This window comes from Halorubrum sp. SD683 (assembly GCF_002135045.1).
In the GTDB taxonomy this organism is placed as follows: Archaea; Halobacteriota; Halobacteria; order Halobacteriales; family Haloferacaceae; genus Halorubrum; species Halorubrum ezzemoulense.
The window spans coordinates 278,588-334,079 of the sequence record NZ_NEWJ01000001.1 but is presented as its reverse complement, the minus strand read 5'-3'; the positions used below and the strand labels follow the sequence as shown (position 1 = coordinate 334,079).

At 68.7% G+C, this 55,492-nt stretch carries 55 protein-coding genes (2 of these 55 cut by a window edge); 31 read left to right on the top strand and 24 right to left on the bottom strand.

The window, feature by feature from the left end:
• The 3 genes in view from glmS to B9G49_RS01675 are tightly spaced (at most 46 nt apart) and all read left to right on the top strand, a layout consistent with a single transcriptional unit that may run on beyond the window.
• Positions 1-1,406, top strand: the 3' portion of a protein-coding gene (glmS, locus tag B9G49_RS01685) for a glutamine--fructose-6-phosphate transaminase (isomerizing) (protein WP_086215180.1). The gene continues 415 nt to the left of window position 1, outside the view; only the last 1,406 of its 1,821 coding nucleotides appear in the window; its start codon lies beyond the left edge, outside the window; its stop codon occupies positions 1,404-1,406.
• A gap of 40 nt (positions 1,407-1,446) precedes the next feature.
• Positions 1,447-1,968, top strand: coding sequence for a hypothetical protein (locus tag B9G49_RS01680; protein WP_086215179.1), 522 nt, complete (start codon positions 1,447-1,449; stop codon positions 1,966-1,968).
• 46 nt (positions 1,969-2,014) lie between these two features.
• On the top strand, positions 2,015-2,299 hold the full coding sequence (locus tag B9G49_RS01675; RefSeq protein WP_086215209.1) for a winged helix-turn-helix domain-containing protein: 285 nt from the start codon (positions 2,015-2,017) through the stop codon (positions 2,297-2,299).
• A gap of 164 nt (positions 2,300-2,463) precedes the next feature.
• Here the strand turns inward: B9G49_RS01675 and B9G49_RS01670 are convergent, their stop codons facing one another.
• Positions 2,464-2,754, bottom strand: coding sequence for a PadR family transcriptional regulator (locus B9G49_RS01670; protein ID WP_086215178.1), 291 nt, complete (start codon positions 2,752-2,754; stop codon positions 2,464-2,466).
• Between the two features lie 190 nt (positions 2,755-2,944).
• A complete protein-coding gene (locus B9G49_RS16455) occupies positions 2,945-3,106 on the bottom strand; it encodes a hypothetical protein (RefSeq protein ID WP_158093593.1) in 162 nt (53 codons plus the stop codon).
• Between the two features lie 242 nt (positions 3,107-3,348).
• Between B9G49_RS16455 and B9G49_RS01665 the strand changes: the two genes are divergently transcribed.
• A complete protein-coding gene (locus tag B9G49_RS01665; RefSeq protein ID WP_158093592.1) occupies positions 3,349-3,636 on the top strand; it encodes a HalOD1 output domain-containing protein in 288 nt (95 codons plus the stop codon).
• A gap of 4 nt (positions 3,637-3,640) precedes the next feature.
• Here B9G49_RS01665 and glmU read toward each other — a convergent pair whose 3' ends face one another.
• Positions 3,641-4,876: a bifunctional sugar-1-phosphate nucleotidylyltransferase/acetyltransferase gene (gene glmU, locus B9G49_RS01660; RefSeq protein WP_086215177.1), complete on the bottom strand. Its 1,236-nt coding sequence runs from the start codon at positions 4,874-4,876 to the stop codon at positions 3,641-3,643.
• An 89-nt stretch (positions 4,877-4,965) separates the two neighbouring features.
• On the opposite strand from glmU, the gene B9G49_RS01655 reads away from it, so the two are divergent.
• Complete coding sequence (locus B9G49_RS01655; RefSeq protein WP_086215176.1) at positions 4,966-5,493, top strand: TspO/MBR family protein; 528 nt, start codon at positions 4,966-4,968, stop codon at positions 5,491-5,493.
• A gap of 36 nt (positions 5,494-5,529) precedes the next feature.
• On the opposite strand, the gene B9G49_RS01650 is transcribed toward B9G49_RS01655, so the two are convergent.
• From B9G49_RS01650 to B9G49_RS01635, 4 genes are all read right to left on the bottom strand, one after another.
• On the bottom strand, positions 5,530-5,874 hold the full coding sequence (locus tag B9G49_RS01650; RefSeq protein WP_086215175.1) for a DUF5615 family PIN-like protein: 345 nt from the start codon (positions 5,872-5,874) through the stop codon (positions 5,530-5,532).
• Positions 5,875-5,877: 3 nt separating this feature from the next.
• On the bottom strand, positions 5,878-6,189 hold the full coding sequence (locus B9G49_RS01645; RefSeq protein ID WP_086215174.1) for a DUF433 domain-containing protein: 312 nt from the start codon (positions 6,187-6,189) through the stop codon (positions 5,878-5,880).
• A 48-nt stretch (positions 6,190-6,237) separates the two neighbouring features.
• On the bottom strand, positions 6,238-6,615 hold the full coding sequence (locus B9G49_RS01640) for a hypothetical protein (protein ID WP_086215173.1): 378 nt from the start codon (positions 6,613-6,615) through the stop codon (positions 6,238-6,240).
• Positions 6,616-6,743: 128 nt separating this feature from the next.
• Positions 6,744-7,664 (bottom strand): hypothetical protein, encoded by a 921-nt coding sequence (locus B9G49_RS01635; RefSeq protein WP_143414670.1) that lies wholly within the window; start codon positions 7,662-7,664, stop codon positions 6,744-6,746.
• Between the two features lie 336 nt (positions 7,665-8,000).
• On the opposite strand from B9G49_RS01635, the gene B9G49_RS01630 reads away from it, so the two are divergent.
• The 3 genes from B9G49_RS01630 (at position 8,001) to B9G49_RS01620 (ending at position 9,914) form a co-directional block, all read left to right on the top strand.
• A complete protein-coding gene (locus B9G49_RS01630; protein WP_086215171.1) occupies positions 8,001-8,762 on the top strand; it encodes a hypothetical protein in 762 nt (253 codons plus the stop codon).
• A gap of 67 nt (positions 8,763-8,829) precedes the next feature.
• Positions 8,830-9,117: a hypothetical protein gene (locus B9G49_RS01625; protein WP_086215170.1), complete on the top strand. Its 288-nt coding sequence runs from the start codon at positions 8,830-8,832 to the stop codon at positions 9,115-9,117.
• 80 nt (positions 9,118-9,197) lie between these two features.
• Positions 9,198-9,914, top strand: a complete 717-nt coding sequence (locus tag B9G49_RS01620) for a helix-turn-helix domain-containing protein (protein ID WP_086215169.1) — start codon at positions 9,198-9,200, stop codon at positions 9,912-9,914.
• Here B9G49_RS01620 and B9G49_RS01615 read toward each other — a convergent pair.
• Entirely contained in the window at positions 9,911-11,299 is a 1,389-nt protein-coding gene (locus tag B9G49_RS01615) for a hypothetical protein (RefSeq protein ID WP_086215168.1), read from the bottom strand. The genes B9G49_RS01620 and B9G49_RS01615 overlap by 4 nt on opposite strands.
• A gap of 161 nt (positions 11,300-11,460) precedes the next feature.
• On the opposite strand from B9G49_RS01615, the gene B9G49_RS01610 reads away from it, so the two are divergent.
• Positions 11,461-12,696 (top strand): PQQ-binding-like beta-propeller repeat protein, encoded by a 1,236-nt coding sequence (locus B9G49_RS01610; protein ID WP_086215167.1) that lies wholly within the window; start codon positions 11,461-11,463, stop codon positions 12,694-12,696.
• Positions 12,697-12,817: 121 nt separating this feature from the next.
• On the opposite strand, the gene B9G49_RS01605 is transcribed toward B9G49_RS01610, so the two are convergent.
• Entirely contained in the window at positions 12,818-13,606 is a 789-nt protein-coding gene (locus B9G49_RS01605; protein ID WP_086215166.1) for a sulfite exporter TauE/SafE family protein, read from the bottom strand.
• Positions 13,607-13,728: 122 nt separating this feature from the next.
• Between B9G49_RS01605 and B9G49_RS01600 the strand changes: the two genes are divergently transcribed.
• The gene (locus tag B9G49_RS01600; protein WP_086215165.1) at positions 13,729-16,113 is read left to right on the top strand and encodes a cation-translocating P-type ATPase; all 2,385 of its coding nucleotides are present in this window, start codon (positions 13,729-13,731) and stop codon (positions 16,111-16,113) included.
• A 35-nt stretch (positions 16,114-16,148) separates the two neighbouring features.
• On the opposite strand, the gene B9G49_RS01595 is transcribed toward B9G49_RS01600, so the two are convergent.
• Positions 16,149-16,697 (bottom strand): hypothetical protein, encoded by a 549-nt coding sequence (locus B9G49_RS01595; protein ID WP_086215164.1) that lies wholly within the window; start codon positions 16,695-16,697, stop codon positions 16,149-16,151.
• A 125-nt stretch (positions 16,698-16,822) separates the two neighbouring features.
• Here B9G49_RS01595 and B9G49_RS01590 point away from each other — a divergent pair, with 125 nt between their 5' ends.
• From B9G49_RS01590 to rdfA (B9G49_RS01555), 8 genes are all read left to right on the top strand, one after another.
• The gene (locus B9G49_RS01590) at positions 16,823-17,233 is read left to right on the top strand and encodes a MarR family winged helix-turn-helix transcriptional regulator (RefSeq protein ID WP_086215163.1); all 411 of its coding nucleotides are present in this window, start codon (positions 16,823-16,825) and stop codon (positions 17,231-17,233) included.
• Positions 17,234-17,515: 282 nt separating this feature from the next.
• On the top strand, positions 17,516-18,382 hold the full coding sequence (locus tag B9G49_RS01585; protein WP_086215162.1) for a ParA family protein: 867 nt from the start codon (positions 17,516-17,518) through the stop codon (positions 18,380-18,382).
• Positions 18,379-18,720, top strand: coding sequence for a hypothetical protein (locus B9G49_RS01580; protein ID WP_086215161.1), 342 nt, complete (start codon positions 18,379-18,381; stop codon positions 18,718-18,720). The genes B9G49_RS01585 and B9G49_RS01580 overlap by 4 nt, the downstream gene beginning before the upstream one ends.
• A gap of 62 nt (positions 18,721-18,782) precedes the next feature.
• Positions 18,783-20,003, top strand: a complete 1,221-nt coding sequence (locus B9G49_RS01575) for a PQQ-binding-like beta-propeller repeat protein (protein ID WP_086215160.1) — start codon at positions 18,783-18,785, stop codon at positions 20,001-20,003.
• A gap of 249 nt (positions 20,004-20,252) precedes the next feature.
• Complete coding sequence (gene rdfA, locus B9G49_RS01570) at positions 20,253-20,873, top strand: rod-determining factor RdfA (RefSeq protein ID WP_086215159.1); 621 nt, start codon at positions 20,253-20,255, stop codon at positions 20,871-20,873.
• Positions 20,874-20,931: 58 nt separating this feature from the next.
• Positions 20,932-22,872, top strand: coding sequence for an archaea-specific SMC-related protein (locus B9G49_RS01565; protein ID WP_086215158.1), 1,941 nt, complete (start codon positions 20,932-20,934; stop codon positions 22,870-22,872).
• A 95-nt stretch (positions 22,873-22,967) separates the two neighbouring features.
• Positions 22,968-23,462 (top strand): Lrp/AsnC family transcriptional regulator, encoded by a 495-nt coding sequence (locus tag B9G49_RS01560; protein WP_086215157.1) that lies wholly within the window; start codon positions 22,968-22,970, stop codon positions 23,460-23,462.
• 39 nt (positions 23,463-23,501) lie between these two features.
• Positions 23,502-24,089 carry a rod-determining factor RdfA gene (gene rdfA / locus B9G49_RS01555; protein ID WP_086215156.1) on the top strand — a complete coding sequence of 196 codons (588 nt, stop codon included), beginning with the start codon at positions 23,502-23,504 and terminating at the stop codon, positions 24,087-24,089.
• 252 nt (positions 24,090-24,341) lie between these two features.
• On the opposite strand, the gene B9G49_RS01550 is transcribed toward rdfA (B9G49_RS01555), so the two are convergent.
• Positions 24,342-25,511 (bottom strand): dipeptidase, encoded by a 1,170-nt coding sequence (locus tag B9G49_RS01550; RefSeq protein ID WP_086215155.1) that lies wholly within the window; start codon positions 25,509-25,511, stop codon positions 24,342-24,344.
• 130 nt (positions 25,512-25,641) lie between these two features.
• On the opposite strand from B9G49_RS01550, the gene B9G49_RS01545 reads away from it, so the two are divergent.
• Positions 25,642-26,541, top strand: coding sequence for an alpha/beta fold hydrolase (locus B9G49_RS01545; protein WP_086215154.1), 900 nt, complete (start codon positions 25,642-25,644; stop codon positions 26,539-26,541).
• Between the two features lie 37 nt (positions 26,542-26,578).
• Here B9G49_RS01545 and B9G49_RS01540 read toward each other — a convergent pair whose 3' ends face one another.
• Complete coding sequence (locus B9G49_RS01540) at positions 26,579-28,090, bottom strand: carboxypeptidase M32 (protein ID WP_086215153.1); 1,512 nt, start codon at positions 28,088-28,090, stop codon at positions 26,579-26,581.
• Between the two features lie 124 nt (positions 28,091-28,214).
• Here B9G49_RS01540 and B9G49_RS01535 point away from each other — a divergent pair, with 124 nt between their 5' ends.
• A complete protein-coding gene (locus tag B9G49_RS01535; RefSeq protein WP_086215152.1) occupies positions 28,215-28,934 on the top strand; it encodes an aspartate/glutamate racemase family protein in 720 nt (239 codons plus the stop codon).
• Between the two features lie 29 nt (positions 28,935-28,963).
• Here B9G49_RS01535 and B9G49_RS01530 read toward each other — a convergent pair whose 3' ends face one another.
• The 5 genes from B9G49_RS01530 to B9G49_RS01510 are packed head-to-tail and all read right to left on the bottom strand — an operon-like array spanning position 28,964 to position 35,013.
• On the bottom strand, positions 28,964-30,232 hold the full coding sequence (locus B9G49_RS01530) for an ABC transporter ATP-binding protein (RefSeq protein WP_086215151.1): 1,269 nt from the start codon (positions 30,230-30,232) through the stop codon (positions 28,964-28,966).
• Positions 30,229-31,347 carry an ABC transporter ATP-binding protein gene (locus B9G49_RS01525; RefSeq protein WP_086215150.1) on the bottom strand — a complete coding sequence of 373 codons (1,119 nt, stop codon included), beginning with the start codon at positions 31,345-31,347 and terminating at the stop codon, positions 30,229-30,231. The genes B9G49_RS01530 and B9G49_RS01525 overlap by 4 nt, the downstream gene beginning before the upstream one ends.
• Before the next feature lie 2 nt (positions 31,348-31,349).
• On the bottom strand, positions 31,350-32,300 hold the full coding sequence (locus B9G49_RS01520; protein ID WP_086215149.1) for an ABC transporter permease: 951 nt from the start codon (positions 32,298-32,300) through the stop codon (positions 31,350-31,352).
• Positions 32,300-33,298 (bottom strand): ABC transporter permease, encoded by a 999-nt coding sequence (locus B9G49_RS01515; protein ID WP_086215148.1) that lies wholly within the window; start codon positions 33,296-33,298, stop codon positions 32,300-32,302. The genes B9G49_RS01520 and B9G49_RS01515 overlap by 1 nt, the downstream gene beginning before the upstream one ends.
• A 41-nt stretch (positions 33,299-33,339) precedes the next feature.
• The gene (locus B9G49_RS01510) at positions 33,340-35,013 is read right to left on the bottom strand and encodes an ABC transporter substrate-binding protein (RefSeq protein WP_086215147.1); all 1,674 of its coding nucleotides are present in this window, start codon (positions 35,011-35,013) and stop codon (positions 33,340-33,342) included.
• 281 nt (positions 35,014-35,294) lie between these two features.
• Here B9G49_RS01510 and B9G49_RS01505 point away from each other — a divergent pair, with 281 nt between their 5' ends.
• Together B9G49_RS01505 and B9G49_RS01500 are read left to right on the top strand one after the other, a co-directional pair.
• Positions 35,295-37,025: a M28 family peptidase gene (locus tag B9G49_RS01505; RefSeq protein WP_086215146.1), complete on the top strand. Its 1,731-nt coding sequence runs from the start codon at positions 35,295-35,297 to the stop codon at positions 37,023-37,025.
• Between the two features lie 59 nt (positions 37,026-37,084).
• Complete coding sequence (locus B9G49_RS01500; protein WP_086215145.1) at positions 37,085-38,044, top strand: LLM class flavin-dependent oxidoreductase; 960 nt, start codon at positions 37,085-37,087, stop codon at positions 38,042-38,044.
• 109 nt (positions 38,045-38,153) lie between these two features.
• Here the strand turns inward: B9G49_RS01500 and B9G49_RS01495 are convergent, their stop codons facing one another.
• The 4 genes from B9G49_RS01495 to B9G49_RS01480 all read right to left on the bottom strand — a co-directional run bounded on the left by B9G49_RS01495 (position 38,154) and on the right by B9G49_RS01480 (position 44,221).
• The gene (locus tag B9G49_RS01495; protein ID WP_086215144.1) at positions 38,154-39,641 is read right to left on the bottom strand and encodes an amidase; all 1,488 of its coding nucleotides are present in this window, start codon (positions 39,639-39,641) and stop codon (positions 38,154-38,156) included.
• 269 nt (positions 39,642-39,910) lie between these two features.
• The gene (locus B9G49_RS01490) at positions 39,911-40,669 is read right to left on the bottom strand and encodes an aspartate/glutamate racemase family protein (protein ID WP_086215143.1); all 759 of its coding nucleotides are present in this window, start codon (positions 40,667-40,669) and stop codon (positions 39,911-39,913) included.
• Positions 40,669-42,462, bottom strand: coding sequence for a M28 family peptidase (locus tag B9G49_RS01485; protein WP_086215142.1), 1,794 nt, complete (start codon positions 42,460-42,462; stop codon positions 40,669-40,671). Before B9G49_RS01485 ends, B9G49_RS01490 begins: the two co-directional genes overlap by 1 nt.
• Positions 42,463-42,910: 448 nt before the next feature.
• The gene (locus B9G49_RS01480; RefSeq protein WP_086215141.1) at positions 42,911-44,221 is read right to left on the bottom strand and encodes a site-specific integrase; all 1,311 of its coding nucleotides are present in this window, start codon (positions 44,219-44,221) and stop codon (positions 42,911-42,913) included.
• Positions 44,222-44,659: 438 nt separating this feature from the next.
• Between B9G49_RS01480 and B9G49_RS01475 the strand changes: the two genes are divergently transcribed.
• Positions 44,660-45,460 (top strand): TrmB family transcriptional regulator, encoded by an 801-nt coding sequence (locus B9G49_RS01475; RefSeq protein ID WP_086215140.1) that lies wholly within the window; start codon positions 44,660-44,662, stop codon positions 45,458-45,460.
• Positions 45,461-45,507: 47 nt separating this feature from the next.
• Here B9G49_RS01475 and B9G49_RS01470 read toward each other — a convergent pair whose 3' ends face one another.
• On the bottom strand, positions 45,508-46,167 hold the full coding sequence (locus tag B9G49_RS01470) for an AIM24 family protein (protein ID WP_086215139.1): 660 nt from the start codon (positions 46,165-46,167) through the stop codon (positions 45,508-45,510).
• A gap of 219 nt (positions 46,168-46,386) precedes the next feature.
• Between B9G49_RS01470 and B9G49_RS01465 the strand changes: the two genes are divergently transcribed.
• Both B9G49_RS01465 and B9G49_RS01460 read left to right on the top strand, forming a co-directional pair.
• The gene (locus B9G49_RS01465; protein ID WP_233125141.1) at positions 46,387-47,358 is read left to right on the top strand and encodes a HAMP domain-containing sensor histidine kinase; all 972 of its coding nucleotides are present in this window, start codon (positions 46,387-46,389) and stop codon (positions 47,356-47,358) included.
• Positions 47,359-47,360: 2 nt separating this feature from the next.
• The gene (locus B9G49_RS01460; protein WP_198943789.1) at positions 47,361-48,893 is read left to right on the top strand and encodes a bacterio-opsin activator domain-containing protein; all 1,533 of its coding nucleotides are present in this window, start codon (positions 47,361-47,363) and stop codon (positions 48,891-48,893) included.
• A gap of 4 nt (positions 48,894-48,897) precedes the next feature.
• On the opposite strand, the gene B9G49_RS01455 is transcribed toward B9G49_RS01460, so the two are convergent.
• Positions 48,898-49,461: a response regulator gene (locus B9G49_RS01455; RefSeq protein WP_086215137.1), complete on the bottom strand. Its 564-nt coding sequence runs from the start codon at positions 49,459-49,461 to the stop codon at positions 48,898-48,900.
• Positions 49,462-49,622: 161 nt separating this feature from the next.
• On the opposite strand from B9G49_RS01455, the gene B9G49_RS01450 reads away from it, so the two are divergent.
• Positions 49,623-49,967, top strand: coding sequence for a winged helix-turn-helix domain-containing protein (locus B9G49_RS01450; RefSeq protein ID WP_086215136.1), 345 nt, complete (start codon positions 49,623-49,625; stop codon positions 49,965-49,967).
• A gap of 8 nt (positions 49,968-49,975) precedes the next feature.
• On the opposite strand, the gene B9G49_RS01445 is transcribed toward B9G49_RS01450, so the two are convergent.
• The gene (locus tag B9G49_RS01445; RefSeq protein ID WP_086215135.1) at positions 49,976-51,667 is read right to left on the bottom strand and encodes a histidine kinase N-terminal 7TM domain-containing protein; all 1,692 of its coding nucleotides are present in this window, start codon (positions 51,665-51,667) and stop codon (positions 49,976-49,978) included.
• Between the two features lie 423 nt (positions 51,668-52,090).
• Here B9G49_RS01445 and B9G49_RS01440 point away from each other — a divergent pair, with 423 nt between their 5' ends.
• The 5 genes from B9G49_RS01440 to B9G49_RS01420 all read left to right on the top strand — a co-directional run.
• On the top strand, positions 52,091-53,014 hold the full coding sequence (locus B9G49_RS01440; RefSeq protein ID WP_086215134.1) for a hypothetical protein: 924 nt from the start codon (positions 52,091-52,093) through the stop codon (positions 53,012-53,014).
• A gap of 99 nt (positions 53,015-53,113) precedes the next feature.
• Positions 53,114-54,043: an ABC transporter ATP-binding protein gene (locus B9G49_RS01435; RefSeq protein WP_086215133.1), complete on the top strand. Its 930-nt coding sequence runs from the start codon at positions 53,114-53,116 to the stop codon at positions 54,041-54,043.
• Positions 54,040-54,846, top strand: a complete 807-nt coding sequence (locus B9G49_RS01430) for an ABC transporter permease subunit (protein WP_086215132.1) — start codon at positions 54,040-54,042, stop codon at positions 54,844-54,846. Before B9G49_RS01435 ends, B9G49_RS01430 begins: the two co-directional genes overlap by 4 nt.
• Positions 54,847-54,934: 88 nt before the next feature.
• A complete protein-coding gene (locus B9G49_RS01425; RefSeq protein WP_086215131.1) occupies positions 54,935-55,276 on the top strand; it encodes a helix-turn-helix domain-containing protein in 342 nt (113 codons plus the stop codon).
• On the top strand, positions 55,273-55,492 hold the 5' portion of the coding sequence (locus B9G49_RS01420; protein WP_086215130.1) for a hypothetical protein. It continues 83 nt past the right edge of the window; the window shows 220 of its 303 coding nt (coding positions 1-220); it begins with the start codon at positions 55,273-55,275; the stop codon falls past the right edge of the window. The genes B9G49_RS01425 and B9G49_RS01420 overlap by 4 nt, the downstream gene beginning before the upstream one ends.

Here is a 55,492-nt window from a genome sequence, read left to right as displayed (position 1 = left end):
GCGAGGAAGGGCACTCGACCGAGGACGCGTTCCGGAAGGCGATCGCCCGGCTCGAAGGTCGGTTCGCGGTCGCGATGATCGTCGGCGACGAGGACGACGTGTTCGCCGCGCGGGACGGCTCCCCGCTGGTGATCGGCGTGGGCGAGGACCGGCGGTTCCTCGCCAGCGACGTGCCCTCGTTCCTCGAACACACCGACCGCGTGGCGTTCGTCGAGGACGGCGACGTGGTCCGGCTCTCGGCCGACGACCACGAGGTGACGGACGTGAACGGGAACCGGGTCGACCGCCCGGTCCAGACCGTCGACTGGCAGCCCGAGGACGCCCAGCGCGACGGGTTCGACCACTACATGTTGAAGGAGATCAACGAACAGCCCGCGGCACTGGATCGCGCGATCAAGGGCCGCATCACCGAGGACCACGACGTCGACCTCGAGGAGTTCCCGCCCGGCTCGTTCTCGGACGTCGGGACGGTCCACCTGCTCGCCTGCGGAACGTCGTACCACGCCGCGCTGTACGCCCAGCAGCTCCTGGCCGACCGCGGCGTCCCGGCACAGGTGTTCAGCGCGGGCGAGTACACGACCACTCCCGCGCCCGTCCGCGACGACACGCTCGTCGTGGCGGTGACACAGAGCGGGGAGACCGCCGACACGCTCTCCTCGATCAAGATCGCCGCCGACCGCGGCGCGCGCACGCTCGCGGTGACGAACGTCGTCGGCTCGACGGCCGCGCGGGTCTGCGACGACGCGCTGTTCATCCGGGCGGGCCCGGAGATCGGCGTCGCCGCAACCAAGACGTTCTCCTCGCAGGTGGCGGTGCTCGCGCTGCTCGCCGAGCGGATCGCCGAGGACGTGACCGGCGAGGTCGACCCCGACCGCGAGGCGCTGCTCGCGGCGCTGGAACGGCTGCCCGACCACGTCGAGGAGGCGCTCGACCGCTCCCCTGCGGAGGCGCTGGCCCCGCAGTTCACCGACCGCGACGAGCAGTTCTTCATCGGCCGCGGCGTCGGCTACCCAGTCGCACTGGAAAGCGCCTTGAAGTTCAAGGAGATCACCTACGAGCACGCCGAGGGGTTCGCCGCGGGCGAACTCAAACACGGGCCGCTGGCGCTCGTGACCTCGGACACCACCGTGTTCGCCGTGTTCACGGGCCGCCACGACGAGAAGACGTTGAAGAACGTCGAGGAGGTGCGCAGCCGCGGCGCGCCCGTCGTCGCGGTCGCTGCCGAGTCCGCCGGCGAGGTGGCCGAGGCGGCCGACGAGTTCCTGCCGATCCCCGACACCCACCCCGTCGCGGCGGGGCTGCTCGCGAACGTCCAGCTCCAGCTCGTCTCCTACCGGGTCGCCGACCTGCTCGGTCGATCGATCGACAAGCCCCGGAACCTCGCGAAGAGCGTCACCGTCGAGTGACGTCGGCGGCCGAACCCCGAACTACCCCCCGCCCCATACAATGTCAACGGAAGACCCGGACACGCTGACGCAGGACACGGTTTACGACCTGTTGAGCAACAAGCGTCGGCGGTTCGTGATCTCGAAGCTGCGACGCGCCGACGGGGCGGTCTCGGTCAACGAGCTCTCCGAGGCGGTCGCCGCCTGGGAGAACGACGTCGAGATCGACGAACTCACCGACAAGCAGATCAAACGCGTTTACGTCTCGCTGTACCAGATCCACATCCCGAAGCTCGACGAGGCCGGGCTAGTGGCGTACGACAAGGAGGCCGGACAGGTCGAACTCACGCCCGCGGTGTCGGAGCTCGACAGCTACCTCCCCGACCAGGAGACCGACGACGAGGGGATCGAGTGGCCGCTCGTGTACGGCGCGGTCGCGGCGGGCGCGCTGGCGCTGTACGCCGGCGTGTTGCTGCTCCCCGGTGCGTTCGAGTGGCTCCCGCTGACCGTGCTGAACGTCGCGGTGTTCGGGGCGCTGGTCGTCGTCGCGGCGACACACTACGTGATGGACCAATGGCAGTGATATCACACCCGTCGGCGGGACGCAGCGCCGGCTCGTGGAGGAGATCATGACGCCGGACTGGGACGTCGTCGGACACGTGATCAGCTCCCGCCACCGGACGCTGGTGCTCGGCCGGCTCGCCGAGAGCCCGGCGACGCCGACCCAGATCGCGTCCGACGTCGACATCGCGTCGACCCACGTCTCCCGCGCGCTGAACTCGCTGCGGGAGCACGGCCTCGTCGAACTGCTCGTCCCCGAGGACCGCCGGAAGGGACGCGTGTACGGCATCACGAGCAAGGGAAGCGAGACCTGGGAGGTGATCCAGTCGAAAGGGCTGACGAAGGAGGAGTGACGCGGAGAAACCAGCGTATAACCAAACGCCTCCCCCGGGTAGTGGGAGGTATGCGAAGGAAGCTACTCAGCGTGATGCTGTTCCTGATCGTGGCCGTCGTCGCGATGGCCGTCGAACGACTCACTCGCCCGAACCTCGTCGACGACGCCGGGGCGTAACCGGCGTTAGGTCGGATCGTACAGCTCGTCCTCCCAGCGGCGGCGACGGCGCAGCGCCTCCTCGCCGTCGGGCGTCAGCGTGTAGAAGTTGGTCCGGCGGTTTATCTCCCCCTTCTCGACGAGTTCGGCCTCGACGAGCGCGTCCAGGTTGGGGTAGAGCCGGCCGTGAGTGATCTCACACTCCAGCGTCCGCTCGAGCTCGTCGGCGACCGTGCGCCCGGAGGGGTGATCGAACCCGGCGATCACGTACAACAAGTCACGCTGGAAGCCGCTCAGCTCGTGGACCTGGACCACCATACCCAGGCCAACGGAGCCGCCACTATAGTTATTATCGAGCAACGGGCCGCTCAGCCCGCGGTTTACGGGCTGACCGACGCTCGGTCGGGCGGGCTCCCGTCCCGACCCGTGAACCCACTGTGGCGGCGTAAACGTCGCCACAGTCGCCGTCAGAATAGCACGGAACTACTCGCCGTCGAACCGGTTCCTACTACCCCTCCGCCGCCGCCGTTTGCGGCCGGCGGGCGGCGTCGTCGGTCTCGTCGTCGTCCTCCTCCTCGTTCGGGCAGAGCTGCTCCGGACTGCGCTCGAACTTGGTTTGCGCGACGAACTCGTTGATTCGATTCATGTCGGCTTCACTGATCCCCGTCATCGCCTCTATCGTTCACTGCAGAGGACATAGTAATACGATTCATAGTGACTGGTAATCCCGGTGTAACGTCCCGCCTCGCGAGCGGTTCGACCCCGTCGCCCCACTGCGGTTCGGTCGTGAAACCGGCGGCGGACGAAGGGATACGTTCCCCGGTTCTGACGTATCAGGTAGAACACCAGAAGCTCCGTGAGTATGTGCAGTGTGTCGTAACGCTTTTATATAGTTCTTCCAAATCCGGCCTGATGACGAGCCAGAGAAACGTCGGCAGCACCGCAGCAGAAACCACCTCACTGCAGTCCGATGATACCGATGTCGTGTCGCGTGTCGTCGGAGCCGTCGCCGAACGGGAGGGTGTCGAACCGACGGCGGTCGAACCCCGCCTGTACGAGGTGATCGACCCGGACGCGCTGTCGGCGCTCGTCGAAGACCCGCCGGAGTCCGGGCTCACCGTCGGGTTCGACTACGCGGGCTACCGGGTCGTGGTCGTCGCCGACGAGGAGCTCCACGTCGAGGCGACCGCGGAGGCGTAACGGCTCAGCGGTCGCGTGTGACGGATTCCCCGACAGCCGTACGGCTGCCCGGCGAGAGCGTCACCCCGGCGTCGATGCTGGTGTCGATTCCGGTTTTCGTCCCGCGGCCGACGACGATGCCGAACTTCCGCCGGCCGGTCGAGCGCCGCTCGTCTTTCACCGCCAGCTCGACCGGCTCGCCGTCGTGACGCAGGTTCGCCACGACCGTCCCGGCGCCGAAGTTCACCTCCGGGGCGAGGATGCTGTCGCCGACGTAGGAGAGGTGGGCGACGCTGGTGTCGCGCCCGATCACGCTGTTTTTGATCTCGACCGCGTGGCCGACCTGTGCGCCCGGGCGGAGCAGCGTCGCCCCACGGACGTACGCGTTCGGCCCGACGGTCGCGCCGGACTGGATCAGCGCCGGCCCCTCGATCGTGACGCCGTCGTGGACGGTCGCGCCCGACTCCACGATCACGTCGCCCTCAAGTGTCGCGCCGTCGGCCACGTCACCCTCGACGGCGCGGGTGAGTTCGCCGAGCTTCCACTCGTTCGCGGCCAGCAGCTCCCACGGTCGCCCCACGTCGATCCAGCGCGAGAACGGCACCGCTTTCACGCGGTCGGTGGCACACAGCGACCCGAGCAGGTCGGTGAGCTCGAACTCGCCGCGCTCGCTCTCCGCGACGTCGTCCAGCGCGTCGCTTGCGCCCGCGGGGAACGCGTACGCGCCGGCGTTGACGAGGTCGCTGCTCGGCTCGTCGGGCTTCTCGGTCACGCCGAGCACGCGGCCCGCGACGCCGCCGTCGCCCGAGATCGCGCGGTTCTCGTCGGCCTCGTCGCCCGCCAGCGACAGCACGCCGTACTGGCTCGGCTCCTCGGCGACGTAGGAGCCGACGGAGGGGACGTGGTCGTACACCCGAGAGAGCGACGGCGCGTCGTACAACGCGTCGCCGTTGAGCACGACGAACGGCCCGTCGTCGAGCAGCGAACGCGCGGTCAGCACGGCATCGGCGGTGCCCCGTTGCTCGGGCTGGTGACAGTAGTCGATCGGAACGCCGGCGTGGCTGTCGCCGAGCACGCCGCGGACCTGGTCGGCGCCACAGCCGACGACCACCACGAACCGCGACGCCCCCGCCACCGCGGCGGCGTCGAGGGTGTGGCTCACCAGCGGCCGGCCGGCGACCGGCAGGCACGGTTTCGGCGTCTCGTCGGTCAGCACGCCCATACGGCTGCCTTTGCCGGCAGCCAACACGACGGTCTGCATGGCCCGTTCCCATCGCGCCGGCGCCTAAGTAACACGGCGGCTAAACGTGGCACCGAGAGTATTAGTTCCGAGCGACCCCAACGTTCGGTATGAGTTCAGCGCCCGCTCCCAGCGTCGTCGCCCGCATCCGTCGCCTCCCCCGGGACCGCCCGCTGCTGACGCTCGGGATCGCGGTGCTGGTCGTCGAGCTCGTCGGCGCCTCCGGCGCCGTGTTCACCGCTCAGGGGCTCGCGGGCTGGTACGGGACGCTCGAGCGCCCCGCGCTGGCGCCGCCGAACTGGGTGTTCGGCCCCGTGTGGACCACGCTGTTCGCGCTGATCGGCGTCGCGGCGTGGCTGGTGTGGCGCCGCGCCGACGAGTCGCCACGGAAAGTCCGCCTCGCGGCTATCGCCTTCGTCGCGCAGTTCGCCCTCAACCTCGCGTGGTCGGCGGCGTTTTTCGGGTTGCAGCGGATCGGGGTCGCGCTCGTGGTGATCGTGCTCCTCTGGCTGCTGATCGCGGCGACGATCTCGACGTTCGCCCGCGTCGACCGCCGCGCGGGCGCGCTGCTGGTGCCGTACCTCCTGTGGGTATCCTTCGCGGCCTACCTCAACTACGGGTTCTGGACGCTGAACTGAGAACGGGCCTCGACGACTCGATCGGACGGGTTCGGGTTAGAGCCACTCGCGGCCGACTTTCTGTAGCCCCCTGACTTCCTCGAACGGGTAGAGCTCCGACATTCGGTGGACGATTTCCGTGACCTCTCTGGCGGAGACGCCGTCATCCTCGAAGAACAACACCGCACGGTACTGCTCCGGTCCGACCTCCTCGACGAAGTCGTCGTCGTAGGTGACGATCGCACGGTCACTTTCCCTCGAGTGTTTCGCGAGTTCCTCGTCGGTCGCCCCCTTACCTAACTCCGCGACAAAATCGACGTGCTCGACGTCGTGACCCAGGTTTTCCAAACGATGTCGGACGTCGTTCTCGAGGTTCTCATCGAGCAGGAGTCGATACGCCACCGACTACTCCTCCGGTGGGGTGAGTGTCGTCATCTCCTCAGCCTTCTCCGCGAGGCGCTCCCTGCGCTGCTCCACATCGCGCATCTCAGCGAGGTGGCGGTGGTAGTAAGCCAACGCCTCGTAAACGTCGGCGAGGTCGAGGTTGAGTCGCTCGGCGACGGTTTCAGGGCGTAAGCCGCGCCCCTCGACGCGTTCGTGGAGGTGGCGGACAGTCACCCGACTGCCGCGGATGTGGGGCTCGTCGTGGATCTCCGACTCCTCCGAACGGACGATCCGCGGTGGACTGTCACCGTCTCCCGATAGAGATCCACTCATAGGCGTCCTTTGTGCGCATTCGGTGAAAAGCGTACTGCCGGCGCGTTTTCAGTCGCTCCCACAGAGCTCCTCGCGTAACGCGTCAGCCACTTCCGGACAGTTCTCCCGGATCACGGGCCAGTCGGTGTCGACGAACTCGTCGACGCGTTCGGCGACCACCTCCTCGACGGCGTCGCGGTCGGACTGATCGAGGCGTTCGGCCTGTCGCAGGTACTGGCGCTCCCGGGAGGTGAGTAACCCACCTCCCTCGGGCGCGGCGACCCGCTCCATCCCGTACGCCCGCCGGGACGGGACCGTGTCCGAGAGCCGTGCCGCCAGGCGTTCGGGGGAGTGTGCGGTCGGTCGATCCACCATCTCTCGGTCGGGCGACTCGGCCACGTCGTCGGCGTCGGCGCCGCTGTCGGCCGCTGAATCGTCTGGAGCCATCACCCCGCTAATGCGCGTACGCCGGCATAAAGCAGCGTGACCGTTCACGCGGAAGGCGGACGCTACACGGCGGGAAGGAGGTGGTTTACGCGCGATACAGCGAGCGTCGACTGGCCCTCGCTGGCCGACTACCGCCCGTCGAGCATGTCGAGGCTGGAGTCGATGGAGCGTTCGAGCACCATCTCCGCCTCGTTGGTGTGGGGCGCGTCGAACTTCACGAGTTCGTCGAGCGCGCGCTCGGCGGTGTCGACGTAGGCCTCGATCACCGTCGGGACGTTCACCGAGTCGCGGGCGATGAACTCCGTGGCGACCGAACCGAGGGTGGCGGCCTCGTTACAGAGCCGGCTGCACTTGGCCATCTCCGGCCCCTGCTCGATACAGCGGTCCGCACACCAGGCCGCGACCTGGCTCACGTCGATACAGTCGTCGAGACAGTCCCGGGCCGCCTCCGAGAGGTGGTCGACGAACGCCTCGGGGTAGATCCCCGAGGGCTGGCTGGTGAGCTGTCGCTGCACCGTGCCCGCGTAGCCGCCGGCCGCGGGGGCGGTGCCGCTCGGGTCCGCCTGCGCGCCAGCGCCGGCGCCGCCGAACTGGGGCTGGCCGCCGAACTGGGACTGCCCCGCGAACGCCTGGCTCCCGGTCGGGACGCCGACGGCGAACGGCGCCTGTGGCGTGTACGTGTTCGCCGCCGGCTGCTGTGTGAGTGCCTGCTGCCCGGCTAGCTGGGGGAACTGCTGGCTCGTCGGCTGTTGGGTGGCCTGCTGCTGGGCTGCCGGCTGCTGTCCCACAGGCAGCTGCCCGGCCGGCTGCTCGAACTGTTGTCCTGTCGCCTGCTGTTGGGGCTGGTTCGGCTGGTGTTCAGCTGTCGGGATCTGTTGAGTGGGGTTCTGCTGTAGGTTCTGGGGGTTCTGGGGGTTCTGGGGGTTCTGCTGTGGGTTCTGTTGCCCCGGATTCTGCTGTCGCTGCTGGGAACGCGTTCGCTCCCGTCGTGCTCGCCGTTCTGTCCGGTCCCGTTCGCGTCGATCTCGCCCTCGTCGTCGTTCAGTCATGGTGTCACGTCCGGTCGCCCGGACGGGAGAACGTGTCTCGCCGGGGAGAGAAAAACCGACGCGATAGTTAATGCGGATTCAGCAGTATCGGTGCTTCTAACCCGTGTTGAGGAGGTATTAGGAACGAACACCGATCGACGAAATACGGGACTACCGTGACGGGCTCACACACTCACATAGATGTCTATCAAGTAACATACCCCTCCCTTCGAGCCGATGGATCGTCCTACTCCCGGTCGGCTCGCCGTCGACGGTCGGGGAGCGACCGCCCTTGAACGGGTTGGTCCTCGAAGCCGGGGCGCTATGTCTCGCTCCCGAGAGAGTGAAGTGGGCCCCGTGTTCGACTGTGCCGCCGTCGCCGAGCAACTCGCCGCAGCCGACGACCCCCGACTCGACCAGCGGTATCTCCGGTGCGTGCCGGGTGGTGGCGGCCGCCACCCCGTGCTGTTGGTCGGCGTCGTTCACGACCATCCCGCGAGCGTCACGCGGGTGATCCGGGTGCTAAAGCTGGTCGAACCCGAGACGCTGGCGGTCGAACTGCCGCCGCTGGCGATGCCGCTGTTCGGGCTGTACGCCGCCGACGGCCACCGGCCGCCGCGGCTGGGCGGCGAGATGAGCGCCGCCATCCAGTCGACCGACGCCCCGGTCGTCGGGATCGACCTCCCGACGCGGCGGTATCTCGCCCGACTGGGCGAGCGTGTCCGCCGGGCACGGCCGTCGCCGCGTGTGCTCGGCCGGCTCGTCCGGGATTTCGGGTCCTCGATCGCCCACGCGCTCGCGTGTCGCGTCGCCGGCGTCCTCGCCGATCACACGCCGATACGCCTCCGGGTGTACACGCCGATCGTGCACGACTGCTCGCTGGTGGACACGGCCGACGTGCAGGCCGCCGACGAGCGGGCGTACCTCGACCGGCGCGACTCGCTGTTCCGGGCGATCCGGCCGCCGGCGTCGATTCGGCTGATCGACGACGCCCGCGAGGCGGCGATGGCCGACCTGCTCGACGGCGCACGCGGGGAGGGCAGTGTGGTCGCGGTGATCGGGATGGAACATCTCGACGAGATCGAGGGCGCGCTCCGAGAGCCCAGGACGGACGGGTAGCGGGGCGAAGTACGCCTTCGATGGCCAACCCCCGCGAATACGGAGCGAGGCTGCGAACTTCTTCGGTATGACCCCTCGAAGCGCGACCGAGTTCACGCCCGAGGACGAAGGGAAACGGGTCGTCACCGCCAGCGGCGACGTGGTGGGCGAGGTCGTCCGCTGTGAGGACGGCACCGCGTTCGTCCGCCCACGGCGGGAGCTGGTGGTCGGCTACGGCTCGCGGCTCACTGGCTGCTGGGATGCGTCGGAGCTGTTCCCGCTCGACGGCTCGGCGGTCGTCGCCGACGCGGAGGGCCGGATACAGATCAAACCCGAGGAGCGAGCCGAACCCGGACCGGTGGCGAGCCCGAAGTGAGTCGCGGCCGCGCTCGAAGGGCGAGCCAACGGCGCCGAAGGTACCGCCAAACTAATGCGCCGGTCGCCGAGCCGTCGGGCATGAGCCTCTGTGCGAGGGTCTCGCTGTCGGCCGAGGCGTTCCGGCTGGCGGCGACGCTCTCGGCGCGGACGGACGTTCGCGTGTCGTTCGAGCGGGTCGTCCCGCTGGACTCGCGGGTGATGCCGTACCTCTGGATGACGGGGGCGGACGCCAGCGTGGACCAGCTTCGGGCGGACCCCGACGTCACCCGCGCCGAGCTGCTCGCGTCGTCGAACGGCGGGCTGCTAGTCGGCGTCGACTGGCGGACCGACCACCCGCTGCTCGGCGCGCTGTCCAACACCGACGCCGCCTGCCTGCGCGGTATCGGCACCACCGACGGCTGGCAGTTCTCGCTCCGCTTTCCCAGCCGGGACCGGCTGGCCGACTGCTACCGCGAGTGTGCCGAGGCCGGCGTCCCGCTGACGGTCGAACGGATCCACACGACCGCGTGGTCGGTCGAAGGGGGGCACGAGGCCGTGCTGACGGATCTCCAGCGGGAGACGCTCGCCGCGGCGCTCGAACGCGGCTACTTCGCCGTGCCGCGGGCGGCGACGCTCCAGGATCTCGCCCGCGAGTTCGACGTCTCCGACACCGCGATCTCCCAGCGCATCCGCCGGGGGGTCGCCCGCCTGCTGGCCGCGGAGTTGGGCGAGGACCGGCCGGCCGGCGGTACGGGGTCGTCCACGACTGGCGGAGCCGGCGACGCGCCGCCCGGCGACGACCTCCCCCAGTTCTAGGCGAGCACCGGTTGGGAGATGATCCAGAGCGACAGCACCGTGTAGCCGACCATGAGGACGACGAGCGGTGCGTGGGCGCGCCGCGCGTCCGTGACGGTGCCGTACCGGCGGACGGCGACGAAGTGGGCGGCGACGACCGCGACGACGTGGCCGAGCACGACGAGGAGGACCTGCGACCCCCAGAACGCGGGGAGCGGAAGCCACCCGAGCGGGCGGATCGGTCCCAGACCCGGCAGTAACGGGTCGAGCGCGATCTCGAGCGACTGCCCGAGACTCCGGGCCACGTAGGGGTAGTTGTGGGCGATCTCGTACGCCGCCGCGATGGGGAGCAGCGTCGGCGCGAACGCGCGGCGGGCCTCACCGGCGTCGCCCGCGACGGCGCCGAGGCGGTCAGAGAGCCGACAGCCCAGCCAGAACGTTGCCAGGAACCCCACGAACCCGACGCCGAACACGACCAGCAGCGCCGTCGGCCCGAGGCCGGTCGCCTCCCGGACCCGGAACAAGACGGTCTGGAACGCCCCCGTGTTGGCGAACCCGTCGAAGCTCACGACGTACACCATCGCGACCGCGAGCACGACGAGTGCGGGCCCGTTCAGTGGCGACAGGGCCCCCGTCCAGGGGAACCGTGCCTCGATCGCGTACCCCGAGTCGGCGCGTCGGACCCGGAGCGGGGCGACCGTGCCGAACAGGCGGTAGAACGCACCCAGCGGGTCCGCCCGCCGGAGCCACGCGGGTCCGAAGAGGACCGCGCCGCCGGTCATCGCGAGCGCGTACGCCGCGAGGACGGCGCTCGTCAGCCGCGGCACCAGCGGGACGTTCGTCAGGTTCTCGACGGCGCCGAACAGACAGAGGAAGCCGACCGTCGCCGGCCACGCGCCGAACGGCGGCTCCCGGGAGAGCAGCGAGACGGTGTCGCCCTCGACCCACGCGAGCCCCTCGTACACCGTGCGCCACGGCGACAGCAGCGCCCAGGGGTTCCCGACGAGGATCGCGACGATCGCGAGCCCGCGGAACCAGACCGCCCACGTGAACACGACCGCGAAGCTCTCCGCGGGCGCCTGCGACCCGACGACGCCGAGCAGGAGTGCGGCGACCACACAGAGAAGGAACCCGAGCGAGAGCGCGGTTCGCAGCGTCCCGACGACCGCCGCCGGCACCGTCAGCAGCGTCCGATCGGTCGTGGGCGGCGTCACACGGTCGGTCCATCCCAGCCACGCCGCCGTCAGCGCGACGGTCGCCCCCGCACCGAGCAGCAGGAACGGGAGCGGGATCGGCGCGTCGAACCGCGACCCCGTGATCGCGTGGGCGCTCGCCCGAACGGGAGCGACGCCGAGTGCGAGCAGCCAGACGCCCGCCAGCGAACGCCGGGACGGCGCGGGACCCATCGTGCCGGCCCCTCCGTCCCGTGGGGCAAAAACTCCCCCGTAGTCGGGACGTGGTTTCGACCGTCTCGGCAGGGCTCCGTGGTCGGACCCGAGTAGTACGAACGTCGAAAGCCAGGGGCGGACGGGAGCGTTTATCCCTCGGATCGAAGTAGAGACGAACGATGCGGACAGCCACGGGAGTCGCCCTCCTGGCCGTGCTCGTGGTGCTCGGCGGGGTCGGGGGGATCGCACTCACGCTCGACGGCGGCGGCGGATCGCTCGAGGAGGCGTGGGTGAGCGACACCGGGCGGGACGTCCAGTCGAACCACCACGCCGCGGCCGCGGGTGTCGTCGACGGCGAGGGGATGGTGTACGCGCCGATCAGCGGCCGTAGCGACACGCCGAACTGCGCGCTGTACGGGCTGTACGGCGAGAACGGCTCCGCGGACTGGCAGTACGGGATCCCGCCACAGAACTGTACGATCCACTCGGTCGCGAACCCGGCGCTTTCGGACTACGACGCCGACGGCCGGCAGGAGGTGCTGGTCGCGACGACCGAACAGGAGCTCGTCTCGCTCGACGCCGCGAACGGGTCGGTCGCGTTCCGGGCGCCGCTGTCCAGCTACGGCTACTCGAAGCCCGTCGTGGCCGACCTGCTGGGCGACGACGCAAAGGAGATCGTCGCCGTCGACGTGCGCGGGACGGTGTTCGTCTTCGACGACGAGGGGGCGGAGCTGTGGTCGCGCGAACTCGACACGTACACGTGGGGGACGCCCGCCGTGGACGACTTCGACGGCGACGGCGCGGCGGAGGTCGGGGTCGGCACCGGCGAGGGGCGCGTGGTCATGTACGACGGGAACGGCTCCCGGGAGTGGCGAACGCGGTCGATCGGCGACTCGGTGAACTGGATGACTACCGGACCGATCGGTGACGGGACCGGGATCGCGGTCGGGATGACCGACGGCACCGTCGCGCTCGTCGACGCCGCCGACGGCGACGTGCGCTGGCGGAAGGCGTTCGGCGACTTCGGCGCGGTCCACGCGTTCGCGGACGCCGACGACGACGGGACGGCCGAGGTGTACGCGACCGCGCGGGACGGCGACCTCCGGAGCGTCGACGCCGAGACCGGGCAGGTCGAGTGGACGACGACGCTGACGGGCGCCGACGTCCAGATGATGCCGCCGCCGGTGCTCGGGGACGTCGACGGCGACGAGGCGCCCGAACTGGTGGCGCCCACGAACGACGGGCGCGTCTCGGTCGTCGATCCGGCGACCGGCGACGTGCAGGCCACCTACGAGCGCGACGTGCCGATCTACACGTACCCGCGGCTCGCGGACACCGACGGCGACGGGCGGGCGGAGATCCACGTCGTCTACGCCGACGGGCGAGTGGTGATGCTGGAAGCGACCGGCGGCTGAGGGTGGTCACGCTCCCTCGCCGTGTTTTCGACGCCGGGACCGGAACCGACAGGGGCGTCCAGCCCCAACTGGCGGCGTGAATCAGTTCGGAGCCGAGTCGCCTGCCCACCGCTCCCCGCCGTCAGAACGGGGAGTACACCGGCACCTCGACGTGCGGGATGGAGATCCCAAACAGTTCGAGGCCGTGGGCGATCGGCATCCAGCCCATCACGAGGAAGGCGACGCCGAGGGCGCGGTGGAGTCGGTCCCGGTGGCGGTTCCCGATCGACTGGATCACGGTGCCGTAGAGGAACAGCGTCGGGAACGTGCCCAGCCCGAGCAGCGCCAGCGAGACGGCGCCGACGGCGGGCGATCCCCGGGCGAACGCGTAGAGGAAGGCGGGGTAGAGGATCGGGCAGGGGAGCAGGCCGTGGACGAGCCCGAGGCCGACGATCCCCGGCCCGTTCGCCCACTCCTCGACGTGGGCAGTCAGGCGGCCGTAGACCTTCCCGAACCAGCCGCCGCCACCGCCGAACAGCCCGTGGCCGCCGAACTGGCCGAGGGCGTAGCGGGCGCCGACGACGAGGATGAGGACGCCGACGACCAGCCCGGAGACCGCACGGACGGTGTCGCCGACCGCGGTCACGGTGTCCGCCGCGCCGAAGACGACCGAGCCGAGCGCGCCGAACAGCGCGCCGATAACGGCGTAGCTAACTGTCCGGCCCGCGTTGAACAGCGCGTGCTGGCGCACCTCGAACAGCGAGAGCACGTTCTCGCTCTCGCTCTCCATCCGGTCGGCGTACATCGTCACCAGCGGGCCGCACATCCCCAGACAGTGGGCGCCGCCCAGCAGCCCGACGACGAGGAACACGCCGGTCTCGACCTCGCTGGTCGGCAGCGGGCCGACGTGGGCCGGCAGCGTCGGAATCATCGCTCACCTCGGCGGGTTTGCCGGGTCGGCGACGGTCGGTCACGAGTCACGATCCGGTGCTACGGGCTGGAGGGGGTTTTCAGTTCTGGTCCGACTCTCGAACGTCGGGGGGTGATCGCTCGATGACGGCCGCGCAGGCCGAACAGACCGACGAGGTGGGGGAGTGTGCGCTCTGTGGCCTCCCGCTCTCCCGTGGCCGTGTCGAGGGCGAGGACGCGGTGTACTGCTGTACGGGCTGTCGGGACGTCCACGACGCGCTCGGCGACGAAGCGGTCGACGCCGACGACGTGCGCGAGGCGGCGGCCGACGACGCCGCGCTCGACGAGGAGCCTCCCGAGGGGTACGAGCGATCGTACTTCCACGTCAGCGGGATGCACTGTACGACTTGCGAGGCGTTCCTTGAGTCCGTCGCAGGGAAGACGGCGGGGATCGACGGCGCGCAAGCGAGCTACGTCACCGAGACGGTCCGCGTCGACCACGACCCCGAGACCCTCGACGAGGACGGGGTCGAGGACCGGCTCACGACCGCGGGCTACGTCGCCGACGACCGCGAGGAGGCGACCGCCGGTTCCCACGCCGAGGAGACGCTGCTCTGGCGGATCGCGGCGGGCGTGATGCTCGGGATGGCGGTGATGCTCCCGTACTTCGTCTACATCTACCCCGTCCACTTCGGGCTCTACCCGCCGTGGCTGGCCGAGATGGCCCGCAACCAGCTCCAGGGCGCGACGTACTTCTACGCCGTCCTCTTCCTGCTGACCTCGCTGGTGCTGTTCGGCGTCGGGAAACCCATCCTCCGGGGCGCGATCGTGAGCTTGCGGGCGAGAGCGCCGAACATGGACCTGCTGGTGGCGCTGGCGGCGATCAGCGCGTTCGCGTACAGCACGCTGGCGGCCGCGCTCGGCCGGATCGACATCTACTTCGACGTCACCGTCGCCATCGTCGTGGTCGTCACCGCCGGCAACTACTACGAGTCCTCGATCAAGAAGCGCGCGATGGGGATGCTCTCCGAGCTGGGCGACGAGCAGGTGTCGGAGGCGACCCTGCTCGACGACGGGGGGACGACCACCGTCGACGTGAGTCAGCTCTCGGAGGGCGATCACGTGCTCGTCCGGACCGGCGACCGCATCCCCGTCGACGGCACCGTCGTCGACGGCGAGGGGACCGTCGACGAGGCGGTCGTCACCGGCGAGTCCCTCCCCGTCTCGAAGGAGCCGGGCGACGAGGTCGTCGGCGGTGCGGTGCTGTCGGACGGCTCGCTCACCGTCGAGGTGGGCGAGGGCGCGACCAGCAGCATCGACCGCGTGACGAACCTGCTGTGGAACCTCCAGAGCGCCAACAGCGGCGTCCAGAAGCTCGCCGACCGGCTGGCGGTGATCTTCGTCCCCGCCGTCGTGCTGCTGGCGGCGGTCGCGGGGGGCGCCTACCTCGCGCTCGGTGCGGGCCCGACGCAGGCGGTGCTCGTCTCGCTGACCGTGCTGCTCGTCTCCTGTCCGTGTGCGCTGGGGCTGGCGACGCCGCTGGCGGTCGCCTCCGGCATCCGTGACGCCATCGAGCGGAGCATCGTCGTGTTCGACGAGACGGTGTTCGAGCGGTTCCGCGGCGTCGACACCGTGGTGTTCGACAAGACGGGCACGCTCACGACGGGCGAACTGGAGGTCAAACGGGCGGACGCCCCCGAGACCGCGCTCGCGGTCGCCGGCGCGCTCGAACGCCGCTCCTCCCACCCCGTGGCGTCCGCAATCGCCGACGCGTTCGCGGGCGCGGACGACTCGGTCGAGACGTTCGAGAGCCACGCCAACGGCGTCGCGGGGACTGTCGACGGCGCGGAAGCCGTCGTCGGCCACCCGGACCTGTTCGACGAGTACGGCTGGGCTGTCCCGGAGGAGCTGCGCGATCGCGCAGCCGAGGTCCGCTCGAACGGCGACCTCCCGATCCTCGTCGGTCGCGACGGCGAAGCCGAGGGCGTGATCGTCCTCGGCGACCAGCCCCGGCCGGGCTGGGAGGAGACCGTTACCGGACTCGCGGATCGCGGGGTCAGCGTGGTGCTGCTCACCGGCGACGAGTCCGAGGCGACGGCGACGTTCCGCGACCACCCCGCGATCGATCAGGTGTTCGCCGGCGTGCCGCCGGAGGGGAAGGCGGAGACGGTCCGCCGCCTCGGCGCGGGGCGGACGCTCGCGATGGTCGGCGACGGCACCAACGACGGGCCCGCGCTGGCCAGCGCCGACATCGGGATCGCGCTGGGCAGCGGCACCGCCATTGCGGTCGACGCCGCCGACGTGGCGATCGTCGACGACGACCTGGGCTCGGTGGAGACGGTGTTCGACCTCTCGCGGGCGACCGGGACGCGCGTGAAACAGAACATCGGCTGGGCGTTCTGCTACAACGGGATCGCGATCCCGCTGGCGCTGACGGGGCTGCTCAATCCCCTGTTCGCCGCGGTCGCGATGGCCGCGAGCAGCCTGCTGGTCGTGACGAACTCTTCGCGCCCGCTGCTCGAGGAGTAGGCGCACTCGCTCCCACGAGAGCACTGAATCGGGGCTCAGGGAAGTTCGGCCGCCGCGTCGACCAGTTCTTCCTCCGTTTGCCAGCGGTACAGTCGGTCCGCTTCCGCGAACAGTTCGAAGACGCCGTCCTGCATCCAGCCGAACGGGTGTTCCTCGTCCTCGTACTCGCGTTTGAGGACGTGGCTCTTCTCGAAGTACTCGTTCGTCCCGACGAGCAGTCCCTGTTCGACGAGGAAGTCGCTCGGCTCCTTCTCCGCGACGCCGACGAGGTACGTGACGACGTCGGCGATCAAGCAGAACTTCTGGATGCTGTTGTCCCACTCGCCGCGGATATCGACCATTCGGAACGCGTAGGCGTCCTGCCGGCGGTTGAGCCGGTCGACCACGCGGTTCAGCCGCCGGATCGGCTCGCGGTCGTAGTTGCCCAGTACGAAGTACGACTGCTCGGTCTCGTAGACGGGGGTCAGTTCGCTCAGCGCGTGGAGGATTTCCTCGTTGTCCGCCAGCGTGATCTCCGCTTCGTCGAGGCGCTCGGTCGCGCTGGTGAGAACCTCCTCTGGAACGGGCGACTCCTCGTCGGCCATACGGCTCCCTGTCGTCGCGGGGGGATATGGTTCGTACGGTGCGGGACCGGCGAGCGAGCGGAAGTTACTCCAGAGTGATTTACTCCAGAGTAAACTACTTCCGTCTCGGGCGTGTACGGACGCCCATGAGCACCGACCTCGACGCCGGCGGCGGTGGAGAGAGCCGGGAGCTCCTCCACTTCGTCACCCAGCAGACCCGGTTCGCGATCCTCACCAACATCCTCCAGCATCCCGATCAGCTCCCCTCGATGTACGAACTCGAGGCGCTGAACCCCACCGTCAGCGACGCGACCGTGTACAAACACGTCCAGAAGCTGATCGACGCCGGGATCGTCGAGGCGGTCGCGCTGGACGACGATCGGCGTCGCCAGGGGTACCCCTGGAAGTTCTACGGGCTCACCGACGAGGGCCGCGAGTTCCTCGAAGATCACAACGTTCTCGCGGCCGAGGAGACGCTCCGGCGGATCTACGAGAGCATCGGCGACAAGCCCGAGAAGATGGTCAAGTACGAGAACGCCCCTCGCCCCGAGGCGTAGTTCGGCGGCGACGGCAGCGAACGTCGGTCACGACCCCGTCGACGGCCGCCGACCGTAGCCTAAGGTAGCTGAGGTAGCTGAGGTACCTACCTCGGCTCGGGTAGCTGCGATAGGCAGATTCAAGTCCCCACAACCGCAGCGTGTACACGATATGGGGCCGACCACGGCGGAGTAGTCACCTGAGGTAGCTACGGTAGGGGCGCGTTACCGGTCGCGCAATTCGACTTAGCTACCTTAGCCACCTTAGGTGTGTTAGCGACCGTCGCCGCCTCATCCACAGCCATGACCGACACGGAACCGCGGGCGGTCAGCGTCGGGGTGTTGAAGGGGGGGTTCGGGAAGACCACCACCGCGATCAACACCGCACGCGAGCTCGCCCACCGGAACGACAGCGCCCTCGTCGTCGACCTCGACGACAACGGGCACATGACCAGACAGCTCGGCTTCGAGGACGCGTACACGAGCGACACCAACCACGCCCAGCGCGTGCTGATCGACGGCGAGGAGCCGACCCAGTACGCGGTGAACGTCGTCGACGGGCTGGACCTGTTCCCGGCCCACACCGAACTGGAGTCCGTCGAGAACGAGCTCCGGAACGCGACGATGGGGAGCGCCCGACTCCGGAAACACCTCGTCGACCCGCTGCTCGGCGACGAGTACGAGTACGTCGTCGTCGACTGCCCGGCGAACCGCGGCAAACTCAACGACAACGCGATGTACGCCACTCGCAACATCATCATCCCACTCAAACCCGAGAGCGGCTACGACTCCGGCCTCTCGAACACGATCCAGCGGCTGGTCGAGGACGCCCGCGAGTACTTCGAACTCGACATCCTCGCGGTGACGCCGACCGCGCTGAACGGCCGGATCGACCAGGACACCCGCGACCGCGGGCTGCTCGAACAGCTCAACTCCCTCGACATCGCCGACGACATCGTCCCCTCCTACGCCCGGATCACCGACGAGGAGTGGGACGCGATCGACGCCGGCGAGTACGAGGGTGAGCTCCCCGGGATCCGCTTCCGGGGCGCGATCGACGCCGCCCACGACGCCGCGCTCCCGGTCCGGGACTACGACGGGAGCTGTGACCAGTTGGAGAACTACGCGGAGCTGGCAGAGATCGTCGAACAGGGAGGGATCGACCGATGACGGGGTTCGACGACCTGAACGAGGCCGGCAAGGAGGGGGCAACGACGGACGAGCCCGAGGCGGACGACGAGTCGGACTCCGACGCGGCCTCGGCCGACGACGACGGCGTCGACGAGCCGGCGTTCCCGTTCGACGAGGCGGTCCAGGCCCAGATCTACCCCCGGAAGTCGACCCACGAGGCGTTCGAGGACTTCCTCGACATCGACGTTCGCCGCCACCTCCGCGAGCGGGAGATCCGCAACGAAACGGGCCGAGAGCTCCACGAGGCAGTGCTGCGGGTCGCGATGGAGCATCCCGAGGAGATCGCCGGGGAACTCGAAGCCCAGCGGCAGGAGTGAGCGTGTTGCAGACCGTGCGAGGCGGAGCCCACGCTTTAGTCGTGACCGCCCGACCCTGAACTATGGACCGACGGACGCTTCTGGCGACGGTTTGTACCGGTACGGCGGCGGTCTCGGGCTGCCTGTCGCTTCTTCGGTCGGGCAGGGCGGACACACCGTTGCCGGACGTTCCCGAGGGGTCTTGGACACAGCACGGGGCCGACGGCGCCAACACGTTCGCGTCGGCCGTCTCCGCACCGCCGCGGGGGAACCTGGCGTGGACCTCGGCGGCGTTCACACGGTGGACGCCAGTGATCGCCGACGGCACCGTCTACACCACGAACTTCGACCCCAGCAACGACGGGAGCGCGCTCGCTCTCGACGCACGGGACGGCAGCGAACAGTGGCGAACGACACTCGATGGGGCGGGTGACCACGGGAGAGCCCTCGTCGACGGGCGCTTCGTCGTGGCACACGAGCGGGAACTCGTCGCCCTCGACCGACGGAACGGTGACGTCCGCTGGCGACGCCCGCTCGAACGGACGGACGGCAGGTCCGGGTACGCCCCGGAACTGCTCGCCGTGGACGACGCGTCGGGAACGGTCCTGCTCCCGCGTCGGGACGGGCTCGAGGCGTTCCGGGTCGCGGACGGCGAACCCGACTGGGAGACGGCCGAGATAACGCGCCAGTTCGTCACGCCCGCGATTCACGACGGAGCCGTCTACACGATCGGGCGTATCGACGGTACCGAAAGCCTCGCAGCGTTCGCCCTCAACGACGGAACGACACGCTGGACGACGGCGCTCGAGGAGCCGTCGACGGACGCGGCGCCGGTGGCGACCGACCGCGGCGTCCTCGTCGCGGACGGGAACACGCTCGGCGTCCACGACCCGGAGACGGGGGACAGAGACAGTGCGCTCCGCCCGTTCGAGGACGGGGAGACGGTGACGACGGTCGCCGCGGACGGCGGCACGGCGTTCGTGGAGACCGACGAGCGAATCCTCGCGGTCGACGTGGAGACCGGAACGACGCGGACGCTGCACGACGGTGGGGTGTCCCCCCGAGGGATCTGCGTCGGGGACGGGACGGTGGTTGCCGCGGTGGACGGCTCCGAGTACGTTTCCGACCACCGCGAGACGATCACCGCGTTCGACCGCGAGACGGGGAACGTGCGGTGGAGCTACCCGTTGGACGGGTTCCACTCGCTGACGATCCCGCCGATACTCGCCGACGGCGCGGTGTTCTTCGCGACCAGCAGCATCGACGCCCTGGCCGCCCTCGGGGACGTTCCTGCGGCGGGGTAGCTGTCTCCAGTCGTCTCTCGCGCCGGGGCGTGGGACGGTTCCGAGGTTCCGGGGAACGACCCATAGCGTTTGCGAACGCGGGAGGCTCCCCGGCCGTGGATTTGAGTATCGCAATATAGGATTTATCAGGTCCGGTACAGGGGGTCGGAAGTTCGGGTCCTAGCAGGGTGACCGAGTTCACCCTAACAACCGTACGTGTGTTACGTGTCGATCCGTAAGCCTATATCGCCGGGGGCGTAGGGTGAGGTAGTGAGCGACTCCGGAACGTCGAACGGGGCAGGCCGACGGGGCAAGGTAGTACAGCTGATCGAGGAGCACGAGCTCGACGGGATCGGCGACCGGCTCGAGCGTCGCTGGACGGCCGACGGCGACGAACGGATGAGCCTCCGCGATCTCGCCGACGAGTTCAACCGTGAACTCCTCCGAACCGCGATGGCCGAGGCGGGGATGCAGCTCCTCGACGGGGAAGTCGACAACACCTACCGGCTGTTGACGGGCGGCGACGTCAGCGGCGCCGACCGGACCCGGACCGAACGCCAGCTCCGACGGGAGGGGGTCGACGTCGACCGACTTCAGGAGGAGTTCGTCACGTACCAGGCGATCCGGACGTTCCTCAAGAGCGACCGCGGCGCGTCGTACGACGCGGACGCGGGGGACCGCGCCGAGTCGGGGAAGGAGCAGATCGGACGGCTCAAGGGACGCGTCCGGACGGTCACCGACAGCAAACTGGAGCAGCTCCGGCGAAACGACGAGATCGAGCTGGGATCGTTCCGGACGCTCGTCGAGGTGAACGTACTGTGTGAGGACTGCGGTGCGCAGTACGACGTCGAGACGCTGCTCGACCGCGGCGGCTGTGACTGCGACGCGTGAACGGCCGGCCCGGTTCGACAGCCGACATGTTTATACGAGCCGCGCTGACAGCACGCCTATGCAACGACAACAGGCGTCGGCACCTGCGGCGACGATCCACGCCAGAAACATCGGGGGGATCGAGGAGACGGAAGTCACGTTCGAGCCCGGCGTGACGATCCTCGTCGGGCGGAACGCGACGAACCGGACCTCGTTCCTCCAGGCGGTGATGGCCGCGCTCGGGAGCGGAAACGTCGCGATGAAGGGCGACGCCGACGAGGCCGAGGCCACGCTCGAACTGGGCGAGGAGACGTACACCCGAACGTTCAGGCGACGCGACGGCGGCGTCGAGCGCGCCGGCGAGCCGTACCTCGACGATCCGGCGCTCGCGGAGCTGTTCGCGTTCCTGCTGGAGTCGAACGAGGCACGGCGCGCGGTCGCGACGAACGCGGATCTCCGGGAGCTGATCATGCGCCCGGTCGACACCGACGAGATCGAGGCCGAGATCGACCGGCTGCAGGACCGCCGGGAGACGCTCGAGACGGAGCTCGACGCGATCGACGACCGGAAGGGGGAGCTCCGGGAGCTGGAGGACCGCCGCGAGACGCTCCGTGAGGAGATCGAGGCGACGAAAGCCGAACTCGAGGAGACCGAGGCCGAACTCGACGCGGCCGACGGCGACGTCGCGGCGCGGCGCGAGGAGCAGTCCGAGCTGGAGGACCGGCTCGCCGAGCTCCGCGAGAAGCGGGCCCAGCTCGACGACGTTCGGTACGAGCTCGAGACCGAACAGGAGAGCCTCGCGGCGCTGGAGACCGAACGCCGGGAGTGTGAGTCCGAGCTCGAGGCGCTGGCGGACGACCCGGACGCGGACGCCGACGGGATCGACTCCCGGCTCCGTGAGCTCCGGGAACGGAAGGGGGAGCTCGAGTCCCAGGTGAACGAGCTCCAGAGCGTGATCCGGTTCAACGAGGGGATGCTCGACGACGACGGGGCGGCGGTCCCGGCTGAGCTGGCCGGCAGCGGGGACGAGAGCGTGACGGACAAGCTGGTCGACGACAGCGTCACCTGCTGGACCTGCGGCACCGCGGTCGAGCCCGGGCAGATCGAGTCGACCGTCGAGCAGCTGCGCGAACACAGCCAGTCGAAAGTCGGCGAGGTCGACCGGCTGGAGGACGAGATCGAGGAGCTCCAGTCCGAGAAACGCGAGATCGAGCGCACGCAGCGCGAGCGCGAACGGCTCGAGCGCCGGCTGGGCGAGCTCGACGACGAGATCGAGGCGACCGAGGCGACCGTCGAGGAGCTCCGGGACCGTCGGGAGTCACTGACCGGGGAGATCGAGCGCGTCGAGGCCGCAGTCGACGAGCTCGAGGAGGAGGAGTACGGCGACGTGCTCGAGCTCCACAAAACCGCGAACGAGCTGGAGTACGAGCTCGGCCGGCTGGAGACCGATCTGGAGGACGTCGAGGCCGAGATCGCCGACGCCGAGGAGCGCATCGGCGAGGAGGAGGAAGTTCGGGACGAGCTCGACGAGGCGAACGAGCGGATCGAACAGCTTCGAACGCGCATCGATCGGATCGAGCGCGAGGCCGTCGACTCGTTCAACGACCACATGGCGTCGGTGCTGGGGCTGCTCGACTACGACAACCTCGACCGGATCTGGATCGAGCGCGTCGAGCAGGAGGTCCGGAAGGGCCGCCGGAAGGAGACGGAACGCGCCTTCGAGCTCCACGTCGTCCGCACGACCGACTCCGGCGCCGCCTACGAGGACACCGTCGACCACCTCTCGGAGAGCGAGCGGGAGGTGACGGGGCTGGTGTTCGCGCTCGCGGGCTACTTGGTCCACGACGTGTCGGAGACGGTGCCGTTCGTGCTGCTGGACTCGCTGGAGGCGATCGACTCCGCGCGCATCGCGGCGCTGGTCGACTACTTCGCGACCCACGCGCAGTACCTCGTGGTCGCGCTCCTGCCGGAGGACGCCGCCGAACTCGACGACGGCCACGAGCGAGTCAGCGAGATCTGATCGCCGCCGCCTTCCACCCACCCCGGCCCGACACGCCACCTCTGTACCGCCGGTCCGACGATACTGTTAACACCCCCCGCGCCGGCAGGAAGGGTATGAGCGAATCGCCGTTCGACGCGTTCGACGCGATCGACACCCAGATCCTGGTGATCCTCTCGGAGGACCCGCGGATGTCCTACCAGAAGCTCTCCCGACGGCTCGCCGAGGAGGGGTACGAGATGAGCGCCGAGGGGGTCCGCCGGCGGGTGACGGATCTGATGGCGGCGACGACACCGTTCTTCCTGCTCGACCCCGAGCGGCTGGCGTGGGAGATCGTCCGGATCTCCGTCCGGGCGACCGACGGCCCCGGCGACAAGCAGGAGGCGTTCGACCGCATCGCGGACCTGCCGTTCTGGCACGTCACCAAGGGGATCGGCACGTACGACATCTACGGCGTCGGGATGGCCCCCACGCTGGCCGACGTCGAGGAGATGGTGTCGGAGATCCGCGGGTACGACTGCGTGGCCCGGATCGACTTCATCGTCGTCACGGACCGCCGGAGCGATCTGGAGGACTACTACCGCCAGGGGCTCCGCGAGGGCGACGACTGAGCCGGGGGTATTTCTCCCTCCGGCCGGTAGCGGGAGGCGATGACCGACCACGGCTGCAAGGTGTGTCGCGTGCTCGACGAACGGGACGCCGGCCACCTCGACGACGAACTCGTCGCGCGCTGGCACGGAGAGGGGGACGAGCGCATGGGGTATCGGCGGCTCGCCGACTGGCTGAACGTCACGCTGTTGCGCCGCGAGATGGAGCGTGTCGGCCTCCCGACCGGCGGCGGCGAGGCCCGCTCGCGCTACGAGCGACTGACGGGCGAGGCGACCGCCGACGCGGTCCAACGGCTCCTCCGACAGGAGGGCGTCGCCGTCGACGCCCTCACGGACGACTTCGTCTCCTACAGCGTGGTCCGGACCCACCTCCGCGACTGCCTCGACGAGGAGCGCGACCCGTCACCCCCCGTGGAGTGGGAGGCGGACCGGCTGGCTGACTTGGAAGCGTACGCGGCGTCGGAGGCCGCCGACGCCGTTCGCTCGCTGGTGAACAAGGGGAAACTCTCTGCGGGCGGCGACGTCGAGCCCGCGGTGACCATCCACGTCCGCTGTGGGGCCTGCGGCGCGACCACCCCGATCGACGAGGCGCTCGCGGCCGGCACGGTCTGTGGCTGTCGCGACGCGTGACTGTGAGAACCAATCACACGTTTTCCGCGTCGGTGATTGGCATTTTCCGGATGCCACAGCAGTTCTAAAACGGGTATGGGCGTTTCCCTCATCGCTCAATGGGCGGATGATTGTTCTCTTCAAACCATCGGATAGCGAACCTTTGTCGGTGGAGGGATGGGACCGCCGCTCGGGAGATTCCCTGGCGAACGGTGTCGAACCGGAGGCGCCGCCGTTGGCGGAGGGAGACGGGAGAAACGGAACGGCGCGGCGTTACCAGACCTGGTCGAGCGCGCGGAGCACGTTGCCGCCGAGCACCTTCCGGATCTCGTCGTCGTCGTACCCGTTGGCGACCAGCCAGCGCGGGATGTTCTGCCAGGCCTCCGTGGGGTTCTCGAGCCCGTCGACGTACTCGCTCTCGAGCGTGGAGTCGGGCAGTTCCATCCCGTGGTACGACGACAGCACCCGGAGCAGTTCGGTGTGGTCGCCGTACAGCACGTCCGGCCCGAACGCGACGTGGTCGATCCCGATCAGGTCGACGACGTACTGGAAGTGCTCCATGTACGTCTCGATGTCGGGCAGGTGCGTCGAGGAGAGCAGGCCGACGACGCCGCCGGTGTCGGCGATCGCCTCGAACACCTCGTCGGCGGTGCCGCGAGCGCCCATCCCCGCACCCTGTGCGAGCGCGTGGGTGTCGAAAACGGGCTTCTCGCTTACGTCACAGGTGTCGAGGGAGGTCTGCGGGCTCGCGTGGCTGACCGAGATCGCCATCCCCACGTCGTTCATCCGGCCGATCGCGCGAGCGCCGAACCCAGTGAGCCCGCCGTCGCGCTCGCGGATGTCGCCGCCGCCGGTGCCCAGCGCGTTCGAGGTGTTGTAGGTGATCCCCATCGAGCGCACGCCCATCCCGTACAGCTGCTCGATCCGGTCGAGCTCGTTCTCGATCATCGCCGCCGACTCGACGCACTGGACGACCGCGAGTTTGCCCTCCTCCCGGGCGCGGTGGATGTCGTCGACGCCCCGGCACTGGAACGCGTAATCGGAGTGCATCAGGTCACAGGCCCGCATGCTGACCTCGTGAGTGATGTCGTCCCACTTCCAGCCGTGCAGCGAGTGGACCGAGGAGAGCCCGTCCAGTTGCATGTCGAAGACGGCGTCGAGGCTGGTCTCCGCGAGGAACTCGTAGGCGGTGTGGATACGACCCTCGCGAATGTAGTCGAACAGGTCGGCGTCGATATCCGCGGGGAACTGGAACGCGTGATCGTGCAGCGAGAGCACGACGTCGTCGGTGAGCTCGTCGACGCGGGCCGCCTGTTCGTCGGTGAGCTCGATCGCTCGGGGTTCGAACGCCGTCTTCTCGGCGAGCTCGAACCCTCGGTAGTCCTCGCCGGCGTCGAGGTAGTCGTACGGCTGGTACCCGTCGAACTGCTTGTCTGCACCCATACTCCGCACAGGGGCCGGACCGCTACTTAGCCATTTGGGTCGCCACACCATCACACACGAGTGAGGCGTGGGCGCCGTCCCGTGGGAACGTGACACAAGCTATTTGCTGTGGCGACGGGATCGGTACTCCGTGTACGCAGCAATCAACGGAGCCGACCTCTACTACGAGGTCCACGGCCCGGACGACGCGCCCGCTATCGTCTCGCTGCACGGCGGGCCAGGCATCAGCGACCACCAGAAGGGGAAGCAGGCGTTCGAGGCGCTCACCGACAGCTACCGGCTGGTGGTGTACGACCATCGGGGCTGCGGACAATCGAGCCTGACCGAACCATACTCGAACGAACAGTACGCGAAGGACTGTGATGGGTTGATCCAGCATCTCGGCCTGGAGGAGGTGGTGCTCATCGGCGGCTCCTACGGCGGCTTCATCACCCAGGAGTACGCCATCCGCTTCGGTGACCGCGACTACTTCGAGGGGTTCGTCCTCCGAGACACCGCAGCGTCGAACGCCTACGAGGACAACTCCGTCGAGAACGCCCGAGAGTCCTGGGACGAGATGAAGGCCCGGAACTTCGACCTCCCCGACATCACCTGGGAGGAGTTCATGACCGTAATGGACGGCAACGTCGAGTCCGACGCGGAGTTCGAACGGATCTGGCTGGGGATGCTCCCCCTCTACGCGCCGAACCTCGACGAGTTCGACGTCGAGGCAGCCAAAGAGTCGACCGCGGAGCGCGACTTCCACCACGAGACCCACAACGAGATGTTCACCAACGCCTACCCGAACATGGACTACACCGACGACCTGCCGGGCGTCGACGTGCCGGCGCTGGTCACCGTCGGCCGCCACGACTGGATCACCCCGCCGGAGGCGAGCATCGAGATCGCCGAACTCCTGCCGGACTCCAGACTCGAAATCTTCGAGGAGAGCGGCCACTCGCCGAACCTCGACCAGCAGGAGGAGTATCTCGCCCGCGTCCGGGAGTTCTTCGACGAGATCGGCTTCGGCGACCCGTACGGCGACGACTGAGGGGATTGTCGCCGGTTACGGCCTCCCGCGTCGCCGGCTACAGGTCGTAGATGTCGGCGTACTTCTCCGTGATGCGGTCGACGAAGTACTCGGTGGTGAGCCGCTCGCCCGTCGCCGCCGCGGGCAGTTCGTCGGTGGGGTAGCGCTTCCCGTGGCGGTGGACGTGCTCCTCCATCCACTGTCGGATCTCGTCGAACCGTCGGTCCCGGACCAGCTCATCGAGCGGGGCGTCGAAGTCCGCCTCGAGGGAGTGCTGGAGCTGGGCGGAGAACACCGTACCCAGCGAGTAGCCCTGGAACGTACCGATCCGGCCGATGCTCCAGTGGATATCCTGTAGACAGCCCTCGCTGTCGTTCTCCGGGCGAATGCCGAGGTACTGCTCGTACTTGTCGTTCCATACCTCGGGCACGTCTTCGACTTCGAGTTCGCCGTTCAGTAGCGCGCGTTCGATCTCGAACCGGACGACGATGTGGAGATGGTACGTCACCTCGTCGGCCTCGACGCGGGTGAGGTTGTCCTCGTACACCTGGTTGGCGGCCTCGTACGCCTCCCGCGGCGTCACGTCCGAGAGCCGGGGGAAATGCTTCTGTACAATCGGGAGGAACTGCTCCCAGAACGCCTCGGAACGGCCAACGTGGTTCTCCCAGAAGCGGCTCTGTGACTCGTGGATCGAGTGGCTCCGGGACTGGCCCAGCGGGCCGGGGAACGCGTCCTCGTCGAGCCCCATTTCGTAGGTCGCGTGCCCGTACTCGTGGAGCGAGCTGTCCAGCCCGTCGACGGGCGAGTGGTCGTGGAACCGGGTTGTGATGCGCATGTCGTACCGGTTCCCGTAGGAGAAGGGGTGCGGCGACGTGTCAAGCCGCGCGCGGTCCCAGTCACACTGGACGAACGAGAGGGCGTCCTCCGAGAGCGCCATCTGGGTGTCCTCGTCGTACGGGCCGCGGTCGACGAACGGGCCCGAGGGGTCCACGTCGCTCGCCCGAATCTTTTCGATGAGAGGGACGAGCGCCTCCTTCAGGTTATCGAGCACGCGTTCGGCGGTCTCGACGCCGACGTAGGGCTCGTACTCCTCGAGCATCACCGCGAACGGCTCCTTGTCGGGATCGATCTGGTTGGCCTGCTCGCGTTTGAGCTCCAGCAGCTCGTCGAGGTAGGGAGCGAACGTGTCGAAGTCGTCGTTTGCTTTGGCCTCCTCCCACGCGTCGTTGGCCTCCGAGATGACCGCGTTGATCGCCTCGGTGAGGTCCTGATCGACGGACGCCTTGCGCTCGTGTTCGCGGCGAACCTCCCGGACGACGGCCTGCTGGTCGTCGTCGAGGTCGGCGTCGTCGACAGTGTCGAGCCACGCCTCCACGTCGTCGCCGGTGAGCGCCTCGTGCTGCAGCGAGGAGACGAGACCGCGCTGGGTCGACCGGGCGGGCGTCCCGCCCGGGGGCATCATCACCTGCTGGTCCCAGAACAGGAGGTTGTCCATCGTTTCGAGTGTCCCGACCCGTTCCGCGCGGTCGAGGAGTTGTTGGTACGCCGCCGCCGGAGAGTTCTCGGCCATAGGGGTACGTTACCGTACAACGATGAAAAGCTACCTCTCCCCGTCACGCTGGCCGGTATCTCCCCCGTCCACGCTCGGGAGATCCGGAGGTAGCTTTATCGCGGTACACCCGTCAGGTCGAACCGTGACCGACGTAGCCTACCTCGTCCCAGGGCGGGGACTGGACGCCGCAGAGCTCGACCGCCGCGAGGGGATCGCCAACGAACTGACCGACGCCAGCGTCACCGTCGTCGACGCCGACGACGGCCCGCTCTCGATCGAGAGCGAGGTCGAACACGAGTGGTGTGTGCGGAGCCTGCTCGGCCTGCTCAGGGAGCACGAGAACGAGTACGACGGGTTCGTCATCGGCTGCTTCGGCGACCCGGGGCTCGCGGCCGCCCGCGAGTTCGTCGACAAGCCCGTCGTCGGGCCGGCGTCGTCGACGTTCCACACGGCCGCACAGCTCTCCGACCGGTTCTCCTGTCTCACGATACGCTCGACGCCGGCCTCGAAACGACGGCAGATATTCGCCGACGGCCTCGGCCGGCAGTTGGCGAGCGTCCGGGTCGTCGAGCAGGGGGTGCTCGAGGTGGATCACGAGTCCGAGGAGGTGGTCCGGAAGATGGTACGTGAGGCCGAGGCGACGGTCGAGGAGGACGGCGCCGAGTCGGTCGTTCCCGGCTGCATGAGTCTCGCGTTCATGCAGGTCCACGACCGCGTCGCCGAGGAGCTCGGCGTGCCGTTCCTGGACCCCGTTCGCGTCAGCCTCGGGACGGCCGCGATGTGGGCCGAACAGGGGCTGAACCACAGCCGAGTCACCTACCCGGCGTTCTCCGAGGAGCGCGAAGCGAGCCTGTTCGAGTAGCCTGAGAGGCAGTCGGGAGGCGACACTCACTACTCCCTGTGGAGGTGGCAGGCGGCGTAGCGAGTCCCGCCCCGAGACGACTCGAGTTCGTACGCGGGCTCTCTCCGAGCACAGACGCTCTGCTCGGCGAAGGACTCCGTGAGCAGTTCCGTGGCGGTCTCCCACTCCCCGGCAAGGACGTCTTCGATCGCGTCGTCGACGATCACGCCCGCGTCACCACCCACGGTCACGCCGTCGAAGAACTCGGCCTCGATGGCCCGGCGGTCGGTCGGGTCGAACGCCTGCCGTCTGACCGCGCGCATGAACTCCCGGACGGCCGCCCAAGCGTCGCCCTCGAGCGCGTACGCCTCCGGGGGAATCAGCTCCGGACAGCGTGTCCGGAACCGACAGCCAGAGGGCGGGTCGACCGGATCGGGAACGTCCCCCTGCAGGATCGTGCGTGACCCGGCTTGCGAGGGGTCGGGCACCGGAATGGCCGACAGCAGCGACCGCGTGTAAGGATGTTTCGGGTCCTCGAACAGCTCCTCTTTCTCGGCCAGCTCGACGATCCGGCCGAGGTACATCACCGCGACCCGGTCGGAGATGTGGCGGATCACCGAGAGGTCGTGGCTGATAAACAGGTAAGTGAGGTTGAACTCGTCCTGGAGCTCCCGCATGGTGTTGAGCACCTGCGCCTGGATGGAGGCGTCGAGCGCGCTGGTTGGCTCGTCACAGACGATGAAATCCGGATCCACCGAGAGCGCGCGCGCCAGGTTGATCCGCTGGCGCTGGCCGCCGGAGAACTGGTGCGGGTAGCGGTTGTAGTGCTGGGGGTCGAGCCCGACCGCCTCCAGCAGTTCTCGGGTGCGCTCCTCCCGCCGGTCGTCGTAGAGCCCGTGGGCCTGCATCGGCTCCTCGACGATCGGCCCGACCTTCATCCGGGGGTTCAGCGACGACTGCGGGTCCTGGAAGATCATCTGCTGGTCCTTGCGGGTGCGCCGCAGTTCGCCCTTGTCCAGGTCGGCGATGTTCCGGCCCTTGAAGTAGATGTTCCCCTCGGTGGGCTTGAGCAGGCGCAGGATCGTCCGTCCGAGCGTTGACTTCCCACAGCCCGACTCGCCGACGAGCCCGAGCGTCTCGCCGCGCTCGATCTCGAAGGAGACGTCGTCGACGGCCCGGACGTGCTCGATCGTCCGCTTCAGCGGGAACCCGCCGCTCAGGTCGAGCTCGACGGTGTCGAACACGCCGCTACCCGTCGAGAAGTGCTTCTTGAGGTTCTCGACGCGCAGGATCGGCTCGCCCGTCCCGACCCCACTCATCGGCTCTCCTCCGTCACCTGCAGATCCTCACCGAACTCGTCGCTCTCGGACTGTATCGGCGTGCTGTTCTCGTAGTCCACGTCGAAGGCGTCGTGTTTCACGCACGCGGCGTTGTGCCCCCTTCCCGTCCCGCTCACGTTCCGCGAGTCGGGGTTCATCTCGCGGCAGACCTCGCGGGCGTCCGGACATCTCGGGTGGAACCGACAGCCAGAGGGCGGATCGATCGCCTCGGGCATGACGCCCTCGATGGGGTCGAGCGACTCGACGGTTTTGTCGGGGCGGGGCACGGAGTTCAGCAGCGCCTCCGTGTAGGGGTGTTTGGTGTCGTCGAAGAGGTCGTGGACGTCGGCCTGTTCGGCCATCTGGCCCAGGTACATCACGTTCACACGGTCACAGATGTCCGCGACGACAGCGAGATCGTGCGTTACCCAGACGAAGCTTGTGCCGTACTCTTCCTGCAGCTGGGAGACCAAGTTCAGGATCTGTCCCTCGACGGTCACGTCCAGCGCGGTCGTCGGCTCGTCGGCCAGGATCAGCGACGGCTGGCAGGCGATCGCCATCGCGATGAGGACGCGCTGGCGCATCCCGCCCGAGAACTCGTGTGGGTAGTCGTCGAACCGGTCCTCCGGCTTGGGGATGTCGACCTCACGGAGCGTCTCGATCGCGACGTCCCGGGCATCCTTCGGCGGGAGATCCCGGTTGATCTCGATGAACTCCTGGAGCTGGCCGCCGACGGTGAAGACGGGGTTGAGGCTCTCCATGGGGTCCTGGAAGATCGTCGCGATCTCCCGCCCCCGGATTCGTTCGCGGAACTCCTCGTTCGAGAGCGTCTCGGGGCTCCGACGGCGCTCGCCGTTGGGCCCCTCCTCGAAGCTGAGTAGGGGCTCGCCACGGAACCGGATCTCGCCGCCGACGATCTCGCCGGGGGATTCGACCAGCCGGAGGATGCTCGAGATGGCGACGGACTTCCCGGCGCCGGACTCGCCGACGAGGCCGACGATCTCTCCTTCGTGTACGTCGAAGGAGATGCCGTCGACGGCCCGAACGGTGCCTTCGGCGGTGTCGAACTGGGTTTGCAGGTTTTCGACGCTGAGTAGTGGAGTGTCTGCAGTCATTGTCAGTTTTCGAGGCGCGGGTCCAGCGTGTCGCGGAGCCCGTCGCCGAGGATGTTGAACGCCATCACGGTGAGCAGGATGGCCAGTCCCGGCCAGACCGAGAACCACGGCGCCGGGAGCATGTAGTTGCGCGCGATCGAGAGCATCTGTCCCCACGACGGCGTGGGGGGTTGGGCGCCGAAGCCGAGGAAGGACAGCCCGGCGACGATCAGGATGTTGGTCCCCATCTGGAGGGTCGTCTGGATGACGACCGGCGCGAAGCTGTTCGGGATGATGTGTCGCAGCAGGATGTTCCGGTCTTTCACGCCGGCGGCCTGGGCGGCCTCGACGTACGTCTCCTCGCGGATGCTGAGAACCTCCGAGCGGATCAGCCGAGCGAAGATCGGGACGGAGATGATGCTCACGCCGATCATCGCGTAGATCAGCTCGCGGCCGAACGCGGCCATGAACGCGATCACGAGCACCAGGAACGGGATGGAGTAGAGGATCTCGACGAACCGCATCAGCACGTCGTCGACCCAGCCGCCGTAGTAGCCCGACACGGCGCCAACGGCGGTTCCGACGACGACGCCGATGGTGGTCGAGACGAGCGCGATCTGGATGGCGATCCGCGAGCCGTACAGCAGCCGGACCGCGATGTCGCGCCCCCGCGTGTCGGTACCCAACGGGTGGGCTAACACACCCTCACCGAACTGGTTGCTGAGCCCGACCGGCGGCAGCAGCGGGCGCGTGCCCGCGTTGTTTCGCAGCGGGTGGTAGAGGTAGGTCTCCGCCAGCTGGTAGTCGAGGAACTCGGCGTCGACGAACGCGAACAGCGCCATCCCGGAGATGACCGCGATCAGCACGAGGCTGATCCGGGCGCTCGTGTCCTGCAGCAGTCGGGAGAGGGTGTAGGACGCGCCGACACGGGACTCGTACTCCTCCGTGTCGGCCTCCTGTGTTTCCGCCGCCATCACTCCTCCCCCTCGTAGGTCACACGCGGGTCGAGGTACGCGTAGGTCAGGTCGGTGATCAGCGTCCCGACCACGAACATGAACCCGAAGAACAGCGTCGTGCCCATGATGAGCGCGTAGTCCTGTGTGCGGACCGCCTGAATGATCAGCCGGCCCATCCCGTTGATGTTGAACACGGTTTCGGTCAGCACCGCCCCGCCCAGCGCGGAGGTGAGCTGGAGCCCCACGATGGTCACCACTGGGAGCTGTGCGTTCCGGAACGCGTGTTTCCGGGTAATCACCGACTCCTTGACGCCGAACGCACGGGCCAGGTCGATGTAGTCACGCCCCAACACTTCGAGCATCGACGACCGTTCGATGCGGGAGATCGCTGCCATCTGGAGCGTGCCGAGCGCGATTGTTGGCATGATCAGGCTCCGGCCCGTCTGGACGAGCACGTCCAGCCTGGAGGTGGCTCCCTCCACCTCCGATATCGGTGTTAGCGGCATCACCAACCCGTTCGAGGGGAGCACCTGCAGGTGGTAGCCGAAGACGATGATCAGCAGCAGCCCGATCCAGAAGTTGGGGGTGCTGACGCCGATCAGCGAGACGACGCGGGAGCCGTGGTCGACCGGCTGGTTCCGGCGACGGGCCGAGACGATCCCCAGCGGGATCGCGACGCTGATCGCGAAGGCGAAACTCGACGCGAGCAGCAGGAGCGTGACCGGCAGCCGCTCCATGATCTTGGTCGTGACGGGAACGCCGTAGTGGATGCTGCGTCCCAGATCCCCGCCCATCGCCGCCAGAATGTACTTGACGTACCGTACGTGCAGTGGCTGGTCGAATCCGTAACGCTCCTCGGCGGCGGCGATGAGCTCCTCGCTCGCGGTCGGCCCGAGCATCACCTCCACCGGCGACCCCGGCATCGCGTTGATCAGGAAGAACGTGATCGACGAGATGCCGATGAGCACCGGGATCGCCTGGAGCAGCCGTTTGATGGTGTATCGTAAGTGTGACATCTATGTCGTCGTGAGTGCGAAAACGTCGTCGGGGGGAGGGGTTACTGGTCCATCCAGACGTTCGAGCCTTCGGTGTCGCCGTTCGTGTTGTTCCTGTCGCCGTACAGGTACGGGTTGTACGTCGAGACGGGGTGGGGGTTCAGCCCCTGGACGTAGTCCTTGGCCCCCATCGAGACGGAGGTGTAGTACAGCGGGAGGTGGACCCTGTCCTCGACGAACAGGTTGATCGCCTCGATGTACATCTCGCGGCGTTGCTCGCGCTCGGGGGTGACGCGGGCCTCGGCCAGCAGTTCGTTGAACCGGTCGTTGTCGTAGTACTGCCCCTGGAACGCGCCGTCGATGTGGAGCAGTTCGTAGAGGAACCGGTCGGGCTCGGGGGCACGGGTCCAGCCGAGCAGGTAGATGTTGACCTGGCTGGCGTCGCCGGAGTCGAACCGGTCGAGCATCGTCGCGAAATCGAGGTACTGCACCTGCGCGTCGTACCCCGCTTCCTGGATGCCGTTAGCGATCGAGACCGCCACCTGTCGGCGCTTCTCGGTCGAGGAGACGATGATGTTACAGGTCCAATCGTCGGGAACGCCGGCGCTCTCGAACAGTTCCTGGGCGCGGTCGATGTCCTTCTCGGCCCAGCTGTTCTGCCACTCCTCGAGGGGCATGTCCCACGCTTCCGCGACGGAGGCGGGCACCGGGCTGTACATCCGGCCGCCACCTGGCTTGATGTACTGGTCGATCGCCTGGTCGAGGTCGACGCAGTGGTCGATGGCCAGCCGCACGTCACGCTTGGCACACTCGCCCTCGTTCTGGTTGAACGCCGCGAACTGGTAGCTCAGCGAGGGCCCCTCGATGACGCTCGCGTCGCTCATGTTCTGGATCGTGCTCCAGAACTGGGGCGGGATGCGGTTGATCACGTCCTGCTCGCCGGTCTGGAGCTGGGTCACTCGGTTTGTGGGTTCGTTGATCGGCGTGAAGGTCACCTCGTCGAGGTGGGGGCTGCCGTTACCCCAGTAGTCGTCCCAGCCCGCCATCGTGACGTGGTCGTTCTCCTCGAACTCCGTCACCTCGAACGGACCGGAACCGACGAACGTGTTGATACCGAACCCCTCGGGGTCCTCCTCGCGGACGCTCTTCGGCGCAACCGGGTGTGCGATGGCGTGGAGGATCGGGACGTACGGCTCGGTCAGTGTGAAGTGGGCGGTTTGGTCGTCCTCGACCTCGATGGTGTCGACGATGCTGAAGTTGGAGGCGTAGCTGGTCTGCTCCTCGACGGTCGCCTCGAACGTGTACTTCACGTCCTCGGCGGTCACCGGATCACCGTTGTGGAACGTCGCGTCCGCGTCGAGGTTGAGCGTGAACTCGTTGCCCTCGAGGGTCGGGATCTCCTCGGCCAGGATCGGGACGAGGTTGGTGTTCCGGTCGTAGCCGAGCACCGGCGAGTACACCAAGTTCTTCAGCATGATGGAGTAGTTCCCGCCGTTGTTGTTGACGGGGTCGAGCTCCACCGGGGAGGAAGTCTGTGCGAAGTTCAGCGATCCGCCCCGGGTCGGTGTCGACGTCGCCGCGTCCGTGTCGTCGTCCCCGGACGACCCGGAGTCGGTGTCAGTCTCCGTCGCCGTCCCGTCGCCGCTGCCGGTACAGCCGGCGAGTCCGATCAGGCCCGCGGACGCTGCGGCCTGTAGGAACTTCCGGCGGTTGTCTTGCCAATCATTCTCAGGCATGAGTGTACCCTACCCCTATGCTTATTTAAAGGTTTGTCATAGGGCGATCGCCCCACGAAATATACTTTCCGTGGTTTCGGCTGGAAGTTAAAACTCGTGGCGTCGAATATACCGTACCGACACGGGAACTACGGCGTCCGTAAAGGGACCGAATCGGTGGATCGGCTCTCGGACGCTCTTCGGCGCGCTTTCAGCCGCCGCGCTGGTCGGTGGGGTCTCGAGGGTCTGCCACCCTCCGTCAGGTACGAGAAACTATACGGCGTGGGTACGGAAGATGGAGTATGGGTCAGCGACTATACGAGAACGGGAAGCCGTCGGTGTCTGGTGTCGACGCCACGATCGTCGACGACATCTCGGCCGACGAGCCGTGGGCGCTCGTCGAGCGGTTCGCCGAACTCGAGCGCGTCTCGGGCACCGACGACGAGCGCTCGGCGGCAGCGTACGTGACGGACCGGCTCGATCAGTTCGGCGTCGACCACGAGGTGTTCAGACCGGAACTGTACCTGAGCACGCCCCACAGCGCGAGCGTCGACACCGGCGACGGCTGGACGGCAGCGTCGGCGAAGACGGTCTCGTTCTCCGCCGACGGCACCGCCGAGGGTGAGCTCGTCTACGTGGAGAACGACGACGAGATGGAGTCGATCGAAGCCATGCTCTCGGTCTCCCTCGCCGGCCTCACCGAGGACCTCTCGGGGAAAGTGGTGATGAGCGAGTCGATCATCCCGATCAGTGCGATCGGGGAACTCGCCGACCGGGGTGCCGAGGCGTTCGTCGGCATCCACCCCCACGATCGCGAGCCCCACGAGGGGATCGTCACGCCCGTCTGGGGTGGCGCACCCCCCTACGACGAGCGAGAGCGGATCCCGGACCTGCTCGTCGCGAACGTCTCCGCGAGTGACGGCCACGAACTCCGCGAGCGAGCCGCCGAGGGCACCGAAGTCACCGTCGCCGCGGAGACGACGACCGAGTGGCAGACGGCGCCGCTCGTGCTGGCGACGATCGAGGGCGAGGCCGCCCCCGAGAACGACGAGTTCGTGCTGGCACACGGCCACTACGACTCCTGGCACGTCGGCGTCACCGACAACGCGACCGGCGACGCCGCGCTGCTGGAGCTCGCTCGCGTGCTGGACGAGCACAGTGAGGCCCTCCGCCGGGACGTGTGGGTCGCGTGGTGGCCCGGGCACTCGACGGGGAGATACGCCGGCTCGACGTGGTTCACCGACGAGTTCGCGGTCGACCTCGCCGAGAACTGTGTCGCGCACGTGAACATCGACTCGCCGGGGGTCGCCGACGCGACCGAGTACGACGAGCGGGTGAAGTGGATGGCCGCGGTCCACGACGTGGCAGCCGAAACCATCGCCGACGTGAGCGGGAAAGCGACCGCCGAGTTCCGGCCGGCGCGTGCGGGCGACTACTCCTTCAACAACCTCGGGATCCCGGGCATGTCGCTCCAGTCGAGCATCCCCGAGTCCATCCGCGAACAGCGGGGGTACCACCCCGTCGGCGGCTCTGGCGGCCACGCCGACGCGTGGCACCTCACCACCGACACGATCAAAAAGGCCGATCCCGAGGTGCTGGAACGCGACACCGAGGTGTACACGCTCGCGACGGCCCGGCTGAGCCGCGCAGCGCGGCCCGCAGACCCGATCCGGACGATCGATCGCCTCGCCTCGATAGCCGCCGAGTACGACGCGGCCAGCACGTTCGACCTCGGGCCGGTGCTCGACGAACTCGACGCGCTGCGAGACGCGGCGACGGCGTTGCTTGCCGACGCCGAGGGGTACCCCCAGACAGCCGACAGGCTCGTCAAGGCGCTCACTCGGCTGAACTTCGTCACCGAGGGGCAGTTCGAGCAGGACCCCGCCGAGAGCCGGCCGCCGTTGCCTCGCCTCGCCCCCGTCGAGCGACTCCCCGAACTGGACGGCGACGACGCTCGCTTCCTCGAACTGCAGCTCCACCGGGCGCGAAACGGCGTCGTGGCGGAGCTCCGGCGGCTCCGGCGGACGCTGTAGGCGGCTACGTACTCGCTGCAGGGGTAGTTCTTTACCCGTACTCGGGAATAGTGGAGGTGATGCGGTTCGCAGCCAACATCCCGACGGCCGCCGGCGCCTCGGAGTACTCGACGCTGGCATTCTGTGACTCGATCTCCTGGGAGAAACAGCGCTCCTACGCGGAAACCGTGGAGGCCGCAGGCTTCGACGGGCTCGGCGTCCCCGACCACCTGCTCGCGGGCGACGACGCGACCACGGAGTGTTTCACGACGCTGACCGGCCTCGCCGTCGCGACCGACGAGGTGACGCTGTTCCCAAAAACCGTCAACAACGAGCTCCGCCACGGCCCCCTGCTGGCGAAGATGGCCGCCGACCTCGACAACGTCAGCGACGGCCGCCTCAAACTCGGAATGGGCGCGGGCTGGAAGGCCGACGAGGCGATCGCGTACGGCTACGACTGGCCGGACGCGCCCGATCGACTGCGCGCGATGGAGGAGACGATCGAGCTCACCAAACGCCTCTGGACCGAGGACGCGGTCGACTACGACGGCGACTACTACCAGCTCGACGGCGCCACCTGCCGGCCCCGCCCCCGGCAGGACCCGCGGCCGCCGATCATGGTCGGCGGGGGCGGCGAGGAGTTCACGCTCCGCATCGCCGCCAAACACGCCGACGAGTGGAACTACTGGGGGCCGACCGAGGTGATGGAACAGAAGCTCGACGTGTTGCGCGCTCACTGCGACACGTACGGTACCGCGTTCGACGACGTCGACGTGTCGTGGTTCGCGCGGTGTATCGTCCGGGAGAGCGAGGCCGAAGTCGAGGCGGTCCTCGACGAAGTCCCGCGGTTCCGCGACCCGGACCCCGACGACCCGATGGCCTCGTACAACAACCTGATCGGCACGCCCGAACAGCTCGTCGCGGAGCTCGAACCGTACGCCGAGCTCGGCGTCGACGAGGTCGTGCTGGAGTTCGTGGACTTCCCCGAGCCGACCGGCGTCGAGCTGTTCGCCGACGAAGTCGTCCCGGCGTTTCGCTAGCGAAGCTCGACTGTCGAGGAACGCCTCGACCGTGTTGGCCGTTTCCCTGACGGTGTGTGCGAGCTTCGAGACGCCGCGGACGGCTTTCGTCCGGGCGTAGTTGCACCGCCTATCGGTCGACCGCCTCCCAGATCGCCGCCGCCCAGAGCGCAGTCGCGTCGGCGCCGCGTGGGCCGACGAACTGGAGGCCGACCGGGAGCCCCGACTCCGTGCCGCAGGGCACCGAGACGGCGGGGTGGCCGGTGAGGTTGAACGGCCCCGTCGTCCGGACCGCCTCGTCCAGCGTGCTGTCCTCCAGATAGTTCTCGCCCTCCCAGGCGGGAGCGACCATCGGCGTCGTCGGCCCGGCGAGCACGTCGATCCCCGCAAGTGCGTCGTCGACGCCGGCGGTCACCAGCTCCCGGGCACGCTGGGCTCGCGCGTAGTACTCGAGGCCGTCGTCCGCGAGCAGGTGCTGGCCGTAGAGGAACACGTCCGCGGGGTAGTCGCCGAGCTCGTCGGATCGCTCCGCGAGCGCCTCGTCGACGGCCGCCGCGAACGCCGGGTCGGCGACCGAGCGCTGCCAGAAGTTGGTCCCGTTCCGCTCGACGTAGGCCGCGACTTCCGCCATCGCGATCGTCCACCACGCGGGGATGGCGTACTCGAAGTCCGGGATCGATACCTCGCGCACGGTCGCGCCGGCGGTCGCAAGGGCGTCGAGGGCGTCCCGAACCGTCTCGTCGACCGCCGGGTCACCTCCGAACAGCTCGTCGGGGACGCCGACGGTGAGCGTCGCTGCCGTGTCGGCGTCGACGCCCGCGACCGCGTCGGCGTAGTTCTCCGGAGTCGCCCCGGCGGTGGCGGCGTCCCGTGGGTCGGGACCGGCGATCGCTTCGAGCGTCCGGGCGGCATCCTCGACCGTGCCCGCGAGCACGCCGATCTCGTCGTTGAGCTTCGAGAACTGGACGAACCCTGTGAGCGGGACGAGTCCACGGCTGGGTTTCAGGCCGACGACGCCACAGAACGAGGCGGGGAACCGGACGGATTCGCCGGTGTCGCTCCCCAGCGCCACGTCCGCGAGGCCGTCCGCGACCGCGACGCCGCTGCCGGCCGAGGAGCCGCCGGGCTGGTGGTCAGCGTCGTGGGGGTTGCGCGCCAGCCGGAACCGCATCGTGGCGGCGTCGCCGCCGAGCGCGAACTCGTCCATGTTGGCCTTCCCGACGATCCGCCCGCCTGCGTCCAGTATCCGGTCGACGACCGTCGCGTCCTCCGCCGGGACGTGGTCCGCGAACAGGGGCGACCCACAGGTCATCGGGAGCCCGGCGACCGCGATGTTGTCCTTCACGGCGACCGTCAACCCTGCCAGTACGCCGTCGTCGCTTCGCTGCAGGTCGCATCTTGATAGAAACGCCCCGTTCGGATCCTCCCTCTCCTCGGGCTCCCAGTACTTTCGTTCGGGTGCCGTCAGGGCGTCGAGTTCGTCGAGACGAGCCACGAGGTCGTCCTGTGCGGCGATCGCTTCCGCCTGCCGGTCCGGGTCGAAGCGGTCCGGATCGAGACGCGCTCGCTCGGCGTACTGCGCGATGTCGTCGGCCGTAACGGACGAGCCGTTGTCCATGGGGGTTCCACGTAACCGGGCCGCCAAATAGCTTCGTAGGCGTCGTACCCGATCGTCACGCGGAGAGATGTGTCCGAAAACCAATCGCCCCGAGGGCGCAGCGACGGGCAGCCGCGACTCGATCGTCACAGAGACACGGCTGTCCGTCGCCGTGTCTCAGTCGTACAGAGGTACGGTTGACCGTCACCGTACCTCAGTCGTCGCAGAACCGCGGCTGTCCGACGCCGCGGTTCAGTCGTCACAGAGGCGCGACTGCCCGCCGTCGCGCCTCAGTCGTCGTCCGCCACGGCAGCGGGCTCCCCCAACAGGTCGCCGAGCTTCTCGAACTTCGGCTCGGGGTAGGTTTTCGGGCTCTGGGCGACGCCGTGGCGTGCCCACGCGGCCGCCTGTTCGAGTGCGATGCTCGCGGGGTCGAGGAACGGCACGCCGACGCGCTCCTCGATCTCGTCGTGTCGCTGGGCAAAGGAGAGGCTCATACAGCCAGGGAACAGCGCCTCGGCGCCGTCCTCCTCGACTGCGGCCTTTCCCTCGCTGACCATGCGCTCGACGAGGTCGTCGTCGCCGTGGTCGATCGACTCGACGGGGGCGTCGACGGAGCGCACGCTCACGCACCGATCCGCGAGATGGTGTTCGTGGGCCTGCTCGTGGCTCATCGGCGCCGTCGCCTCGAGGATGGTGAGCCAGGTGAACCGGTCGGCGACCATCGACGCAGTGTGGATCGTCGCCTCCGCGGGCCCGACGACCGGGATCGAGAGCAGTTCCCGCAGCGCGCGGATCCCCGGGTCGCCGAAGCAGCCGATCACCAGCGCGTCGAACTCCGACTGGACGCGGTGAGCAGTTTTCATCGAGCCGACTACACACCAGTACTCCTCGACGGCGCTCTCGATGCTCGTCGGGCCGGGCCCCTCGGCCTCGAGCACGGTCACGTCGACGTGGTCGGGCGTTAGCTCGTTCGCCACGCGCTCGCGGCGTTGCTTCTCGTCGTCCGGCAGGCCGACCCCGGGGACGAGGTAGCAGACGTCGACCATCAGACACCACCCCCCGTGGCGTCCGCAACGATCGAACGCGCCCGCTCGAGCTCGCCCACGACGGTGTTCTGCTCGCGGGTGAGCTGTATTCGGACGAACCCGACCTCGTCGCCGTCGACCACCTCGAACTTCCGGGCGACGGAGAACCGCGGGAACGGCTCGCGGCCGGTCGCGGGGTCCTGCTCGAACTGCCCGCGCTCGACCAGGTAGAGTCGGGTCAGTACGCGCGAGAGCGACGTGATCGCGTCGTTTGCCGTCTCGGCGTCGATCTCGCCCGCCTCGGCGGCCTCATGGAACGCCTCGATCTCCGCTTCCAGCGCGTCCAGTCGGTCGAGTGTCGGCGAGAAGTCGAAGCGATCGCCCGCAGCCGCGTCGTAGCGCTCGACGGCCTCGCGGAGCTTCGCGGCGCTCCGGGCGTGATCGAACGGCAACACGTCCGCGTTCAGCACGCGGGCGACCGAGACGACGTACAGCCGGATATCCCGCAGGAGTTCGTCCTCGCCGGCCTTCTCCAGCGTGTCGGTCGAGACGTGCCACGCGTCGGAGTTGCCGCCACAGCCGCCGACGGGGTGGTAGCCCCGTTCTTCGCGGATCTCGGCGGGGATGTTCGAGGAGAGCATGAAGAAGCCGGTGATGCCGAGATTGTCGAAGGAGTAGTCGCCCGCACGGTACGGGAACTGCTCCTCGTACGGCGCGCCGGTCACGTCGTCGATCGCGTCCCCGACCAGTTCGTGGGCCTCCGGCGTCCAGCAGGACATGTCGGTGTACTCGGTGGCGTCTTTCGCGCCCGGGCTGTCCATGTTCACCTGTGCGACGCAGTTCTCGGCGAGCTCCTGGGCGAACTCGTCGGCGTACCACGTCGAGCCGGCGTACCGGCCCGTGGAGTGGCCGGGCCACCAGGCGACCCGGAGGTTCCGGTCGAGTTCGTCGCTGTGCTCGTCGAACACGCGCGCGGCCTCCAGCAGGCCCGCGTCGCCGGTCGCGTTGTCGGTGATCCCGACGAACCACGAGTCGTAGTGGCCGTGCAGCAGCAGGAACTCGTCGTTCTCGGGGTCGGCTTCGCCCTCGATCTCGGCGACGACGACGGGGCACTCCATCCAGTCGGTGGTGAGGTCGGTCGACAGTTCGAGCTCGAGCCCCTCGTCGCTCTCGGCCCACTCCTTGAGCGTCTCGCCGTCGGGATCGGTGACGTTCGCGATCGGGACGTCGGGGATCTTCTCCCGTTCGTCGTAGCGGGGCGCGCCGCCCCAGATCGGCGTCGCGATCCCGTTGTGCGGCTCGCGGTCGTGTTCGTGGATGGCGATCACGCCGATCGCACCTTTCTCCGAGAGCGTGCTGACCGCCCGGATCGAGAGGCTGCCGGCCCGCGTGAGCGCGATCTTGCCCGTGAGGTCGCCCACGTCGTGGTACGGCTCCCGCGGGTCGTCGTCCTCGTCGAGCAGGTCGCCACCCGCGCTGCCGACGTACTCGACGGGGCCGGAGACGGTCGTCGACGCGGAGAACGAGACCGTCTTGACCGGACCGGGCTCGAACTCCCTGTCGACCGTTTCGATGGTCGCGTCGTGGGGCTGGCTGATGTACAGTTCGGGCTCGTGGCGCTTGTAGCTGATACCGTTGGCGTGGAGTCGGTCACAGATGTAGTCGGCGGCGGTGACCTCGTCGGCGCTACCGGAGACACGCTCGAGCGTCGAGAACTCCTCCAGCAGGTCCCACGGTTCGTCGATCGATACCTCGTCTGAGAGCCGCCGCTCGAACTGGTCGAGGGCGTCCCTGTTGGTAGTCGGCTGGCTCATGTGGCTCGCGTTCGCGCGGACGGCGGCGATCGGTATAAACGTTGGTAACGACCAACAAGGTCGGCCGTCGACGGCCACCTCCGGCGCTGTCGGTGGCGGGTCGGACAGTGTCGACGACCGAGGTGGGAGTGGGTAGCTGAGTTACCGATGCTGGCTGAGGGAGGTGAGCTAGCTACGGCACCGTAGGCAGCTAACTTAGCTGAGGTAGCTAAGGTAGCCAAGGTAGCTGGAGTACCTGAGTCTAGAGAGGGAACTGAACTGACTGAGTTAGCTAAGGTGACTAAGGTGACTCAATTGACTGAGGTAGCTAAGATAGATAAGGCACCGAAGGTAGCTAAGGCAGCTACGGTAGCTACGCCAGGTGCGGGAGGGACGGTAGGTGCGGTAGCGAAGGTAGCTGAGGCCGCTGCGGTGGCGACCGTACTGCGGTTCGATCGTCGGTGATCGATCAGTCACCCGTGTCGTCCCGAACACGGACGTCGGTGTTCGACAGCGCCTCCGTCGCCATGTCGGCGCGTTCGGCGGCCTCGATGTGCTGGTAGGCCTGACGGACCTGTTCCTCGCTGTTGTCGAGGTAGCGGGCGGCGGCCGCGTAGCCGAACTCCCGGACCATCACCTCGCCCATCCCGCGTCGGCCGCCGTGGGGAGCGAGATACTCGTGGCGGTCGTCGTCGACCGCGATCTCGGCGGCCTCGCAGAGCCGCTGCAGCACCCGGCGCGCGCCGTTGGGTTTCAGCGCCGGCGGCGCGTCGAGGCCGAACTCGCTGGCGACGAGGAGGTCGGGTTTCCCCTCGCGCTGGCGGTCGATCTCCGTCGCAGAGAGCCCCCGCTCCCGGAGACCCGTCGTCACGTGACGGGCCAGCGACGGGCGGTGGAGCGTCGTGAACACCGGCCAGTCCTCGGGGGCGTCGAGCAGTCGGCGGTAGCGCCGCAGCGGCCCGACGACCGGATCGGGGAGGGAGGCCTCGTCCCACTGCTGTTTCTTCCGGTAGACGGTGACGTTGTTGTCCGAAAGCGAGACGTCCGCCCAGCGGATCCCGTTCCGTCCCGGCCGGTCGTCGTCGGGCGCGTCGAGGAACTCGGCGGCGCGCAGCCCCGTGTAGCAGAGCACGTACGCGAGCGCGCGCTCGCGACAGCGCTTGTACGCGGTGAACCGTGCGTCAGCCTTCTCCCGGACGGCCTCGCTCTCGGGATCCCCTCGCTCGTCGGCGGGAACCTCGATCTCGCCGAAGGCGTCGAGGGTCGCCGACGCTCGCTCGTCGACGTACCGGGTGAGTCGGTCGCGCTGCTCGGGCGACCACGCCTGCTGGTCGCCGGGACGTCGGCCGGTGCTCTCGGGCAGCGGGTCCTCGGCGTCGGACTCCCGGGCGTAGTGGCGCGGAACGTACCCCTGTGCGTCGGCCCAGCCACACCAGGAGGCGACGTAGGCGTAGTACGTGAGCACGGTCGCGTTCGCGAACCCCGAGACGACGAGGTAGCGGGCGTAATCCCCGAACACGGTGGAGTCGAGATCGGCGAAGCGGACGTCTCGGCCCTCGCCCCCGGGGTTCGCGTCCCGAACGACGCCCTTCCAGGACTCGGGCGGCGAGGCGTTCGCCGGATCAGGGGTGTTCCCCCGACACCAGCGCAGGAAGCGGTTCAGCTCCCGCTCGGCGTCGCGGCGGTAGGCGCCGTCGCTCCCGCCCTCGCCTTTCCCCTTGTCGGTGAGAAACGTCCGGAACGTCCGTTCGATCGGCGTCGAGGCCTCGCGCCGGCTCATCGGGTCGACGGTTCTCGGTGGGAGTAGCAGGGGTCCATGGATCGATACTGGGGTTGGTTCGGGGGACGGGGGCGGGTAGTAAAGAACTTACGCACGCTTAGTGAGTTAAGCGTGCGTAAGCTGTCGCAGCGGCGGAGCGACCCTGGTTCGGACGATTGTCACGGTTCAGGACTCCTACTACGTATTTCTGGACCCTCCCGAATTTATAAATCACATACTGCAATATCGATCTTCGACGAGGGAGAAGTTGCGACTACAGCGGGTGTCGCTTTCTACAACCAACGATCTTCACTCGGTTAATCACAAAAGAGATATGCGAGCTACGGTCGTACACCGAACCCAACACCCGGCTCGGAGCGTGTGTCCCACCGCAGCCCGATGCGTGCCGGCCCCGGCCAGATTCAGTGGCTGGGTTCCCAGTGGACCGACTCAAGGACTATGAACCCCGATTCGTTCGACGACCCCCGCTCGGCCGCGATCGAGCAGCTCGAACAGTTCGGCCTCAGTGCGTACGCTGCGCGGACGTTCGTCGCCCTCGTGAGCCTGGGGACGGGCACGGCGAAAGACGTGAGCGGGGTGGCCGACGTCCCTCGAACCCGAGTGTACGACGCGATCGAGGAGCTCCAAGAGCTCGGGTTGGTCGACGTTCAGCAGTCCTCGCCCAAGGAGTTCTGGGCGATCTCGGCCGACACCACGACCCGGAAGTTCGAACAGGAGATGGGTCACCGGCTGTCGACCCTGACGACGGCGCTGGACGAGCTCGAACCTGTCCAACAGAGCGAGGAGCAGCGGGGCGTCTGGACCGTCGACGGCCAGGAAGCAGTCACCGAACGCGTGATCGAGTTCATCGACGAGGCGGACGACGAGATCGTCTACATGACGGTCGAGGGGCTGCTCACCGACGAGATCATCGGCGTGTTGCGTGATGCTGCGGAGCGCGGGGTGACGATCAGCCTCGGCGGCGTCTCCCCGGACGTCCAGGACCGGATCCGGGAAGAGATCCCCGATGCTGAACTGTTCGAATCGCTGTGGGTCTGGTCGGACACGCCCGCGGGCCGGCTCATGATGGTCGACGGCTCGCAGACGCTCGTGAGCGTACTCGTCAACGGCGCCGATGCAACCCCGACGGACCCGCGGTCGGAGACGGCGATCTGGGGCGCCGGGGAGACGAACAGTCTCGTGGTCGTACTGAAAGCGATCTTCACGTGGCGGCTGGGGAACGATAAACCGCCCAAGTGAGGACGAACGGTACAGTGATCGCCAGCGTTAGCGGGGCGCCCCCCGGGTCACATCTGGCCGCCTTCCTCGAAGGGCTGGACGACGACGAACCCCTCCCCGCCGGTGAACTGCATCTGCATCATCTCGCCGGATTTCTGCCCGATCTCGATCGTCTTGTTCGTCCCGATCGAGGGGGAGAGATTGGCGCTCCACGCGACGGTGGCGTCGGGGTCGGTCGTCACCGGCGGTTGGATCACCACGGGGTCGCCGTGGGTCGTGATCGCCACATCCCCCGGGCCGGTGAGGAACACGTTGGTGAGCCCGCCAGCCGCCGCCTGTGAGAGGCCGCCGACGGTGTTGATCTCGTAGTCGACGCCGTCCTCGAACGCCAGCACGTCCATCCCGTTGACCGAGATCGACTCGCCGTCGTCGAGCGAGAGGATCTGGACTTTCTTCCCCTGATCGGCGACGTACAGCGTGCCGCTCCCCTCGGCCTCCATGATGGGCGTCCCCTCGCCGCTGACGGCGTCCTTGACGAAGCCGGCGATACCGCCCTCGGCGGAGGATTTCCCGGTGAACGTCACCTCGCCGGTGTACGCGATCATCGAACCGGCTTTCACCATCGCGACCCCGTCGAACGGGATCTCCAGCAGCCGCTTGTTGACTTTTCGGAAGCCGCTACTGCTCGGATCCGGCGCGTTCGCGTCGACGAACTCGTCGAGTTCCATGAACGGCAAGGTGTTCGGCTTCGCCGTAGAAGTAACCTCCCCCGTGTTTCCACGGCTGCAACACGGCCGGCATTGCTAGCTCGCGACCCGTTCACCACCCCGATCGGGGGAGTGTTGCAGGGCGAGCAGCGGTGGGGAGACGTTAAACCGGATCGCGCCCACAGTCCGTACCGAGATGGCCGTTCGACCGACCACACGTCCGAGCCCGCGTGGGTGGCGATGAGCGACCCCGACGCGATGGCGGTCCCGCTCGCCGCCCATCCCGAGCCAGTGTGCCAGTACGAGGTTCGAGACGGCGTCCCGACGGTGACGGCGACCAACGACGCGTTCGACGCGGCGATCGGCGTCGCCGAGCGCGAGCCGATCGAGGCCGTGTTCGAGCGGTTCGACACCGTCGGGTCGCCGGGAGAGGCGTCCCCGGCGGCACAGCTCCGTGCCGGCGAGGCGGTCGAACTCGCGCTCGGATCGGACGGGGACGACCGGAGGTACGTGGCTCACGTGCTCGCGCCGGACGCGGACGGCGGGACGATCGTGTTCGCCGACCGCGACGGGGCGGAGCCGCCCGCTGACGACATCGAGGTGGAACGGGTCGCGAGCGCGATCGGGCACGATCTGCGGAACCCGCTCGACGTGGCGGGTGCCCACCTCGAGGCCGCACGCGAGACGGGGGAGAGCGAACATTTCGACGCCGTCGAAGACGCACACGAGCGGATGGAGCAGATCATCCAGGACGTGCTGACGCTCGCCCGGGGGGAGGCGGCGCTGAACCCCGAGCCGGCGGTTCCCGTCCGCGACACCGCCGAACGCGCGTGGCAGTCCGTCGAGACCGGGGCGTGGACGCTCCACCTCGACGAGTCGCTGCCGACGGTGACGGCCGACGCAGACCGGCTCCGGCGGCTGTTCGAGAACCTCTTTCGGAACTGCGTGGAACACGCCGCCGACGGCGGAACCGTTCGCGTGGACACGCTAGCGGACGGGAGCGGCGTGTCCGTCGCCGACGACGGCCCCGGCATCCCGGCCGACGAGCGGGCGGCCGTGTTCACGCCAGGGTACACCGTCGACGGCGACGGGACGGGGCTCGGCCTCGCGATCGTCGACCGGATCGCCGAGGCCCACGGCTGGACGGCCGCCGTCGCCGAGAGCGAGCAGGGCGGCACGCGAATCGAGATCCGGTTCGACACGGGGGCGTGACGATGGACGACCGACTCCGGCGGGCCCCGATCGGCGTGATCACGGTTCGGGACGGCACCGTCGCGGCGGCCAACGACGCGGCGCGGGAGTTGCTGCCCGGCGAGGACCCCGACGGGAAGCCGATCGAGGGCGCGTTCCCCCAGTCGGTCGCGGACTCGCTGCCGGCGGCGTTCGCGGGGGCGTCCGTGGCCGAGGCGTCGTTCGAGGAGTACTACCCGACGGTCGATCGCTGGCTGTCGGTGTCGGTCGTCCCGGACGACGGCGGCGCGACCGTCTACGTCGACGACGTGACCGAGCGCAAGCGCCACGAGCAGGCGCGGGACCGTCTCCGTGCCGAGCGCGAGCGAGTCGCCATGGTGGACCGCCTGATCGCCGACGTGCTCCGGGAGTTCGTGGACGCCGCCTCGCGGGCGGAGATCACCGAGACGATCCGGGAGCGGCTGGGCGCGTCCGACCGCTACCGATTCGCGTGGACCGCCGAGCACGCCGGCGACGGGCCCGTCGTCGAGGGCGTCGCCGGCGAGGAGGGCGAGACGTTCCCGGCGGTCCGCGCGGCGATCGAAGACGGCGACACGACGCCCGAGGCGCGGGCCGTCGACCGCGGACGCGTGCAGGTCGTCGAGTCGATGAGCGACGCCTCGTCGGTGCCCGAGCCCGTCCGAGTCGCCGGGTTCGCCGACGGGATCCAGTCGGTGCTGGCAGTGCCGCTCTCCTACGGGTCGAGCGTGTACGGCGTCGTGGGCGTCTATGCCGGGAGCGAGGACGCCTTCACCGACCACGAGCGGTCGAGCTTCGAGGCGCTCGGCGAGCTCGCGGGGCTGGCGATCAACGCGACGCGGAACCGCCGGCTACTGCTCTCGGACACGATCACCGAGGTGACGTTCGAGCTCGGAACGGCCTCCCCGCTCGCTGCCGTAAGCGACCGCTGTGGGGCGGAACTCACGCTCGACGGGACGGTCCCCGATGGCGACGACGGGCTCCACTGCTTCCTCACGGTTGCGGGGGCGGGCCCGGACGCGGTCGTCGACGCGGCGACGGCGACGCCGAACGTCGAAGCAGGTCGGGTCGTTCGGCAGGCCGGGGGGGAGCACGGGCGGATCGAACTCACGCTCGGCGGGGGGAGCCCGCTCGTCGAGGCCGTCTCCCAGGGGGCGACGATCCGGACGGCGACGTTCGAGGACGGGGCCGGCGAGGTGGTCGTCGAACTCTCCCCGGACGCCGACGTTCGGCGGCTGGCGGTCGCGCTCGGGGACGGCGAGCCGGCGACCGTGCGCTCCCGGCGCGACCGCACACGGTCCCCGACGACGGCGCGGGAGTTCCGGGACGAGCTGGGCGAGCGGCTGACCGAGCGACAGGCGACCGTGCTCCGGACGGCGTACCTCGCGGACTACTTCGAGTCGCCGCGGGGGAGCACCGCCGAGGAGGTCGCGGCGTCGCTCGGGATCACGGGGTCGACGCTGCTCCACCACCTGCGCGCGAGCCAGCGGAAGCTGCTCGACGCGTTCTACGACGAGTTCGACGACCGTGCGGAGTAGGCGTTCAGTGTCCGTCGCGGTCGACGCTCGCGAACTCCTCGAGGACCGTGTCGTCGTCGAGCAGCCGCCGCGCGCGTTCTTCGAGCCGATCCGCCCGTTCGCGGACCGCCTGGAACGCCTCGTGCTCGTCGCGCTGCTCGGGGGTCGTCTGTGCTTCTAACACCGTCCGGGTCGACTTCGCGCCGAAATACGCCCCGAGCGTCTCGTAGGCGAGGACCTGCCGCTGCTGGTCGACGACCGAGCGGACGTCCTCGCGGTCGACCGGCTTGCAGAGGTAGTCGTCGAAGGGCAGCTCCAGCACGTCGAACTCCGGGTCGATCGCGGTCACCATCACGACGCGGCCCTCGAACCCCCGGTCGTCGAGCGTCGCGAGCACCTCGTCGCCGGAGATATCCGGCATATGCCGGTCGAGCAGGAGGATATCCACCGGCCGCTCCTCGACGACCGAGAGCGCCTCCCGGCCGCCGTACGCCGTCTCCACGTCACACTCGCCGCGGAGCCGGAGCGCGTAGGCGTCGGCGACCTCCTTCTCGTCGTCGACGACGAGAACCCTCGGGGTGTCCGTCATGGTGGGAGCCGTTAGCCGTGAGTGACCCCCGGAGCACCATAACTGGTTTCGTTCGCCGCGTCGGCGCCGCCCGCGGAGTCTGCATAGTTAGCCATCGCCTGGACGGGTCGTCTGGATACTGGGCACGTCCGGCCAAGGGGGATCCGCGCCATCGCAGTCGTATGGCTGTGAGCCTCCAAGCGGATCACGAACGCGAAAGCGAGACCGAGTCGGCGCCGGCGGCTGCGGAGCTGCTCGACCTGCTCGGCGACGAGTACACCCGGCGAGTGTTCGAAGCGGTCTCGGAGTGCCCACGCGGTGGGCGGGCCGTCGCCGAGGCGGCGGACGTCTCCCGGGCGACGGCGTACCGGCGCCTCAACGAGCTCCGTGACGCCGGCCTGGTCACCAGCGAGTACCAGCTCGCCCCCGACGGCCACCACCGCGAGCAGTTCGTCGCGACCGCCCGCCACGTCTCGATCTCGCTGGACGACGGCGGTATCGAGGCGACGGTGTCGCTCGACAGGTAGTCGCGTTCTCACGTCTCGTTCGGGTCGTCGTCGCTCGCCGGCCCCCCCGGAGCGTCGTCGCCCGTGGGCAGTTCGGCTCCGTGGAACCGGACGACGACGACGGTCCCGTCGGCGTCGGCGCGCTCGAACGCGAGCTCGGCGCCGAGCTGGCTGACCGCCCAGTTGACGAACCAGAGGCCGACGCCGAGCCCGTGTTCGAGCTGGGTCTCGCCCGTCCCGGTCAGCAGCTCGCGTTCGCGGTCCGGGATCCCGGGGCCGTCGTCGGCGACACGGAGCTGTGGGGTGCCGTCGGCGGTCGTGTCGAGTTCGATCTCGACCCGTGCGGGGTCGTCCGCGTGGACGATCGCGTTCTCGACGAGTTCGCTCACGAGCCGGCGGACGACCGTCCCGTGGGAGCTGACCGGGAGGCTCCCGGGCGCCTCGACCGAAACGCTGCTCTCGGGGTGGTCCTCGCGGGCGCTCCGGGCGACCTCCCGGGCGACGTCGGCGAGATCGACCGTCGAGGGGGCGCCGACGCTGTCGGTCATCACCGCCTCGGCGTCGCGGGCTTTCCGGCTGAGCGACGCCAGTTCGGTGGCGCTCTCCCGGATCGCCGCCCGGTGGGTCTCGTTCTCGACGTGCTCGGCGTGAGCGAGGATCACGTCCAGCTTGTTCCGGACGTTGTGTCTGAGCACGCGGTTGAGGACGGAGAGGCGCTGCTCGCGGGTGCGCTGGTCGGTTACGTCCCGGAGCAACACCGCCCTGGCGACCGGTTCGCCCCCGTCGTCGGCCCCCTCGACGGCGGAGACGGTGAACTGGAACTGGCGGCGCCCCTTCGTCGTCCGGAGGGTGACGACGCCGGTTTCGCCGGGCGAGAGCGCCGCCTCGTCGATCCCGTCGGCGATCGACGCCACCGGCGAGCCGATCATCGCCCGCGTCGACCGATCGAACAGCGTCTCGGCGGCCGCGTTGGCGTCCAGCACGTGGCCGTCCCAGTCGACGACGATCACGGCCTCCTGGAGCGCCTCGACGACCCGCGACCGGGCGACGTAGTCGGCTTTGGGGAACCCCGTCAACACGGGGTAGCGCCGGATCGCGACCGCAAGCAGTACCCCCGAGAGCAGGAGGCCGGCGGTCACGCCGTCGACGATCGGGCCCCCGTCGCGCCACGTGCCGACGACGTACGGCGCGGAGACGGCGCCGAGCTGTGCCGCTAGCTGCCCTTTCGAGATGCGCCCGTGGTTCCAGCCGTACCTGAGGAACACGAACGCCGCGTACGTGTACACGGCGAACAGCAGCATCAGTTCGGTCCCCACGAGCGACGCGAGCGAGCGCATGACCTCCATCCGTGAGGGGTCGCCCTCGAACGCGACGGCGGCGCCGACCAGCGGGAGCGCCAGCAGGACGAACATCGCGATCCGGGGGCGCGTCAGCCCGGTGCCGCGCCCGGTGTAGCCGAGCACGTACACCAGCCAGATCCCGGGGACGAACACGACTGGCAGCATCTGTGCGATCGCGGCGACTCCCGCCCCGGCCGACCACACTGGAGAGAGCTCCGAGAGCATCGACAGGACCGCCCACAGCGACAGCCCCGCGGCCATCGCGGCGAATGGGGTCGCGTTCGGCGGCGATCGGTCCTCGGCGGCCCGCCACGCCACCCACGCCAACAGCGCGACGGCGACGGCGTCGGCGGCCAGCGAGGCCGCGAGCGAGAGGATCATGGGGACGTTCTCGTCGTGCGAAGCGTTCCGCGGCCCCGTAACGACACCGATAGTCGGTCGGCCTCAGCGTGACCGCTCACGGTCGGTGCTGTCGAACCGCGTCGCCGAGCCGCTCCCCGATTTCCGGGCCGACCGATCGAACGCGCCATACCCGTTCGTCCGGTGACCCCACAGTTAACTCCCGAGCACGCGTTGCAGACCCGGAAACAGGTCGAACGGCTGTTTCTCGCTCTGAGACGCTCCCCCCCGCTACTTTTCGTTCCCCCACCGAGTCGAACTCGCCCGTCGTGGCGAACGGCGGGCCCCGTGGTCAGACATCTCTCCCCACCCCCGCCGGCCCTCCAGCGTGCGGGTTCGGGGGGCCGGCCCGTTCCGCTCGGCCGTCCGAAAACGCTCTTGACACACCCCCACAGAACACCCACCATGCCCCCGACGATCGTTCTCGTCGCGATCGCGATCCTCCTCGTCATCGGAGTCGTCTACGGCTATCGTGCGCTCACCGCGCTCCTCGTCCTCCGGTCGCTCCCGCGGGGAGAGCCGGCGGGCTCGCCGACGCTCGTCGACGGGGAGACGGTCGCGCTCACCGGTGAGCTCGTGGTCGACCAGCCGGTCGAGACCGGCGACGCCGCCGTCGCGGACGCCGACCGGTCGGTCGGCGCGTACCTCTGGCGCGCACGGCTCCCGGACAACTCGAACAGCGACCTCACGATCGCGGAGTGGGGCTGGGAACGCCAGCACTGGCACACGTTCGCCTCCGGCGTCGAGTACGGGGCGTTCGGCGTCGCTGCCGACGGACAGACCGTGCGGGTCGACCCGTCGTGGCTCCGCGAAACGATGGACGGCGAACGGTTGGCGGAGCTGACCATCGGCGGCGTCACGAACACCCAACGGTTCTCGGTCAACCTCTGGAACAGCTGGTACACGTATCTCCGGAACCGGACGGAACACCGCTCGTTCCGGCAGTTCGCCGGCTACGTACAGCGGCACAACGACGGCATCGATCTGGACCGACGGCTGCTGGAAGCGCGGCCGCTCCTCGACGGGACGACCGTGAGCGTCAGCGGGGAGCTCCGGATCGAACAGGGCGAACCGGTGCTTCGCGGCACCGACGACACGCCGCTGCTGCTCACCGACGAGGGGTTCGACGGGTACCGGCGCTGGCTCCGACAGCAGGCCCAGCGGAAGGGAGCCGTCGCCGCGGTCGTGCTCGCGGTCGCGGGCAGCCTCTGGGTCGAGATCTACGCGCCGTTCGCCGTGCTGGTCGCCGGCTACCTCGCGTACGTCGCGTACAACGCCGTCGACGACGTCGGCGCCTTCCTTGAGTTCTTGAAGCGGTTTCGGAGCTGAACGCGCGACCTCCCAGCTCACGGGGGTTCCTGTGGCCCGGTTTCCGGTTCTGAAACCGTGCGGCCCGGCTTATTGAACTCCCCCCGAAACGATGCGGTAATGGCCGCGATCGAGACTGACGGACTGACGAAACGGTACGGCGAGCTCGTCGCACTCGACAGCCTCGACCTCACCGTTCGCGAGGGAGAGGTGTTCGGGTTCCTCGGGCCGAACGGCGCGGGGAAGTCGACGGCGATCAACCTCCTGTTGGGGTTCCTGACGCCGAGCGAGGGAGCCGGCACCGTCCTCGGACACGACATCGTGTCGGGGTCCCGTCACGCCCGCCGGCGTATCGGCCTGCTCCCGGAGGCGTACAGCCCGTACGACAGACTGACGGCGCGGGAGCATCTCGACTACGTGATCGCCGCGAAGGACGCCGACGACGACCCCGACGTGCTCCTCGACCGAACCGGCCTGGAACCGGAGGCACGCGACCGGCCGGCCGGCGAGTACTCGACGGGGATGCGCCAGCGGCTGGCGTTGGCGACCGCGCTGGTCGGAAACCCCGACCTGCTGATCCTCGACGAGCCGTCGTCGGGGCTCGATCCGGGTGGGGCGGTCGAGCTGCGACGGCTGGTCCGGGAGGAGGCCGACCGCGGCACGACCGTGTTCCTCTCCAGCCACGTGCTCCCCGAGGTCGAGGCGGTCTGTGACCGCGTCGGGATCCTGCGGGACGGCCGACTCACCGCGGTCGACACCGTCGACGGGCTCCGTGGAACGCTCCACACCGAGTCCACCGTGACCCTCTCGGTCGAGGACACAGCTCTCGACGTCGACGGGATCGACGGCGTCGCGTCGGTCGAAGTCGACGACACACAGCTCCGGGTGACGTGTACCGACCCGGCCGCGAAGGCGGCGGTGATCCGGCGCGCCGCCGACGCGACGACCGTTCGGGACGTACAGATCGACGACGCGTCGCTCGAGGAGCTGTTCACGACGGTTACGAGCGGCGACGCGGTCGACGGGAGCGGCGCGGAGGTGGACGCGTGACGGGGAGCGTGCTCCGGATCGCGCGGAACGATTTCGCGAACGTGCGCCGGTCGCGCCTCCTCTGGGGGGTCGTCGGCGCCTACGCGGCGTTCACGCTCCTGCTCGTCGCCTCGCAGGCCACGACGGCGATCACGAGTGCGACGGAGCTGCTCGTCGGCGTCACGGGCGTCACTGCCGTCGTGTTGCCCGTCGTCGCCGTCGTCGCCGGCTACCTCGCCGTCGCGGGCGAGCGCGAGGACGGGACGATCGTGTTCCGACTCGGGCTCCCCGACAGCCGGCTCGCCGTCGTCGCCGGGAAGCTCCTCTCCCGCGGCGCGACCGTCGTGCTCGGGCTCGGGGTCGCCTTCGCCGTCGCCCTCGCGCTGGCGATCGCCACGTTCGGATCGGTCGATGCTGGCGTTTTCGCTCGGTTCGTGCTCGTCTCGACGGTGTACGCGCTCACGAACGCGGCCGTCGCCGTCGGCCTCTCCGCGGCCGCCGGGTCGCGAGCACGGGCGATGACCCTCGCGGTCGGGTTCTACGTCTGTGCCGACGTGCTGTGGCTCGTCGGGAACGGGTACGTCGTCGACGCCGTCCGGGCGGTCGCGTCGGCCGCCGGCGTCACGCTGTCGGCGCGGGAGACGGCCATCGTCACGGCACTCACTCCCGTCGGCGCGTACCTGGAGGCGATGGAGCTGGCGTTCGCCACGGGGAGGCTCCCCCCCGACTCGGCCCCCTGGTTCGGGCTCGCAGTGCTCGTCGCGTGGGGCGTAACCGTTCCGGCGCTCGGGTACTGGCGGTTCCGGACCGCCGAGTTGCCCTGAGATGCCCCGGACACCTCCGTCGGCGGAGTATCGGCGGGCAGCATCGGAGACAACCGATTTAACGAACGAGGGGAACAGCTTCGAAACGATGGACGAGGAGGAGCTGGCGGCGATCGCCTCGCTGCTCGAGGACGAGTACGCCAGAGCCATCCTCCGCCACACCAGCGAGCAGCCCCTCTCCGCGAGCGACCTGATGGACCGCTGTGACGCGTCGAAGGCGACGACGTACCGACGCATCGACCGCCTGCGGGAGCACGAACTGATCGAGAGCTACCAGGAGTACGATCCCGCCGGCCACCACTACGAGGTGTACGCGGCGACGCTCGACGAACTCACCGTCGGCCTCGACGACGGCGAGTTCGCCGTGTCGGTCGACCGGACCGACGATCCCGCGGACCGCATGACGGACCTGTTCAACGAACTCAAATGACCCCGATCCAGCTATCACTCCTCGAGCGGACGGTCGGCGTCCTGTTCTTCGCGGGCGCCGTCGTCTCGATCGCCGTCGGCCTGTTCGTCGTCTCCCGGACGGCCCGGGCGTACAGGCGGACCGGCCGCCGGTCGCTCCTGTTGTTCAGCGTGGGCCTGCTCCTGTTGGTCTCGGTGTCGAAACTCGCCAACATCCTGCTCGCGTCGTCGCCGGACC

Bases quoted from the DNA above. Each gene is read 5' to 3' on its own strand.
- B9G49_RS01605 (WP_086215166.1), bottom strand. From the start codon at position 13,606: ATGATTCCGACGCTGCCGGCCCACGTCGGCCCGCTGCCGACCAGCGAG.
- B9G49_RS01460 (WP_198943789.1), top strand. From the start codon at position 47,361: ATGGACGACCGACTCCGGCGGGCCCCGATCGGCGTGATCACGGTTCGG.
- B9G49_RS01675 (WP_086215209.1), top strand. From the start codon at position 2,015: ATGACGCCGGACTGGGACGTCGTCGGACACGTGATCAGCTCCCGCCAC.
- B9G49_RS01600 (WP_086215165.1), top strand. From the start codon at position 13,729: ATGACGGCCGCGCAGGCCGAACAGACCGACGAGGTGGGGGAGTGTGCG.
- B9G49_RS01455 (WP_086215137.1), bottom strand. From the start codon at position 49,461: ATGACGGACACCCCGAGGGTTCTCGTCGTCGACGACGAGAAGGAGGTC.
- B9G49_RS01450 (WP_086215136.1), top strand. From the start codon at position 49,623: ATGGCTGTGAGCCTCCAAGCGGATCACGAACGCGAAAGCGAGACCGAG.
- B9G49_RS01640 (WP_086215173.1), bottom strand. From the start codon at position 6,615: ATGGCTCCAGACGATTCAGCGGCCGACAGCGGCGCCGACGCCGACGAC.
- B9G49_RS01515 (WP_086215148.1), bottom strand. From the start codon at position 33,298: ATGTCACACTTACGATACACCATCAAACGGCTGCTCCAGGCGATCCCG.
- B9G49_RS01470 (WP_086215139.1), bottom strand. From the start codon at position 46,167: ATGGAACTCGACGAGTTCGTCGACGCGAACGCGCCGGATCCGAGCAGT.
- B9G49_RS01615 (WP_086215168.1), bottom strand. From the start codon at position 11,299: ATGGGTCCCGCGCCGTCCCGGCGTTCGCTGGCGGGCGTCTGGCTGCTC.
- B9G49_RS01475 (WP_086215140.1), top strand. From the start codon at position 44,660: ATGAACCCCGATTCGTTCGACGACCCCCGCTCGGCCGCGATCGAGCAG.
- B9G49_RS01595 (WP_086215164.1), bottom strand. From the start codon at position 16,697: ATGGCCGACGAGGAGTCGCCCGTTCCAGAGGAGGTTCTCACCAGCGCG.
- B9G49_RS16455 (WP_158093593.1), bottom strand. From the start codon at position 3,106: ATGACGGGGATCAGTGAAGCCGACATGAATCGAATCAACGAGTTCGTC.
- B9G49_RS01485 (WP_086215142.1), bottom strand. From the start codon at position 42,462: ATGAGCCAGCCGACTACCAACAGGGACGCCCTCGACCAGTTCGAGCGG.
- B9G49_RS01560 (WP_086215157.1), top strand. From the start codon at position 22,968: ATGAGCGAATCGCCGTTCGACGCGTTCGACGCGATCGACACCCAGATC.
- B9G49_RS01525 (WP_086215150.1), bottom strand. From the start codon at position 31,347: ATGACTGCAGACACTCCACTACTCAGCGTCGAAAACCTGCAAACCCAG.
- B9G49_RS01530 (WP_086215151.1), bottom strand. From the start codon at position 30,232: ATGAGTGGGGTCGGGACGGGCGAGCCGATCCTGCGCGTCGAGAACCTC.
- B9G49_RS01550 (WP_086215155.1), bottom strand. From the start codon at position 25,511: ATGGGTGCAGACAAGCAGTTCGACGGGTACCAGCCGTACGACTACCTC.
- B9G49_RS01500 (WP_086215145.1), top strand. From the start codon at position 37,085: ATGCGGTTCGCAGCCAACATCCCGACGGCCGCCGGCGCCTCGGAGTAC.
- B9G49_RS01625 (WP_086215170.1), top strand. From the start codon at position 8,830: ATGACCCCTCGAAGCGCGACCGAGTTCACGCCCGAGGACGAAGGGAAA.
- B9G49_RS01585 (WP_086215162.1), top strand. From the start codon at position 17,516: ATGACCGACACGGAACCGCGGGCGGTCAGCGTCGGGGTGTTGAAGGGG.
- B9G49_RS01670 (WP_086215178.1), bottom strand. From the start codon at position 2,754: ATGGTGGTCCAGGTCCACGAGCTGAGCGGCTTCCAGCGTGACTTGTTG.
- B9G49_RS01520 (WP_086215149.1), bottom strand. From the start codon at position 32,300: ATGGCGGCGGAAACACAGGAGGCCGACACGGAGGAGTACGAGTCCCGT.
- glmU (WP_086215177.1), bottom strand. From the start codon at position 4,876: ATGCAGACCGTCGTGTTGGCTGCCGGCAAAGGCAGCCGTATGGGCGTG.
- B9G49_RS01680 (WP_086215179.1), top strand. From the start codon at position 1,447: ATGTCAACGGAAGACCCGGACACGCTGACGCAGGACACGGTTTACGAC.
- B9G49_RS01465 (WP_233125141.1), top strand. From the start codon at position 46,387: ATGAGCGACCCCGACGCGATGGCGGTCCCGCTCGCCGCCCATCCCGAG.
- B9G49_RS01490 (WP_086215143.1), bottom strand. From the start codon at position 40,669: ATGGTCGACGTCTGCTACCTCGTCCCCGGGGTCGGCCTGCCGGACGAC.
- B9G49_RS01635 (WP_143414670.1), bottom strand. From the start codon at position 7,664: ATGACTGAACGACGACGAGGGCGAGATCGACGCGAACGGGACCGGACA.
- B9G49_RS01590 (WP_086215163.1), top strand. From the start codon at position 16,823: ATGAGCACCGACCTCGACGCCGGCGGCGGTGGAGAGAGCCGGGAGCTC.
- B9G49_RS01610 (WP_086215167.1), top strand. From the start codon at position 11,461: ATGCGGACAGCCACGGGAGTCGCCCTCCTGGCCGTGCTCGTGGTGCTC.
- B9G49_RS01565 (WP_086215158.1), top strand. From the start codon at position 20,932: ATGCAACGACAACAGGCGTCGGCACCTGCGGCGACGATCCACGCCAGA.
- B9G49_RS01655 (WP_086215176.1), top strand. From the start codon at position 4,966: ATGAGTTCAGCGCCCGCTCCCAGCGTCGTCGCCCGCATCCGTCGCCTC.
- B9G49_RS01495 (WP_086215144.1), bottom strand. From the start codon at position 39,641: ATGGACAACGGCTCGTCCGTTACGGCCGACGACATCGCGCAGTACGCC.
- B9G49_RS01580 (WP_086215161.1), top strand. From the start codon at position 18,379: ATGACGGGGTTCGACGACCTGAACGAGGCCGGCAAGGAGGGGGCAACG.
- B9G49_RS01665 (WP_158093592.1), top strand. From the start codon at position 3,349: ATGACGAGCCAGAGAAACGTCGGCAGCACCGCAGCAGAAACCACCTCA.
- rdfA (WP_086215156.1), top strand. From the start codon at position 23,502: ATGACCGACCACGGCTGCAAGGTGTGTCGCGTGCTCGACGAACGGGAC.
- B9G49_RS01445 (WP_086215135.1), bottom strand. From the start codon at position 51,667: ATGATCCTCTCGCTCGCGGCCTCGCTGGCCGCCGACGCCGTCGCCGTC.
- B9G49_RS01540 (WP_086215153.1), bottom strand. From the start codon at position 28,090: ATGGCCGAGAACTCTCCGGCGGCGGCGTACCAACAACTCCTCGACCGC.
- B9G49_RS01645 (WP_086215174.1), bottom strand. From the start codon at position 6,189: ATGAGTGGATCTCTATCGGGAGACGGTGACAGTCCACCGCGGATCGTC.
- B9G49_RS01440 (WP_086215134.1), top strand. From the start codon at position 52,091: ATGCCCCCGACGATCGTTCTCGTCGCGATCGCGATCCTCCTCGTCATC.
- B9G49_RS01435 (WP_086215133.1), top strand. From the start codon at position 53,114: ATGGCCGCGATCGAGACTGACGGACTGACGAAACGGTACGGCGAGCTC.
- B9G49_RS01510 (WP_086215147.1), bottom strand. From the start codon at position 35,013: ATGCCTGAGAATGATTGGCAAGACAACCGCCGGAAGTTCCTACAGGCC.
- B9G49_RS01620 (WP_086215169.1), top strand. From the start codon at position 9,198: ATGAGCCTCTGTGCGAGGGTCTCGCTGTCGGCCGAGGCGTTCCGGCTG.
- B9G49_RS01505 (WP_086215146.1), top strand. From the start codon at position 35,295: ATGGGTCAGCGACTATACGAGAACGGGAAGCCGTCGGTGTCTGGTGTC.
- B9G49_RS01425 (WP_086215131.1), top strand. From the start codon at position 54,935: ATGGACGAGGAGGAGCTGGCGGCGATCGCCTCGCTGCTCGAGGACGAG.
- B9G49_RS01575 (WP_086215160.1), top strand. From the start codon at position 18,783: ATGGACCGACGGACGCTTCTGGCGACGGTTTGTACCGGTACGGCGGCG.
- B9G49_RS01480 (WP_086215141.1), bottom strand. From the start codon at position 44,221: ATGAGCCGGCGCGAGGCCTCGACGCCGATCGAACGGACGTTCCGGACG.